Genomic DNA, 47,659 nt, shown 5'->3' on the forward strand with positions numbered 1-47,659 from the left:
GTACCCCCGATAGACCAACTCGCCGGCCTCGCCGTCGATCGAACTCAACGACGACTCCGCCACCAACACGCCCTCCAACCCCTTCTTCAGATCCTCGGACATACGCTGTCGGTTTCCATGCACGAAAAAAAAGGGTTATCGTTTGCGGGAACGGGAGTCCGTACCCGGCGGAAAACCCGGCGGGTATCAGTAGGTCTAATAACGCCGACGAGAGCAGTACCGGTAATGACGACCCTCGGCACCGCGAGCGCATCCCCCGGCGAGATGGCCGTCGGGCGGCTCCCGGTCGGCGAAGCAAGAGACGGATCCGAGGTCGGGCTGCCGGTCGCGGTGATCAACGGCGAGCAGGACGGCAAAACGCTGTACATCCAGGCTGTCTCCGATGGGGACGAACTCAACGGGCTGGGGGTCATCCGCCGGCTCGTTCCACAGCTCGATCCCGAGGAGATCGCCGGCGAACTCCTCATCATCGGGATCGTGAACCACTACGGGTTCCAGGTCGCCGAGCACCGCAACCCGATCGACGACACGAAACTCAACCGTACCTACCCCGGCAACGAGTCCGGGACGGCCTCCGAGCGTATCGCCGCTGCGACGTTCGGCGCCGTCCGACGGGCGGATCTCGTGTTGGACCTCCATCAGGGCTCGACGTCGTGTATGATAAACGAAGTCCGGGTGCGCTGTGGCTCCCGCCACCGACTGCACCGGGACTGTCTCGAACTGGCAAAGGTGTTCGGCTGCGGGTACATCCTCGACCGCAAGGGACCGGACGGTCAACTCGCCCGCGTGGCTCCCGACGAGGGGATCCCGACGATCGACCCCGAACTCGGCGGATCGGTCGGGTGGAACGAGGAATCGATCCGGAAGGGTGTCAAAGGGGTGTTCAACGTCCTCTACCGGTACGGGTTCCTCGACGGCGAGATCACGACCGCGCCACAGACCCGAGCGACCGGGTTCAGCCAGTACGGTTCGCCTGCCGGTGGGCTCGTCACGTTCAGGGCCGATCTCGGCGATCGGGTCGACCGCGGCGAGACGCTGTTCGAGATCACCGGTCCGTTCGGGCGGGTAAAAGAGACCGTGACGGCTGACTCGAGCGGGATCCTCTGGCGACACCGGCGACTGCCGCAGGTCGCCAGCGGCGAGTACGTCTGTTCGGTCGGGACGAACGTCGACGAGTACTGAGGCCGTCCGCCCGACGATTTATATACGAGCACGGGGCCAGCCCGCCGTATGACGTGACGATCCGCCGACGGTCGACCGGGGCCGGAGCGCGGGAGATCGCCGTCGGGATTCGATTCGATCCCGCCTGTTCGCCCGACCGAAACGCATAGGGTGACCGCTGTCGACCTCCGAATATGTCGCTTCGCTGTCCGGCCTGCGGGGGTACATACGGGGACCGATGGCGGTGTCGGTGTGGCAGTCCGCTCCGCTTCGAGGACCGGCCGCTCCCGTCGGCTCCGGACCCGACCGAGGCGGGGATCGATCCCCGGGAGGGCCTGTGGGCGTTCTCGGATTTCCTGCCGGTCGAGCGCCGCGTCTCGCTCGGCGAGGGGTACACACCGCTCGTCGACGCGCCGATGTGGGACGCGGCGTTCAAACTCGAATACGTCTTGCCGACGGGGTCGTTCAAGGACCGGGGGGCGACGACGGTTATCTCTCGGGCGCTCGAGGTCGGCGCCGATCGGGTCATCGAGGACTCCTCCGGCAACGCGGGGGCCGCGATCGCGACCTACGCCGCGCGTGCCGGGACCGACGCCGAGATCTACGTCCCCGCCGACGTCAAAGAGGCGAAGTTGCGGGCAATCCGTCGCTCCGGGGCGGACATCGTCCGGGTCGAGGGGTCCAGAGGGGACGTAACCGACGCCTGCCTCGACGCCGTCGAAGCGGGCGAGGGATGGTACGCGAGCCACGCGTGGAACCCCGCTTTCTTCGCCGGGACGGCGACGATGGCTTACGAAATCGCCCACCAGCGGGGCTGGTCGGCACCCGATGCGGTCGTCACCCCGCTCGGGCACGGGACGATGTTTCTCGGCGCATATCGCGGCTTCAGGCAGTTACTCGATGCTGGATGGATCGACCGACTGCCGAAGCTACTCGCTGCACAGGCGACCGGATACGCTCCCATCGCGACGACGCTGCATAGTGAAACCGACGCTTCCGGCGACAACGAGGCCGCCGATGGGATCCGGATCCGGGAACCGGTCCAAAGACCGGCGATCCTCGAAGCGATCGAGGAATCCGACGGGGACGCGATCGCGGTTTCGGAGTCCGACACGGAAGCCGAACTGGACCGGCTCCACGAGGCGGGGTTCTACACCGAGTCGACCTGTGCTGTCGCACCGGCCGCGCTCCGGACGTATCGGGATCGCGGCGTGATCGACAGCGACGACGACGTCGTCGTTCCGCTTTCGGGGAGCGGCCTGAAGCAGTAACAAGAATCGAACGGAGTCCGCTCACCGCTCGGGATGTGTTTCGGCGTCGAAACCGCCCCTGACGAGCGGCTTTGCGATGTGGCGTCGTGCCCGTGGTGGGACCTCGTACCAGCCACACTCCAGTTCTCGGTCGATCGACTGTTCTATCTTTCCGCCGGCGGTCGTTCCACAGTCACGACAGCGATATCCCTGCCCGCGTCCGGCCGATTCCATCGTTCGATCGCAGCCGGGACAGACCGGCGTTTCGCGCGTCGTCCGAACGAGATCACGGACGGCAAACTTCTCGAGTTTCAGCGTTCCGTCAGTCACCTCGCCACACGCCGTGATCTGATCCCTGCCCCGGAGATTTCGGACCCGTTTCCGGAAGCGCTTGGTCGGCTCGAAAGCGGCACACTCGATCGTTTCCGCCCCGTCACCGAGATCGAAAAAGACGTGGCCACCGCGGCGTGTCTCCGGCGAGGAAGCGACGACACCATCGAGCCGATAGGCGAATCCGTCCCGGACGCCCTCGACGGTACCCGGACGGAGATGGCCGTCCGTTCCCTGGTTCGTGACGAACAGTCTCGCCCGATCGATCGGTTCGCTCTCGATACGATTCGTGACCTGTCGACAGGCCGACGGATCATCGCCACGGATACCGAAGAGGACCGGCCCCGGCGTTCGAGGGACACAGACGGCTTCCCCGGAACCACGGTCGACGGTGTCCCACACTGCCGGGTAGAAGGTGTCGGCGGCCTCGAACACGCTGTCGAAGTCAACCAGCCGTTCGGTCCCCCAGCGTTCGGGGGCCCGGTAGCTGATCCGTTCGTACGTCCACTCCTCGAGCGCACGCCAGGCCCCGACCGCCGCGAGGGCGCCGATTATCCCGCGACCGTTCCCCCAGCCGCGGGTACGGTAGCCGGCCTCCCCGGAGAGCGCCCTGGCGGCCGCTTCGGTGTGGTGGTCGCGGACCGCATCGCGGGCGAAGGCGGCGATCGGTTCCGGGACCGTTTCGGGCCCCTCGGCCCCGACAACGAGCCCGGGGTTCGTTCGCTCGTCGGCCGTCTCCGCCAGCTCGTCGATCACGGATCCGGCGGTGTCGAAGGCCGATTCCGGCGGCGCGTCGGTGTGGATCGCGACAGCGGCGTTCCCCCGGGTCTTGTGTTCGATTGCCGGATTGCAACGGATCAAAAGGACGCGATAGACGGCCGCGCCGCTGGCTTCGAGCCGTCGGGCAATCGTGTCACCGACGTACGTCGTACACATGCCCCGCGTTCGGGAATCGGTGTCGTCGACTCCGATGACGGTCACTGTCGTCGGTACGACGGCCGCGGCTAACGGCGTTTCGGTCGAGACTTGTCACCTCGGTGCTTGGAAGTGAAACGGTCGCCGCGGACGAATTTCGGGGAAACACATTTAACCGGGAAAACACTTACATACCCCTATGAGCCGATCCGCACTGGTTGGAAACATCACCGCGATGCTCGAGGACGCTGGCTTCACGGTGAGTGACCGGTGTGCGATCCGACCGAAGAGCTTCGACATCGCGGCACGACGAAACGACGACGTACTCCTGTTGAAAGTGCTGGCGAACATCGACGCCTTCGACAGTCACACCGGCGTCGAGATGCGTCGACTGGGGGAGTATCTCGACGCGACGCCGATGGTCATCGGCCTCAGAACGCGCGACGAGGAACTCGACCCCGGCGTCATCTACTTCCGCCACGGCGTGCCGGTGTTCTCGCCGGATACCGCGATGGACCTGCTTATCGAGGGCGTCCCGCCCCTGATTTACGCCGCACCGGGCGGACTGTACGTCAATATCGACGGCGATCTGCTTTCGGACGTCCGTTCCGAACAGGAGATGTCGCTCGGGAAGTTGGCCAACGAGCTTGGTGTCTCGCGGCGGACCGTCTCGAAGTACGAGGACGGCATGAACGCCAGCGTCGAGGTCGCGGCCGAACTCGAGGATATCTTCGACCAGCCGCTTGCCAGCCCCGTAGACGTCCTCGACGGAGCCGAGGAGGTCCGCAACGACATCGAGGAGCCGGACGAACTGGAAGCCGACCCGGACGACGCACACATCGTGACCGTGCTCACCCGAGTCGGGTTCGAGGTACATCCCACCCTCCGGGCGCCGTTCAAGGCCGTCAGCGAGGACGAATCCCGTGAACGCAAGATGCTCACCGGTCACTCCGAATTCAACCGGACGGCCGAAAAGCGCGCCCGAATCATGTCCTCGGTCGGTCGGGTCACTGAAACCCGGTCGGTATACGTCGTCGATCACGCCGGTCAAGAATCCGTCGACGGAACGGCGCTCATAGAGCGCGAGGAGTTCGAGCGGATCGACGATCCCGAGGAACTCGAGGATCTCATCCGCAACCGCGGTGAGGTCGAGGCCTGAGCCGGCCGAAATCGTAGAGTCGTTGACTCCCCACCCGCGGGCGGCCCACGCTGACGTTTCTCGACTAGTCGTAGAGAATCAGCGGTTAGCAGGGCAGTAGCCGAAGCCAGCCTACGACGACCGGCTTCGAGAAAAACGTATCACCCGAGCAAGCCGGGGGCTGGCACCACGGTTTCGTATCGTTTTATTTGGTTTATACTGAATGCGACGGTCCCACTGTCGCCGCACACGAGCTCCCGACGCACACGCTCCGATAAGCGAAGGGCGTTTCAACCGGCGTCACCGAAACTTCGGTATGACAGAGACGATCCGGCTGGCGACCCGGGGATCGGATCTCGCACTCCGGCAAACCCAGCGCGTGGCCGACGCACTCGAGGCCCGCCACCGGGAGGCCGAGCTGGTCGAGATCGAAACGACCGGCGATGCCGTACGGGACGAGCTGATCCACCGACTCGGAAAGACCGGCGCGTTCGTCAGGAGCCTCGACGAGAAGGTACTCGAAGGGGAGATCGACGCGGCCGTCCACTCGATGAAGGACATGCCGACCGAGTTCCCGGCGGATCTCGTCGTCGCCGGTGTTCCCGAGCGTGCGGCCGCCGCCGACGTGCTCATAACGCCCGAAGGAACGCCGCTTGCAGACCTCCAGAGGGGGGCGACCGTCGGAACGTCGAGCCTCCGCCGGAAGGCCCAGTTGCTCGCAGCCCGCTCCGATCTCGACGTACAGCCGCTCAGAGGGAACGTCGATACGCGGGTCGAAAAGCTCCTCGCCCCACGACTGCAGGCCGAACACGAACGGCGGCTCGAAGCCCAAGAGACCGACGCCGCAGAAGACGGGTCGGACACGCCGGAATACGACCGCACACCGGAACAGTGGTTCGACGACCTCGCGGAGTTCGAACGGGAAGCGCTCGGCCGGGAGATCGGGACGGAGTTCGATGCGATCGTGCTCGCAGAGGCCGGCCTCGTCCGGAGCGGGCTGGCCGAAGGGATCGAGTACCGGCGGCTCCCGAAACCGTTCGTTCCCGCTCCGGGACAGGGCGCACTGGCGGTGACCACACGGGACGGGGACCTCGCGGAGACGTTGCGGGACGTGCTCGATCACCCGCGTACCCGGGTCGAAACGACTGTCGAACGGACGATCCTGGGAACGCTCGGCGGCGGCTGTGTCGCCCCGATCGGCATCTACGCGATCCTGCAGGGCGAACACGTCCAGACGAGAGTTCGGGTCCTCTCACAGGACGGGAACGAGGAGATCGAAGCGACGCGCGATCTGCCGGTCGGCGATCACCCCGGGGCCGCGCGGTCGTTCGCGGAGGATCTGGCCGAGCAGGGGGCCGAGGAACTCGTCCAGCGCGCCCGGAGGGAAGCGTGACGGGGACGGTGTATCTCGTCGGGAGCGGCCCGGGCGACCCGGAGCTGTTGACGGTGAAGGCCAGACGGCTCATCGAAACCGCCGACGTCGTCCTCCACGACAAGCTCCCGGGGCCGGAGCTTTTAGAGTCGATCCCGACGAAAAAGCGCGAAGACGTCGGGAAACGGGCGGGCGGCGAGTGGACGCCACAGGAGTACACGAACCGGCGGTTGGTCGAACTCGCGGAGGCCGGAAAGACTGTCGTCCGACTCAAGGGCGGCGACCCCTTCGTGTTCGGGCGCGGCGGCGAGGAGGCCGAACACCTCGCCGACCACGGGATCGAATTCGAGTACGTCCCCGGCGTGACGAGTGCGATCGCCGGCCCCGGCGTCGCCGGGATCCCGGTCACCCATCGGGATCACGCCTCCTCCGTGTCGTTCGTCACGGGCCACGAGGACCCCACCAAGGACGAATCCGCGATCGACTGGGCGGCGCTCGCGGACACCGGCGGCACGCTCGTCGTGTTGATGGGCGTCGGGAAGCTTCCGATGTACACCGATGCGCTGCTGTCGGCCGGGATGGATCCGGCGACCCCGACGGCGTTGATCGAACGGGCGACCTGGCCGGACCAGCGGATCGCCTGCGGGACACTCGAAACGATCGTCGAGGCGCGGGACGAAGCGGGGATCGAACCGCCGGCGATCACCGTTATCGGCGACGTCGCGGCCACACGCGACCGGGTTTCGGCGTTTCTCCGGAACGGGGTCGAAACCGAAACCGACGGAGAATAAAGTGCATGATGCTATATGAAATTGGGCTGACGGTGGTGATGAACCGATGAGCCGAACAGTCGCCGTGTTCCGTCCGGACGACGAGCGCGCGAGGGAAGCCGAGACGCTGCTGTCGGCTCTCGGCGTCGAAGCGCTCTCTGACCCGATGTTGGCCGTCGAGCCGACGGGTGCGATCGCCCGGTCGGACGCCGACTACACCGTCCTGACAAGCAAGACCGGCGCCGAACTCCTCGCCGGGGCCGATTTCGAGCCCGCCGGCGAGCTCGTCGCGATCGGCGCCCCGACCGCCGAGGCGATCGAGGCCGCCGGCTACGAGGTCGATCGGCTCCCCGCGGAGTTTTCCTCCTCGGGGCTCGTCGCGGACCTCGAGGGCGATGTCGGTGGCGGACGGGTCGAGATCGCCCGCTCGGACCACGGCTCGGACGTGCTGTTGGACGGGTTGAACGAGGCCGGGGCGTACGTCCACGAGACGGTTCTGTACCGGCTGACCCGTCCGCCGGAAGCCGGACACTCGACGGTCGCCGCGGCCGAGGGCGGCCTCACCGGGGCGTGTTTCACGTCGTCTCTGACGGTCGAACACTTCCTCGAGGCCGCCGAGGAGCGCGGCGTTCGCGATCGAGCGATCGCGGGGTTGAACGACGCCGTCGTCGGCGCGATCGGCGAGCCGACGGAAGCCACCGCCCGATCGAACGGGATCGGCGTCGACGTCGTACCGGACACCGCTTCGTTCGAGGCGCTGGCGAGGGCCGTCGTCGATCGGATCCGGGCGCCCCGGTAACCGCCCCGGGAACGAGAGAGGTGGGCTTTTGTCGGCGCGGGACCCAGCGACCGTATGGACGCGCCGCTGTGGACGGAGACCCACGCGCCGGAGCTGTCGGAACTCCCCCAGACGGAGGCTCGCGACCACCTCGAGCGGGCGGTCGAAGAGCCGATGAACCTCCTCGTCTTCGGCCCCCGTGGCGTCGGGAAGACGGCCGCCGCCGGCGCGCTAGCCGCCGAGACCCACGAGGATCCGGAAAACGACTTCGTCACGATCAACGTCGCGGACTTCTTCGGGCGGACGAAAAAAGAGATCAGAAACGACGAGCGGTTCGCAAGCTTTCTCGAGGGGCGGTCGGACCTCTCGAAGCGCGGTATGATCAGCCACGTGCTGAAAGAGCAGGCGGCCTACCAGCCGGTCTCGGGGGACTTCCGGACGATCCTGCTCGATAACGCCGAGACGATCCGCGAGGACTTCCAGCAGGCGCTGCGCCGGGTGATGGAGAAACACTACGAGGCGACCCAGTTCGTCATCGCGACCCGCCAGCCCTCGAAGCTCATCGCGCCGATCGAATCCCGGTGTTTCCCGGTCCCGATGCGGGCGCCGAGCCACGGGGAGACCGTCACCGTCCTCGAGCGGGTCGTCGAACGCGAGGGCGTCGCGTACGACGGGGAAGGCCTCGAGTACGTCGCCGGCTACGGCGACGGGAACCTCCGGCGGGCCATCCTCGGTGCCCAGACGGCCGCCGAGGAAGCCGGCGAAGTGACGATGGACGCGGCCTACGAGGCCCTGGGAGAGATCGGGATGGGCGATACCCTCGCGGGGATCCTCGAAGACGCCGAGAACGGGGCCTTCGAGGACGCCCGGAGCGGGATCGACGACCTCCTCTACGGGGAGGGCTACGAGGGCGAGACGGTCCTTCGGGAACTGCTCGCGGTCGCCCGGGGCCGGTACGGCGGCGACGAACTCGCCCGCATCCACGCGCTGGCCGGCGAAATCGACCTCGAGATGGCCGAGGGGACGACCGATCGGGTCCACCTCGGACGCTTGCTCGCGGAACTGGGCCGGTAGGGCTACCCCAGCACGTGGACGTGCCGGACCAGGGAGGCGTGAACGCGCCGCTCGAAGCGGTCGGTGACGTCCCAGCCGGCCGACTCGGCCGCCGAGGTCCACGGGCGATCGGCGACCAGGACGGCCCGCGGGGCGAGACGGCGGGTCTCACCGAGGGCGTCGGCGACGAGCGCCTCGAGCGACGACCCCTCGATCTTCGATTGTCGGCCGTACGGCGCGTCGAAGACGACGCCGTCGAAACTGTCGGCGACGAGCGGAAGCCGGGTGACGTCACCCCGGAGGACCGAGCCGTCCCCGAGATACTGCCGGAGGTTTCGCCGGGCCCCACGAACCATCTTCCGCTGTGCGTCGACGCCGACGACGGCCGCACCGGCGAGGCCGGCCTCGACGAGGATTCCGCCGGTCCCGCACATCGGGTCGAGCAGCCGCGCGCCGGGGGCGGCGCCGGCGATGTTCGCGATCGCGCGGGCGTCCATAGGATCCATGCTCCCGGGCTGGAAGAACGGCTTGTCGGTCGGCTTGCGCGAAGAGAAATCCCGGACAGTCTCACACGTTAGCCAGCCGAGCGCCGCGAGATCGTCCGAAAACAGCGCGATGAGCGTGTGGTCCGGCGTCTCGAGGTCGACCTCGTATCCCCGGTCGACGAGGACGCGACCGAGCCGTCGCTCGGCCGCCCGGGTGTCGACCCCCGACAGCCCCCGCACGTCGCGGGCACGGACGGCGACGGTCCCGGTCCGGTCGATCCTCGCCGCGTCGACGACCGCGACCGCGGCCTCGATCGCCGGCTCGCAGGTACCGAGGAGCCGACAGACGCGGCGGGTATACGAGAGCGTCTCCGGATGCTCGATCCCGCGGGCGGTCGCCATCCCCGACGCGATTCGGTCGACCGCCGAGGCGCGGCTCCCGGCCTCCCGGGCCGCAAAGGCGTCGTCGTCGCCGACGAACTCCAGCAGGTACACGCCGGTGACTGACCGCCCGCAGGGCATAAACGGCCCGGTCGCTGCGGCGGGACCGTTCAGGGCGGGTAACGACCACCCATATTTATAAACCTTAAATACGTGTTTTAAGTCGAGTCATGCAGGACCCAAAGGAGACTATCAATATCGAGAACGTCGTCGCCTCGACGGGCATCGGCCAGGAGCTCGATCTACAGAGCGTCGCGATGGATCTGGAAGGCGCCGATTACGACCCCGAGCAGTTCCCCGGTCTCGTCTATCGGACACAGGAGCCGAAGTCGGCGGCGCTCATCTTCCGGTCGGGCAAGATCGTCTGTACCGGCGCGAAATCGACCGACGACGTCCACGAGTCGCTCCGCATCGTCTTCGACAAGCTCCGGGAACTCGAGATCCAGGTCGACGAGGACCCCGAGATCGTCGTCCAGAACATCGTCACCAGCGCGGATCTGGGCCGCAACCTCAACCTCAACGCCATCGCGATCGGCCTCGGGCTCGAGAACATCGAGTACGAACCCGAGCAGTTCCCCGGGCTCGTCTACCGGCTCGACGATCCCGACGTCGTCGCGCTGCTTTTCGGCTCCGGCAAGCTCGTCATCACCGGCGGCAAGGAGCCCGACGACGCCAAGGAGGCGGTCGACAAGATCGTCTCGCGGCTCGAGGAACTCGGCCTGCTCGACGGATAACCCGCCCGACGTCTCCGTTCGACCGACCCGAAGCATCGCCGTCCCCGCCCGTCCGTCTCCGCCCACGTACGGCCGATCGTCCCTTCTATCCGATAACGTCCGCCTCGCGGAGCCGCTCGATCTCGCCGTCGTCGTACCCCAGCTCTTCGAGTACGTCTGCGGTGCTCTCGCCGAGGGTCTCCGGCGGCCGCGACAGCTCCGTCGCCAGCGTCGAGAAGTGGATCGGGTGGTCGATCACCTCGGCGTCCGCCCGGCCGTCGCGTTCGAGCGTACGGCGGAGACCGCGCCCTTTGACGTGTTCGTCCTCCCAGACGGATCGGGTGTCGTGGATCGGGCCGGCGGGGATGTTCGCCCCCTGTAGCGCGTCGACCCACTCCTCGGCGGACCCGTCGGCGAGGACGGCCTCGATCTCGGTTTTCAGGGCGTCGTGGTGCTCGGCGCGCGTCGAAGCGGTCGAAAAGCGTTCGTCCTCGCGGAGTTCCTCGAGGCCGAGGACGGCACAGAGATCCCGCCACAGCGAGTCGGTCCCGGCGGCGATGACGATGTCCTCGTCGGCACAGCTGTAGACGCCGAACGGCGAAAGTGTCGGGTGCCGCGTGCCGAGCCGCGGGAACGGCTCCCCGAGCCCGAAGGTGTGGCCGGCACGGGCCGAGAGCCACGAGATCGCCGCATCGAGCATCGGCACCTCGATCCACTCGCCGTCGATGATCCCGCGCTGGCGGGCGTACAGCGCCGCGAGTACGCTCTGTGTGGTGTACATCGAGGTGATGAGATCGCCGCTGGGCAGCCCCGACCAAAGCGGCGGCCCGCCCTCCTGGCCGGTGACGCTCATGATCCCGCTCATCGCCTGGACGAGCGCGTCCCAGGCGGGCAGTTCCCCGTAGGGGCTATCGCGGCCGAACCCGGAGATCGAACAGTAGATCAACGTGGGGTTCTCCGCCGAGAGCCGCTCGTAGGAGAGCCCGAACGCCTCCATTCGGCCGGGCTTTGCGGACTCGACGAACACGTCGGCCTCGCGGGCCAGTTCCGTGACGATCTCCCGTCCGTCCTCGCTTTTGAGGTCGACCTCGATGCTCCGTTTGTTCCGGTTGATGGTGTCGAAATACTCCGGGATCGGGTCGATCGATCGCGACCGATCGCCGCGGCCGACCGCCTCGATCTTGACGACGTCGGCGCCGAGATCGCCCAGGTTCATCGTCGCGAAGGGACCGGCGATGACCTGAGTGACGTCGACGACGGTCACGCCCTCCAGCGGGCGGGCCTCGCGTGGGTTCGTTGGCATCGCCCGCGGTTGGTCCGACGCCGACATAGAACCACCGCCCGTCCCGGTCGGCTCACCGCCGCCGGTCGCCGTGGCCGGGGTAGTCGCGCTCGAAGCGGGCCTCGATCTCCTCGGTCGGGAGTTCGATCACCGTCGGCCGGCCGTGCGGGCAGGCGTAGGGGTTCTCACAGTCGTCTAGCGCGGCGAGCAGGCCGCTGACCGTTCCCTCCCGGAGCGAAGTGTTGCCGGTGATCGAGGGGTGACAGGCGAGATCCCCCAGCAGGTCGTCGGTGACCGCCTCGATCGTCCCCTCGGGGTCGCCGTCGACGAACGCGGCGAGCAGATCTCGGGCGATCTCGGGGGCGTCACCGCCGACGCGCTCGGCGAGCAGCGCCGGGACGGTCGTCACCGACAGCGTCCGTTCGTCGGGCTGCTGGACCCGGAACCCGAGCCGCGAGAGCGCTTCGCCGTACGCCTCGAGGAGTTCTGCCTCCCGGGCGGTTAACGCCAGTTCGACCGGCTCGGCCAGCGTCTGTGTCGTCGTCTCGCCGTCGAAGGCCGCCCGGAGCCGCTCGTAGTTCACCCGCTCGTCGGCGGCGTGTTGGTCGACGAGGACGAGCCCCTCGTCGGCCTCGGCAACGAGGTAGGTCTCGTCGAACTGCCCGAGGACCGTCATCGGCGGGAGCCGATCGAAGTCCTCGGGCGTGCCGGCCGTCTCTGCCCCCGAGAGCGTCCGCTGGGTCGGCTCGCGGCGGAACCGTGCATCGTCGTCGCCGGGGTCTGAAGCCTCCGGGCTGGGACGATCGGTCCGGCCGGCTGTCGGGTCTACGTTCGAACCCCCGGTTCGGTCGGTCGACGGTCCGTCGGCACTCCCGGTTCGATCGGCCCCCGGGGGCGCTCCAGCGTCGGGCGTCGATCGGGCCCCGTCGGTCGGGGTCGAGGTTGAGGTCGAAGACTCCGCGGTCGAGTCCAACGAGGGCTCGTCTGTCGCCGTGGTCGCCGAAGATGGGTCCGATACCGATCCCGGCTCGTCGGTCGGCCGGTCACCCTCGGTGGTCGAACCGGCGTCGTCCGTGGCCGTATCGGGCGCCACGTCGGTCTGTTCGGGGGCCGACCGTCCCCGTGGCGCGCTGGATCGGAGCAGTCCCGCCTCCAGGAGCGCGGTCTCGACCGCCTCCGAGACCTGCCGGCTGACGCCCGCCTCGTCCGCGAAAAGCACCTCCAATTTGCGGGGGTGTACGTTGACGTCGACACCTCCCGGGGGAACCGAGAGGTCAAGGACGGCAAAGGGGTACCGGTCCGGCGCGAGCTGGTCGCCGTAGGCGTCGACGATCGCCTCCCGGACGGCCCCGCTGGTCACGTATCGGCCGTCGATCAGCGTCGTCATGTACTCCCGGCCGGCCCGGTTCGTCTCGGGGTGGCTCACGAGTCCCTCGATCCTCTCGATCGGTCCGCAGTCGCCGTCGTTTTCGACGTCGATCATCGCGTTCGCGACGTTCCGGCCGTAGACGGCCATGAGGGCGCTCCGGCGGTCGCCGTCGCCGGTCGTCGAGAACGTCTCGCGGCCGTCGTGGACGAGGCTGACGGCGACGTCGGGACGGGCCAGCGCGTAGCCGGCGACGATCCGCTGGACGTGATCGAACTCGGTCGCCTCTGTCTTGAGGTACTTCCGGCGGGCCGGCACCGCGCCGAAGAGGTCTGTTACCTCGACGGTCGTCCCTTCCGGACAGCCGGCGGGCTCGCACGTGAGGACTTCGCCGTTCCCGACGGCGATCGCGGTCCCCCGGCTTCCGCCCCGGGGCTTCGTCTCGATCCGGAGGCGGGCGACCGAACCGATCGCGTGCAGCGCCTCCCCCCGGAAGCCCAGCGTCCCGATGGCGTCGAGGTCCTCGATCGAGTCGAGCTTGCTCGTCGTATGCTCCCGGACGGCCATCTCCGCGTCCGACTCGGACATCCCGACGCCGTCGTCGGAGACGACGATCCGTTCGGTCCCGCCGGCCTCGACGGCCACCTCGATCCGGCCCGCGTCGGCGTCCAGGGCGTTCTCTAGGAGTTCCTTGACGACCGAGGCGGGGCGCTCGATGACCTCCCCGGCGGCGATCCGGTCGCGCGTCTCGGCGTCGAGTTCCCTGATCTCCGGTGTCATGTCGGTCGGATACGTGTGGCCGACGGGCGCGAGCGCACTAACCGTTTCGCTACCGGGGGACCCTCACTCGTCTTCGAGCCGTCGCTGCCACTCGCTGACGCGGTTCATCAGCTCGACCGGCGACGTCTCTGCGAGGTCGGCCGTCCGGAGGTCCTCGAGGACGGCCTCGGTTTCGGGGTCGGGATCGGAGTCGGAGTCGGACGGTCCGGCGTCGGGCTCTCTGTCCCTTGCGCCGTCCCCGCCGGCCGCATCCCTACCGCCCTCGTCCGTGCGGAACTCGCCGGCTTCGAGGTCGAACACCGTCTGGACGGGCTCGCTCCCGCCGCCCTTCGCCTCGATCGCTCGCTCCTCGCGGAGCCGGTCCAGCACGCCGCCCGCCCGATCGACCACCGGCTCGGGGACGCCGGCCAGATCCGCGACGTGGACGCCGTAGGAGCGATCGGTCGGCCCCGGTTCGACGGTCCGGAGGAAGGTCACGTCGCCGTCGGACTCCGTCGCGGCGACGTGGACGTTCTCGACGCGGGGCAGTTCCTCGGCCAGCGCCGTCAGTTCGTGGTAGTGGGTCGCAAACAGCGTGAACGCGCCGACCTCGTTGTGGAGGTACTCCGTCGCCGCCCACGCGATCGAGATCCCGTCGTAGGTCGCGGTCCCGCGGCCCACCTCGTCTAAGACGACGAGCGACTCCTCGGTCGCCGAGTGGAGGATGTTCGAGAGTTCCTCCATCTCGACCATGAACGTCGAGCGGCCCTCGGCGAGTTCATCGAGGGCGCCGACGCGGGTGTAGATCCCGTCGACGAGACCGACCGTCGCCTCGTCGGCGGGGACGAACGAGCCGATCTGGGCGAGAAGCGTTATCAGCGCCGCCTGCCGCATGTAGGTCGATTTGCCGGACATGTTCGGCCCCGTGACGAGCAGAAAGCGGCGCTCGCGGTCGAGAAACAGGTCGTTGGGGACGAACTGGGTGTCGACCTCGACGACGGGGTGTCGCCCGGCCTCGATCTCGAGGGTCCGGTCGTCGGTCAGTTCGGGGCGCGTCCAGCCCCGCTTCGCGGCGTGGGCCGAAAGCGAACACCGGGCGTCCAGTTCCGCCAGCGTCCGGCCGACCGCCCCCAGGAGGTCCGCGCGCTCGGCGACCGTCTCCCGGAGCCGGCGGAAGGCCTCGTACTCGCGGTCGCCGCGTTCCTCCTCGAGCCGGAAGAGTTCGCGCTCCCGTTCGCGGAGTTCGTCGAAGACGTACCGCTCGGCGTTCTTCAGCGTCTTGATCCCCTCGTAGTGCTCCGGGACGCCCCCGGAGTCGGACTTGGGGATCTGCACGTAGTAGCCGTCGGTCTTGTTGCGGCCGACGGTGACACGGGGGAACCCGTGGCGCTCCCGTTCGCGGTCTTCGAGGGTCTCGAAGTACTCCCGGGCGGCCTCCAGCCGCTCGACCAGCTCGTCGAGTTCTGCGTCGTAGCCGCGCTTTATCAGCCCGCCCTCGTGGAGCGTCTTCGGCGGGTCGTCGGCCAGCGCCGCCAGTTCCGACCGGAGGTCGGCGATCGCCTCCCGATCGAGATCGGCGAAGAGACCCGCGACCGGCGAGTCCGCGAGGCGGGGCGACCCCTCGATGCGCTCGGACAGTTCCGGGACGAGCGCGAGCGTCTCGCGGGCGCGCAACAGCGAACCGGCGTCGGCGCTGCCGGAGACGGCCCGGGCGGCGACGCGTTCGAGATCGGAGGCTTCCCCGAGCGTCTCGACGAGCCCCTCCCGGACCAGGGCGTCCTCGAGGAGCGCCTCGACCGCCGCCTGCCGTTTCCGGAGCGTCCCGACGTCCCGGAGCGGGCGGGTTACCCACTCCTTCAACAGCCGGCCGCCGGCGCTCGTCGCGGTGTGATCGATCGTCCCGAAGAGCGTCCGACCGCCGCCGGTCATCGTCGCCGTGAGTTCGAGGTTCCGCCGCGTCGTCGAATCGAGGGTGACGTGCTCGTCGGGCGTGTACGTCCCGAGCCGCGTCACGGAGGCCAGGGCACCGACGCCGGTCTCGTCGATATAGGCGATCGCCGCCCCGGCCGCCGCGATCGTCGCCTCGGAGAGCCCGACCGTTCCGGTGGCCTCGCCGAACTGCTCGGAGAGGGTGTGTCGGGCCCGTCCCGGGGCGAAAACGTCCGTCTCGTGTAACGTCAGCCGGGCCTCGAAATCGGTTCGGAGCGCCGACAGGAAGCCGTCGTCGTTCCGGACGGTCGGCCCCGGCAGCACCTCGACGGGATCGAAGCGATCGATCTCGTTCAGCGCCCGGTCGGCCGCCGCCTCGCCCGGAAGCGCCGTCGCCCGGAACCGGCCGGTCGTGACGTCGCAGAACGCGAGTCCGTACTCGCCGTCGACGCGCGCGATGCTCGCCAGGTACTGTGCGTCGGCGTCGTCGGTCTCCAGAAGCGTCCCCGGCGTGACCGTCCGGACCACCTCCCGGACGATCCCGTCGTCGGTCTCCCGTTGGTCCGCGATCGCGACACGGTAGCCGCGCTCGACGAGCGCTTTCACGTAGGGCGTGAGATCGTCGACCGGGACGCCGGCCATCGCGTACGGCTCCCCGCCGGAGGAGCGCTCCGATACCTTCAGATCGAGTTCCTCACCGACGAGTTCGGCGTCCTCGCCGAAGAACTCGTAGAAATCGCCCATCTGCATCGCCAGCAGGTCGGCCGAGGTCTCGGCCTTCAACTCGAAGAACTCCCCGACGATACCGGATGCCATACCCGGACCGGAGGGTGCCGTCTGCTAAAACGTGACGGGTCGTCGGGAGCGTAACGGTCTTCAAAGCTCCCCGGCCAACGCGACGGTTCCGTCGACGAGCGCGTCCGGCCCCGAGCCCAGTACGGTCGCCGTTTCGCCGTGATCGATCGCGACGATCCCGTCGCCCGGGGAGTCCCCGAGGCCATCCATCGCCGCCGTGTCGTTCGAACCGTCAGAACCGACGACGGTCCAGCCGAGGTCGTCCATCGCGGCGATGGCCTCCTCGTCGCCCCGACACGCGAGGGCGGCACACAGATCGGGCCGGAACGCCCGGGCCTCGAGCAGCCGGCGCGTTGGTCCCGTCGAAACGCCGAACCGGGCGGGGCCGTTCGGTTCGAGGCCGCCGGCCGTCCGCTCGAGCCCCCCCTCGATCGCGGCTATCTCCCCGATCCCCTCGGCGTAGGGGGTCGCCGCGGCGACGTTGGTTCCCTCCGGAGGGACGATCGATCCGGGGTCGGTTCCCCGGAGTCGCCCGACGGCCTCCTCGAGCGAGTCGATCGTCGCCCCCCGTTCGGCCTCGTTTCGGAGTTCGACGAGGTGATGCACCGCGCCGGGACCTCTCCCGACGTCGTGGTGGTACCTGATCGCCCGCTGCATGAACGCGACGCTCCGGTCGACGGCGGTCGACATCGACTCCCCGCGAGCGAGCCGCGTCGCGATGGCCGCCGAGAGCGTACAGCCCGAGCCGTGTGTCGCGTCGGTGTCGATCCGGGGGTGGGTTGCCGTCGCGACCGAATCGGGCGTCACCAGCACGTCGAGTACCGTCTCGCCCGGCATGTGGCCGCCCTTGAGGAGCGCCGCGTCGGCGCCCATCCCAACGAGCGCCTCGCCGGCGCGGCGCGCGCTCGCCTCGTCGTCGGGTTCGATGTCGGTCAGTACCGCGGCCTCGTCGGCGTTCGGCGTCACGAGCGTCGCCTCGGCGATAAGGGCCTCGTAGGCCGATTCGGCAGTTTCGGTCAGCAGCCGATCGCCCGTCGCCGCGACCATCACCGGGTCGACGACGACCGGGGCCTCCGTATCACGGACGGCCGCCGTCACCGTTTCGACGACCTCGGCGGTCGCGAGCATTCCCGTCTTGACCGCCCGCACGTCGAAGTCCGACCGGACGGCGTCGATCTGGGCGTCGATCTCCCCGATCGGGAGGACGTGGCTCGATTCGACGCCCGTCGTGTTCTGGGCGGTGACGGCCGTCACCGCCGACGTTCCGAACCCGCCCGTCGCCTCGATCGTTTTGAGGTCGGCCTGGATCCCGGCGCCGCCGCCGGAGTCGCTGCCGGCGATCGTCAACACGACCGGGCGGTCGACCGGCGCGGGAGCGCGTCGTTCGGTCATGTCGGTGCTACAACCGGAGTATACAAATCGATGATGGTACGCCGAAGCGTCTTCAGTTCGGATCACGAACGGCCGGGTATGTACCGCGCGATCCTCCCGAACGGACAGCTCGAATGCGAACACTACGAGCGCGGCGAGCAGGGCGTCGATCTGTACGACGGCGACGACGAGCTACTGGCGTTCGTGCCGTACCAGAACCTCGAGGCGCTGCTCACCGAGGCGGCCTACGAGACCGACGAGCCGTCGGTGATGTGACCGGCCGGACGCGACCCGATCGACGACGGTCGTCAGACGTTGTCGGGGGTCTCGGCGTCGTCCTCGACGGCCCGTTTCATCGACTCGCGGCGGGCCTTGGCGTCACGACCCGTACACTCGAGCAGGAACTCGTTTTTCGCGGTGTTCGCATCGCCAGCGGCGTCGACCTCGCCGGCCTCCATCAGTTCCTCGAGGCTTTTCTCCTCGAAGTGGACGGCGAGTTTGTCCTTCTTGTCGGCATACGACATCGTCCCGGCCACGATCCGCTCGAACACCGGGTTGTCTGGCTCCTCGACGACGTGGAGATCGTTTCCTTTGTATTCCTCGATTCCGGTTATCTCGCCGAAATACCCCTCTATCGTCGCTCTCATGTCGGGAACACGTTCCTCGAGATACTCCCCGCGCCGCATCTTGTACTCCTCCATACCAGAGATATCGGAATCCGGGTGTTTACTGGTTTCGTTCGGCCTCCAGCCAGCCGTTACACTCGGGACAGGAATCGCCGCCGCGGTACCCCGACTGGGCATCGATCCGGAACCCACACTCCGGACAGACGATCTCGCCCTCCGGAACGGTGATCCCGGACAGCGACTCGTCCGTCTCCTCCGGTGTCTCGACCGGCGCGTCGGTCTCGACGACGCGATCGGTTCCCGCCCCGTCGTCGGACTTCTCTAGGTCGTCGGGCCACTCGCCCGGCTCGCGGTCGGTGTCTTCGTCGGTGAGGATCTCGGCGTCCTCGGAGTCTGGATCCCGGAGTTCGTCGTCGATCGGTTCCTCGTCCGGCCGGTCGGGCTCGGGATCGATCACTTCACCGCCGCGCTGTCGGGGGTCGGCGGCGTCGTTCTCGATACCGGGCTCCGGGTCGTCGGCTCTCGCCGTTGTCGGCCGGTCTACGGCGTCCGGGTCGGTCCCTCCGGCCGCGTCCTCCCCGGCCACGTCAGTGATGGCGTCGTCGGACGCATCCGGACCGTTCCCGGACGCCGGGGCGGTATCCGTCCCGGTGTCCTCGCCGGCCCCCGCGAGGTTGGCGGCGGACTCGCCGTCCGCGTCGCTCTCGAGGCCGACCGCCTCGCCGTCGACGACGGCCGTGACCTCGGTGCTCTCGGAGACGACGCGCTCGGCCCCACAGCGTCGACAGCGCTCTATCTCGCGTTCGGTGGTGACGACCTCGTCACCCTCCTCTTCGCTCTCTCGTTCCACACCCGCGGGCTCGAAGGCGTGGCCCAGTATCGAACACTGTAGTCCCATTACGCTCACGTGGCCGTGACAGAGGTATAAAGCTTGAGCCCCGGTCCCGGAGCGGATTGGTCGCCGAACGGTTAAGATGCCGCCGGACGAACCGCCACGTATGCAGGCGAAGCGAGAGTACCGCGACCGCGACGAGACGGAGGTCTCGGTGCTCGACGCGCTCGTCGATCGGACCGATGAAGGGATGACCGTCTTCGAACTCCGGACCGACGTCGAGGCGGACATCGACGACCTCGAGACGGCGCTCGCCGAACTGAAAGAGGCCGGGCTCATCGCGGTCGAAAACGACGACGGGCCGATGCGGATCTATCCGGACGAGCGGGTCGTCCCGGAGTTCGACTCCGGGAATACCGCGGATGAGGCGTCGTTTATCGACCGGATCAGGGATCGGTTCGGAGTATGAGACCCGCCGACGGCCGGTTTGTATACCCCGGGAGCCCGACCCGGTGGTTATTCACCGCTCCGGCGCGTTCACGCCACCAATGACAGTCGCTGCGGAGCTACACGAGTCCCACGACGCGACGTTCACCGAACGCGGCGATCGGCGGGTCGCCGCCCACTACGGCCGGCCCGAGCGGACCCACCGAGCCGTCAGGAACGTCGTCGGCACGATCGAGATGGGCTACGGGATCGTCGAAGTGGCGGGCGAAGACCGGATCGACTTCGTCGACAACGCCGTCACGAACCACGTGCCCGGGACCGACGGGCAGGGCGTCTACGCGCTGTTGCTCGATCCCCAGGGGCGCATCGAGAGGGAGCTGTACGTCTACAACGCCGACGAACGGCTGCTCTGTTTCGTCCCGCCGGGGACGGCCGAAGAGCTCGCCGCCGAGTGGCGCGAGAAGACGTTCATCCAGGACGTCGAGATCCGCGCCGCGACCGATGACTTCGGCGTCTTCGGGATCCACGGGCCGAAGGCGACCGAGAAGGTCGCCTCCGTACTCACCGGGCCGGGATCGCCCGACGAGCCGCTGTCGTTCGTCCGGGGCACGATCGGCGACTGGGGGGCGACCGTCGTCCGGACCGACGACCTCACCGGCGAGGAGGGCTACGAGGTCATCTGCGCCGCCGAGGACGCCGAGCGCGTGTTCGACGCGTTGATCAATCACGGGCTCAACGCCGCCCCGTTCGGCTACCGGACGTTCGAGTACCTCCTGCTCGAGGCCGGCACGCCGCTTTTCGAGACCGAACTGGTCGGGAACGTCCCGAACGTACTGGGGCTCCGGAACGCCCTGGACTTCGAGAAGGGGTGTTACGTCGGCCAGGAGGTCGTCTCGAAGATCGAAAACCAGGGGCGTCCCTCACGGCGGCTGGTCGGGCTCCGACCCGATGCCGTCCCCGAATCCGGGGCGGCCGTCTTCGACGGCGACGGCAACGTGGGGGAGGTGACCCGCGCGGATCACAGCCCCGCGCTCGAAGCACCGATCGCGATGGCGCTCGTCGAGTACGGCCTCGAGGCCGACGCTCTGACGGTTCGAATCGGCGGCGAGGACACGCCCGCCGAGGTCGTCGAGTTGCCGTTCGTCGAGGGTTCGGCCCGGTCGCGGCGACTGCCGCAGTACTGAAACCTATCGCTTCCTGTCGCTGTCCAACTCGATATCGAGGTCCTCGAGCAGTTCCTTCGCTTCCTCGCGTTTCTCCTGGTGTTCCTCGAGGAACTCTCCCATGAGTTCGGCCGCCTGCTCCTTGCAGCCCCCACAGAGCCGTTCGCCGCCGACACACTCCTCGTAGACCTCGGTCGCGAACTCGTCGTCGTCGCCCGAAAGCAGGTACGCATACAGTTCGTACACGGGACACTCGTCGGCCTTCCCGCCGAGTTCGCGCTGCTTCTCGGCGGTCTCGCGGCCGCCGGTCGTCGCGGATTTCACTTTGTCGTAGCCCTCCTCGGGATCGTCGAGCAGGCTGATGTGGCTCGCCGGCACCGAGGAAGACATCTTCCCGCCGGTCAGCCCGGTCATAAAGCGGTGATAGACCGACGAGGGCGGCAAAAAGCCGTAGCCGCCGTGTTCGAGTTCGATATCGCGGGCCAACTCCTCGGCGGCTTCCCGGTCCATCCCGAAGGCGTCGACGTGTCCCTCGTAGACGCGTTTCTCGCCGTCGATGGCCTCGATCAACGCCTCGAACGCGTCGTCGGTGGCGTTGCGGTCGAGAAACCGGACGCGGGGCCGGAGGGGTTCCTTGCCGGCGTTCTCGAGTTTGTTCGTGACCTTTTGTATGAGAGATTCCAGCGTCGTCTCGTCGTGGAACGCATCACCGCCCATCGCTTCTGCGGTCTTTTGTTCCGCGAGGAGCCACTGCGCCGCTTCGGCGCATCTCGGCCGTTCAGGATCATCAGCGTACGCCTCCCGTTTCTTGTAGGCACGTCGGAGGAGTTCGCTTTCAGCACCCTCGCTCTCGAAGCTCGCGTACGCCTCGGTCACACCGAAATACCGCATCCGCCCGGCCAGATCCCGGGCCAGCCGCATGTGGGGGTCCTGGTCGGGGCCGACGGGGATGACGGTCGGTTTCGGCCCGTCCAGTTGCGGATAGAGGATGTCGGCCATCTGGGTGACGACCGACTGCATGTAGGAGACCTCGGTCTCGCCGTCGAAATCGTAGATCGCCCCCAGCTCGGAGAAGTTCGCCTTCGTCCCGAGTTCGAAGGCCAGATCCTGCACCTCGCGGTTGGCAGACTGCCGGTAGAGGGTCCCGTCTTCGGGATCGAAGCCCAAAGCGATGAGCGAAAGCAGATAGCTCTCGGTGTGTTCGTCGATCTCGTCCCACGAGAGCCCGCGGGCGGCGTGGGCCTCCATGTCGGCGATGAGCCCGTAGGCCTCGCCGCCGCGTTCCTGATGCCAGATCAGCTCGTCGAAGACGAGCTTGTGGCCGATGTGGGGGTCGCCGGTCGGCATAAAGCCCGACAGCGCGGCGAACGGTTCGTCGTTTGCCATCGCTTCGGCGACCGGTCGGTAGTCGCGGTGGCCGAAGATGACCCCACGCCGCATCAGGTAGTGGGGGCTCGGAATCCGGGGGAGCACTTCCTCGAAGACCTCGATGCCGAACTCCTCGAAGAGCTTCCGGTAGTCGTCGACGGTCGAAGAACCCCACGGGTCGAGGGCCACGTCGTCGACGGCTCCGCCGTCCGCTCGGAGCGCCGCCGGTGCTCCGGTGTCGGCGCCCTCCGCCCCGCCATCGCCGCAACCGGCCGGCCCAATCCCTCGGCCGCCCGTTCCGTCGTCTGTCATGCCGAACCGTCCGGGTGGTCCGCCCAAAAACCGTTCGCTTGTGCCACGGCCGAACGCAGTGTCGATACAGTGTCTCAGGGCGTCGGGGAGGTGGACCGATGACCGGATTCCGTTTCGATCGGTCACGCATTTCGGTAGAATTAACTAATATAGGTTTATTATTGGGAAATAGTAACCATATCCAATTATTTATATGGATTCACGTCGACACGTCCCGCATGGATACGCCGCTCCTCTCGCGTTCGGCGCTCCAGGCCCGGCGGCGGGCGATCGTCAAGACGCTCTGTTATCGGCTGGTCATGGTGCTTATCACCGTCACCATCGCCTTTGCCGTCGTCGGCGACGTCGGCGACGCGATAAATATCGGCCTCGCGGCGAACGTACTGAAGACCGGGACCTACTACCTCTACGAGCGGGCGTGGGATCACGTCGCGTGGGGCGTCGACCCGTCCCGGTCGGCCTGAACCGACAGCGTCAGGGCGTCAGCCGCTCGATCGAGCGCCACCGGACCGTTTCGCCGTCGACCAGCGCGAACACCATCCGCTTGCGAACGCCGTGGGCCAGGCGAACGTCGAGCGCCAGATCACGGGGCGAGCGGGCGGCGTCGGCCGGAAGCACCCGAACCAGGAGTTCGGAGTGGCCGAGTTCGGCAACGCGGTCGACCTCGGCGTAGGTTCGGAAGTCGGCCCCGAACTTGAACCCGGTCTTGGGGACGACGCCGCGGTCGCGAAGCGCCCGGTAGACGGTGAGACGGCGGTCGAACCGCTCGCCCTCGACGGCCCGCCCCCGGGACTCGATCGCCTCCCGGCCGCCGTCGACAGCTAACAACCCGTCACCGACTAGATAGGCGGCCTCCAGAAGCGATAGCTGGACCGCGTCGTCGTCGCGATCCATTCGTTGACCGTAGAAGCCACGCTCGTAGAGCGCCGGCGGGGGCGCCCAACAGAGCACGCGGTCCTCGAGCAGGTGGCCCTCGATCGGGCCGTCGATCGCGGCCGAACTCGTGCCCGTGATTTCCGGGACGTCGGTCCGGAGGTAGGTGAGTTCGCTCTCCTCATCGACGACCGCGAGCACGACGTCCCCGAGTGAACCGAGTTCGACTGCGGCCCGTTCGCCGAGCACGCGAACCCGATACTGGACGGTACCGTCCCACGGGCCGTCCCCGCGGGGATGGACGACGAAGGCGGCCCCCTCGGGATCGTCGACCCATCTCTCCCGGGCGGGCGAAACGTAGAACCCGCGGTCCCGGAGGTCCTTGTAGACGAGAAAGGGCACGACGATATCGTCGTTGTCGGCGAGAAAGCCCTCGATCCCCTGTCCGTCGACCGAACCGAGATCGCCCCGATAGAGGAGATGGGCCGCCTCGACGCGGGAGAGGACAACCCCGTCGCCGCGCGGGCGGCCGTACCCCCGCGCGTCGTAGTAGCGCTCGCGGGCGTTGGCGCCGACCGCGACGAGCCCGTCGGTCAGGTGGCCTTCCATACCCGACTCTCCCGCTCGGAGTCGTATAGCCCCTGTGGTCGCCCCCTCGGGGCGGGGCCGCCGCGCCCGCTATCCGTCCGGGGCCGCGCAACCGCTGTCGAGACACCGCCGTCCGGACGGCGTCTCGAAGGCCGGCAGCCCACACGCACACGTCCCGTCGACCGTCCCCTTGGGCACCACGAAGCCGGTCTCGCAGTCGGGATATCGCTCACAGCCGGCGATGAGCCCGCCGCGTCTGCGGATCCGAAGCTCACCCGCACAGTTCGGGCAGTCCCACTCGCGGTCGAAGCGCGCCCGGACGGCCTCGAGCAGCGATCCACACTCGTAGTCGAGACACAACTCGAAGCGCTCGCCGCGGTCGACGGTGAACGTCGGGAGTCCACACGCACACGCCGAATCGGTCACCGACGCCCCGTCCGGCAGTCCGAACCGCGCCTCGCAGTCGAGACAGACGACGTTGTCGCCCGTCCGGACCAAGGGCCCGTCACAGCGACACGCGCCGACGGGCGTACCGGCCTCGGTCACGTCGTGTTCGGCGACGGCGACGTCGCCCGTCGCCTCGATCCGGAGCGTCTGGTCGCCGTCGCTCGCCAGAAGCCACAGCGGATCGCGGGTGATAGAGAGGTTCTCGGGGCGGGTCAGCCACGCGACGGGCTGGTAGCCGTCGACGTCGTGGACGAGGACGGTGTTGTCGGGCTTCGTGATCGCGAGGATTCTGCCACGGACGGTCCGCTCGCGGCGCCCCTCGAAGCGGACGAGACAGTCGCCGGCGATCGTTCGGATCGACATGGGACGGATGCCTCCGTAGTAGTATTTAAACTACAGGGGGATCGGGGCTCGGTATACCCGCCGATCTGCGGTCCGCTCGGAGCAAAAATAGCCAATAATCGACATGAATAGATACGCCAAACAAAGGATATATACGCCCTCTACGGCGCTTAGAACTTTTAGGCGGTACAAAAAATATACATATATTGATAACTTATAAGTGCGTCGCGCGCATACTAGGGAACGTAATGAGTACCCAAAAAGAAACTCGACAGCAAGCGGGCACCGTCGAGGAGAACTCGCTTCGGCTCGAGACCGAAAAGGCCGAGCAGATCATCGACGCGCTGAACTCGGATCTGGCGGATGCGTACGTCCTCTATCACCAGCTCCACAAGCACCACTGGAACATCGAGGGCGCCGAGTATCTCCCAGTCCACGAGTTCCTCCAGGAGATCTACGAGGACGTCGAGGCCGCCGCCGACGAGCTCGCCGAACGGCTGCAGTCGCTCGGCGGCGTCCCCCACGCGGGCATGCCGGCGCTTTCGGAGAACGCCACGGTCGAACCGGAGGACGAGGACGTCTACGACATCCGCACGTCGCTGTCGAACGACCTGGAGATGATGGGCGATATCATCGAGAGTTACCGCGAACACATCGACCTCGCGGAGGGACTCGGCGATTACGCGACCGGCGAGATACTCCGGGGACAACTGGAGACGATCGAGGAACACACCCACCACATCGAACACTACCTCGAGGACGACACGTTAGTGATCGAATCCGCGACGAACTGATCCCGGTTCCGCGCGTTTCTCGTCCCGTTACTCGACAGTCGGCGCGCTGTCGTCGGTTCGGCCGGGCAGTTCGAGTTCGATCTCCAGTTCCGGCTCGCCGACGCCCTCGAAGTCGATCTCTAGTTCGATCGGCTCGCCGAAGGCGAAGGGAAGTTCCCACTCGTCTGTCACCAGCCGCACCTCGTCGCTTCCGCGGAGCTGTTCGCCAAGCTCGATCAGGAAGTCGCCGGCCTCGGACGCGTCCAGCCGGTAGTGTTCCTCGAAGTTCCGACCGGAGCGAACCGTCGTCCGATCGGCCGTCGGTTCCGGGGCGGGATCGATATCGGACTCGGCCTCGACGTCGGCCCCGGCCTCGGGTTCGGCGTCGGCGGGTGGCGATCGGTCGGTCATATCGCTACCGGGGCACGTCGACCGTGAGGTCGCTCGCGATCCACCCGTCGGTGTTTTCGGCTTCGATAAATATAGACGTGCCCGGACAGCTCTCACAGACGGTGATATCCGGACACTGGTCGGATTCCGGTTCGGATGGGGGGCCGGATCGTGATCTGGTTTCCGCGGGCATTAACACCATTTAGGCATGCCTAAAATAAAAAGTATGCGATCGACGGCGTCGATCGGTCCGACCCGAACCATCCGGTATCCCGACGGCGGAGACGGACGGATTGATCGACAAAGCGGGTCGTTTGGGGGGCCGTACCGGCCCGATAGCAGAAACTGATTAGTGCGGTCGGCGAACGGGAACGGACACCGATGGAGATCGAAACGATAGAAGCGGTACCGCTCCGGCGCGAGCTGGACGGGACGTTCGCGAACGCACAGAAGTGGATCGACAGCAGAGAGTACTGTCTCGTCAGGATCGAGACCGTCGACGGAACCGTCGGCTGGGGGGAGTGTTGGGGCCCCGTCGCCGGCAACCGGGAGCTCATCGAGGAGTACGTCGCCCCGTGGCTGACCGGCCAGCGCGTCGACGACGTAGAGCGGATCCACGACGAACTCGTCTTCAAGCTCAGGTCGTCGTATCACTCGTTCGTCCCGGTGAGTGTCGTCAGCGGTATCGACATCGCACTCTGGGACGCCTACGGGAAGTCCGTCGACCGGTCGGTGTCCCGACTCCTGGGCGGGCGGTACCGCGAGGAGGTCCGGGCGTACGCGACCGGACACTTCTTCAGGGACGTCGAGGAGTTCGAGACGTTACAGTCGATCATCGCCGACGAGGCCCGCGGCCACGTCGACGCCGGGTTCACCGCACTCAAACAGAAGATCGGCCTGTCCGGACACTTCCCGTGGGGCCCCGAAGAGGACATCGAACTCGTCCGGACGGTGCGTGAGGCGGTCGGCGACGAGATCGATCTGATGGTCGATGCGAACCACGCCTACGATATAGCCACCGCGAAACGGGTCGCATGCGGGATCGAAGACCTCGACGTCCGGTTCTTCGAGGAACCGGTCCGCCCCGAGATCGCGTACTACTCGCGGCTCAAAGAGGACGTGACCGTCCCGATCGCGGGCGGGGAGTCGTGGGCGTTCCAACACGAGTTCAACCGGGTGCTCTCGGAGAACGCGGCCGATTACGTCCAGCCCGACGTGACCAGCGCGGGCGGGATCACCTCGACCGAACGGGTCGCAACGCTCGCCGACAGCGAGAACGTCCAGTGTCTGCCCCACGTGTTCGGGAGTGCGATCGCGCTCGCCGCCAGCCTCCAGGTCATCGCGACGATCCCCGGCGAGCCGATGTTAGAGTTCGATAGAACCCCGAACCCGATCCGTGAGGACCTCGCGGCGGATCCGATAACCAACGACGGCGACGTCGTCCGAATCCGCGACAGACCGGGGCTGGGGATCGAGATCGACGAAGCGGTCCTCGAATCGTTCCGCGCGGACGGGTGAACGGCAAACGGCGGTTCCGGCCGGGGGTTTACTCCCTTTCCGTTCCAGTTCCAGTTCCAGTTCTCGTTTCCGTTTCTTTTTCGGCTTCAGATTCAGCTTCCCCTTCCGCTTCCGTTTCCGTTCCCGTTTCGGCGTTCGCTTCAGTGTCCTCCGGTTCGAGGAACAGCGCGACGCGGCCGACGGCGATCTCTTTCGGCCCGTCGGGCGTCTCGGCGGTCACCTCGATCGAAACGACTCCACGGGTCCGCCCCGACCGGACGACCGTCGCCTCGGCGGTCAGATCCGCGGTCGCGGGGCGCAGGTAGCTCACGTTGAGTTCCGTCGTGGCGTGGGTCTGTGTTCTGGGAGCCTCGAGTGTCGTCCGGATCGCGGCCCCGGCAGCGTGATCGATCAGCGTGGCGACGACCCCACCCTGGATGACGCCCGAGCCGGGGTTGGTAAGGGAATCCTCGTGTGGCAACGAGAGCCGGACGTATCCCTCCCGCTGTGCTTCGATCGCGATGCCGAGATCCTGCAGGTGGTCGTGGTTCCCGAGGAACCACTCGTTCGCGTCGGTCACGGCGTCCCGTTCCGGGGGCGAGTATTTGTGTGCCTCGGTCGGCGGAACACAGAAGTGGCCGCCAGCGAAACGCCGCACATGGCATCCGACGGCGTCCTCGTCGACCGCGCGGACGGTCGCATCGACATCACGCTGAACCGTCCGGAGAAATCGAACGCGCTGACGGGCGAGATGTTCCTCCGGATCGGGGAGATCTGCGAGGAGGCGGCCGAGGAGGACGCATCGGTCGTCACGATCCGGGGCGCCGACGGGACCTTCTCGGCCGGCGTGGACATGTCCGCCGTCCCGGAGTGGGGTGAGATGGACCCCCTCGAAGTTCGCGATCTGCTCGAACCGGTCCACGGGTCGATCCGGGCCATCGAGTCGCTCGACGTGCCGGTCGTCGCGGCGCTCGAGGGTCACGTCCTCGGCGGGGGGCTCGAACTCGCCGTCGCCTGTGACATCCGGATCGCCGACACCACCGCGCGCTTCGGGCTGCCCGAATCGACGATGGGGCTGGCGATGGATCTCGGCGGCGCACAGAAGCTGCCGGGGCTGATCGGCGAGGGGATGACGAAGTACCTCATCATGACCGGCGAGCCGATCGACGCCGAACGCGCCCACGAGATCGGGCTGATCGAGGAGCGTCACGACCCCGGCGTGTTCGACGACGCCCTCGGGGAACTCCTGACGACGCTCGCGGCGAAACCGACCTACGTCCACGGGATGGCGAAACGGCAGGTCCACTCGGTCCGCCCGCCGGACCTCGAGGAGTCGATGCGGCGCGGCATCTATCACGCGATCGCGGCCTACAACGAACCCGAGACACAGCGGCGGGTCGAGGAGTTCTTCGACGGGGAGTAATGCGTCCGATCGATCGTGAAGTACCTCGGGGTCAAGCCCCGAGGCTTCACCGTCTTGGGCCAGCACCGCACCCGCAGGCGAATTTAATTCCTCCCGACCTTCTCCGTGAGGAGTCGGCTGGAATTAACACCCGAACACGCCGATGTGTCCGTGGGAGTCGGCGGCTTCACTCCGCCCGTTGAAACCCCCGTCGCACCACCATAGTGGCGGGTTTTGAGAGGGGCCACATTTCCAAACTGTCAAACGACCAGCGAAGGAAATGAGGTCTTCATTTCCATACTTTGAGGGGTTATTTCTGGTCGTTGTCACCGTGTTAACGCTAGAAATACATAAATTTGTGGCATATAGTGACGGCATTCACCCTCGGGGGCAAGCCCCGAGGCACTCTGCCTGTTAATCTGTAGATGGGAGTCGCCCGCCACGCCGATCGAACGAACGCGGCCGGGCTACAATCGCCGTCGGGCGAAAAGCGCCGCCGCCAGCAGCGCGACGAGCGCGATCACGGCCCCGAACCCGTCCAGATCCTCGGCGTCGCCGGACTGTGCTTGCGGTTCGGGATCGTCGTCGGCCGATCCGGATCCGGAACCTCGATTTGGGTGACCGAAATCGAGCGACCGGGCGAGGAGCCGGTCGCCGAAGGCTCCGAGTTGTAGTCGGCGACGGTCACCTCGCCGTCGACGTTGGTGTCGTTTGTCACCTCTTTTTTCACACCGGCCCCAGTGTGTGAGCTATCGGTATGGTTCCGTACTGGTCGCTTATTATTGACGATACTACGGTCCGGGAAACGTGCACGGTGTGCACAACCTCTATCAGTCGCGCAGACGCACGCTCAATAACGAACAGAGATGAATGAACAGGGCACGCCGAGGGTGCGAGGCGACGAAGGAACCGATCCACTCGGTCAGATCCGCTTTCTGGCACGTGCCGAGTCACGTGTCCGCATCGTAGAGCTGCTCTCGGAATCGGAAGCGATGACACAGCGAGAACTCCGAACGCAACTCGACGCCTCCCGGACGACGGTTGCGCGGTCGCTTCGATCGCTCGAAGAGCGGGGATGGGTCACGAACGACGACGGCTATCGGCTCACTCGCCTCGGAGCCGCGATCGGCAGCGAGTTCTCCGGGTTGCTCGATACGGTCCGACAGGTCGAGGAGCTATCCGAGTTCTTGCGGTGGTTTCCGACCGACGAGTTCGCGCCCGACTTTCTGGACGTAGACGATGCAGCGGTGATATCGGCAAGCGAGGGGGATCCCTACGCCCCGGCGCGAAAACAGACCGATATTCTCCGGACAGCGGACCGGGTTCGGATGCTTCTTCCGTCGGTCGATCTGGAAGGAACTAAAACGATCGCAGAGCAGGTCACCGAACACGGACTCGAAGCGGAGACGATCGTCGCTTCGGGTCTCGAAGGGACGCTCGAATCGGCGGATTTCGCTCCACTGTTGCGGGAGAAGATCGAAACGGGGCGCTCGACGGTGCTGGTGTCCCAAGCGGAACTCCCGTTCTATCTGGGGCTGGCCGACGACGGACGCGTCCAGATCGGCGTCGAGGACGACGAGGGGTTCCCGCGGGCACTGCTGGAAACGACCGACGACGGCGTCCGGGATTGGGCGGACGGTCTCTATCGGGAGTACCGGGAGCAGGCTCGACACAAACCGGCCGAGGAGTTCCGGTAGCGCCGGGTGCTGTGCACGCCGTGCACAGTTCCCGCGAGGTACGATTATACCAACGATCCCCGAAACGATCAGATGGGGGTGGGCGGGGTGGGATTCAGCCCTGTGGTCCGTCTCGGAGCGGTCCTAACGGTCGGTCGAGTACGGGCAGCCTCTCGATCGACCCGATGGGAATAAATAGCGCTCGTGTCAGGTTTCTGTATGGAGACGCTTCTTTTAGACCCTACAGACGTCGACGACAACGCCGAGATGGCGGAAGTCATCCTCGCCGTCGAGGAGGCGTTCGCGGCCTACGAGGCCGAAAACGTCCGGATGCCTGCCAAGTCCTACGTCGAGTTGCCGGAGCATGGCGGCGACTTCCGGTCGATGCCCGCCTACATGGATGCAGGCGAGTGGGACGGCGCCGGGATCAAGTGGGTCAACGTCCACCCGGGGAACCCCGACGATCACGACCTCCCGACGGTGATCGGGACGATGATCTACTCGGACCCGGCGACCGGCTTCCCGCTTTCGCTTTTGGACGGGACGACGCTCACCCGGAAACGGACCGGCGCGGCCGCCGCCGTGGCGACGGATCACCTCGCCGTCGCCGACGCGGCGTCGCTCGGGATCGTCGGTGCGGGCGTCCAATCGTACACCCAACTGGAGGCGATCAGCACCGTCAGAGGTATTGAGGAGGTAATCGTCGCCGACACCCGAGAGGCGGCCGTCGAGGCGTTCATCGAGACCTTCGGGGACGCCTTCGACGTCCGCGGCGGTTCGATCGCCGAGGCGGCCTCGTGTGACGTCCTCTCGACGGTCACGCCCGTCGAGGATCCGATCGTGAGCGCCGACGACGTCGGCGACCACACCCACGTCAACGCGATGGGCGCCGACGCGCCGGGAAAGAACGAACTCGCCGACGACGTCCTCACGGCGGCAAAGCTCGTCATCGACGACTACGAGCAGTGTACCCACTCGGGGGAGATCAACGTCCCCTGGAGCGAAGGGATCCTCGGGGACCAAGACATCTACGCCGAACTGGGCGAGATCGTCGCCGGGAAGCGTCCGGGACGGACGGCCGAGGACGGCGTCACCGTCTTCGATTCGACGGGGCTGGCGATCCAGGACGTGGCGGCCGCCCACGCCGTCTACGAGCGGGCGACGGCGAACGACAGCGGGACCGCCTTCGAACTCGTCGACACACAGGTTCGGTAAGCGGCCGAGCTATTCCCAGGAGACGCGCTTTCGGACGCCCGTAATCGTCCGTGAGATGTACCAGCCGACCGCCAGAAACGGCACCAGCGGGAGCGCAACCAGGAGTAGGACGGCCGCCACCGCGATCTTCGGGTTCGCGAGCTCCGTCGAGCCGTCGGACTCGCGTACCGACCGTACGACGCCGTCCAGCCGTCCGGATGTCGTCTCTTCGGGCATACGTCATCTTGGCGCCCCACTGGCATGAGCCTTGGCCCCCAGTCCCATCCCGTGGGAACGCCGACGCGCGGATAGAAAGTTTAAGGGCCGAACCGTCGGAACGTACGCGTAACTTCCTCTCTATGTACGACGACGGATACGACCACGCCGCGGTCGAACGACGCTGGCAGGAGGCGTGGGACGACGCCTCGGTGTACCGGACGCCGGACGAGGTCGAGGATCCGACCTACGTCCTCGGGATGTACCCCTATCCGTCCGGACAGCTCCACATGGGTCACGTCCGGAACTACACGATCACGGACGCCTACGCCCGGTACCGCCGGCTCCGGGGGGACGACGTGCTCCACCCGATGGGCTGGGACGCCTTCGGGCTGCCCGCCGAGAACGCCGCCAAAGAGCGGGATACGAACCCCCGCGATTGGACATTCGACTGCATCGAGACGATGAAAGACCAGATGGCATCGATGGGGTTCGGCTACGACTGGGACAGGGAGATCGCGACCTGTACGCCCCGCTATTACAAGTGGAACCAGTGGCTCTTCCGGCGGTTCCTCGAGGAGGATCTCGCGGAGCGTCGGGCCGCCGACGTGAACTGGTGTCCCGACTGCGAGACCGTGCTGGCCGACGAGCAAGTCGAGGGCGAGGCGGAGCTGTGTTGGCGGTGTGACACCCCCGTCGAGACGCGCGAACTCGAACAGTGGTTCCTGAAGATCACCGAGTACGCCGACGAGTTGATCGATTACATCGACGGTCTGGAGGGGTGGCCCGACTCGGTCAGACAGATGCAGCGCAACTGGATCGGCCGCCAGGAGGGTACGCGGCTGGCGTTCGACGTCTCGGGGCCCGACGAGGAGTACGGCGGTGTCGAGGCCTTTACCACCCGCGTCGACACCGTCTTCGGGGCGACGTTTTTCGCCCTGGCGCCGGATCACCCGATCAGCGAGGAACTGATCGAGACCGACGAGGCCGTCCACGAGTTCGTCCACCACGAGGCCGACCCCGACGGCGACGAACCCAACGGCGTCGAGACCGACCTCACGGCGACACACCCCGTCACCGGCGGGGAACTGCCGGTCTTCGTGGCGGATTTCGTCCTCTCGGACGTCGGCACCGGCGCGCTGATGGGCGTGCCCGGCCACGACGACCGCGACCACGCCTTCGCCTCGAAGATGGGCGTCGACATCGAACCCGTGATCGCACCCGAACCCGAAGACGGCGAACCCGGGGCGCCCGACGTGAGCGAGGCCGCGTTCGTCGAGGACGGCGTGCTCGTAAACTCCGGCGAGTACTCGGGGCTCGAAAGCGCCGAGGCCCGAGAACGGCTGACCGAGGACATCGAAAGCGCCGAGCACGGCACCCAGTACCGGCTGCGCGACTGGGGTATCTCCCGACAGCGCTACTGGGGGACGCCGATACCGATCGTCCACTGTCCGGACTGCGGCCCGGTCCTCGTCCCCGAGGACGAACTGCCGGTCGAACTCCCGGAGTTCATCAACACGACGGGAAACCCGCTGGACGCCGCCGAGGAGTGGAAGCGAACGACCTGTCCGGAGTGTGGCGCCGACGCCGAACGCGAGACGGACACGATGGACACCTTCGTCGACTCCTCGTGGTACTTCCTGCGGTACGTCTCGCCGGATCTCGAGGAGGCGCCGTTCGACCGCGAGCGGGCGAACGACTGGATGCCCGTCGACCAGTACGTCGGCGGCATCGAACACGCCGTGATGCATCTGTTGTACTCGCGGTTCGTCACGAAGACGCTCGCCGACCACGAGGGGCTTCAGCACCGCGAGCCCTTCACCAACCTCCTGGCCCAGGGGATGGTCCAACTGGAGGGCGAGAAGATGTCGAAATCGAAGGGCAACGTCGTCTCCCCGCAGGCCATCGTCGAGGAGTACGGCGCCGATACCGCCCGCCTGTTCATGATGCAGGCCGCCCAACCCGAGCGGGACTTCGATTGGTCCGAGCAGGGCGTCGCGTCGGCCAACGCCTTCCTGGCGCGGCTGAAGGACGTCGTCGAGGTCTACGCCGACGGCGAAATCGAGACGACCGACGAACGGGATCCGACCGCCGATTACGTCGAAGGCGAGATCGAGGCCGCCGTCGCCGTCGCGGCCGAGGAGTACGACGAGCTCGTGTTCAACACCGCCGTCCGGGAGGCCCAGTCGCTCGTCGGAACGCTCAGACGGTACCGCGAGGCCGGGGACGTCCGGGCCGACACGTTCGAACGTGGCCTCTCGGTTTCGCTCCGGCTGCTCTCGCCGGTCGCCCCCCACATCTGTGAGGAACTGTGGGAAACGCTCGGCCACGAGGGGTTCGTCGTCGACGCCACCTGGCCAGAGGCCGACGCCGACCGCGACACGATCGAGAAGCGCCGCCGCCTCGTCGAGAACACCCGCGAGGACGTCAGACAGATCATCGACGTGGCCGACATCGAGGACCCCGAGCGGATCGACATCGTCGTCACACCAGAGTGGAAACACGAGGCGCTGGGGGTCGCCATCGACAGCGACGCGCCGAACGTCATCGGCGAGTTGATGGAGCACGATTCGATCAAGCGCCACGGCGAGGCTGCCGCCGACTACGGACAGCAACTCCAGGAGAACCGGGAAGCCCTCCAGCGGACGCTCGACCCCGAGACCGAACTGGAGGCGCTCCGGGCGGCGGCGTGGCTGATCGAACGGGAGTTCGACACGACGGTCCGGGTGCTGGCCGCCGCCGAGGCCGGCGACGACGTCGCCGCGAAGGCCGAACCGTCCCGGCCGGCGATCGACATCGTCGAGTGACTGTCTTCGTCTCCTCGTTGCCGACGGGCGCGACACGCTTATACGCCGATCGCCCCGGCGGTTAGACATGATCGACCTGCGCAGCGATACGGTAACGAAGCCCTCTCCGGCGATGCGGACGGCCGCCGCCGAAGCCGAGGTCGGCGACGACGTCTACGGCGAGGACCCGACGGTGAACGAACTGGAATCGCGGGTCGCCGGACTGCTGGGCAAGGAGGCCGCCCTGTTCGTCCCGTCGGGCACGATGGGAAACCAGATCGCCGCCCGCGTCCACACGGACCGGGAACAGGAGGTCCTCGTCGAACGCGAGAGCCACATCTACAAGTGGGAACTCGGGGGACTGGCACAGCACTCGGGACTGCAGGTCCGGACGATCGACGGCGGCGACCGCGGCGTCGTGACGCCCGAGGCGATCGAGTCCGGGTACGTCGAGGCCGACGACCACCGGCCGGGGACCGGGCTCGTCTGTCTGGAGAACACCCACAACAGCAAGGGCGGGACCGCCATCGCGGCCGACCGGATCGACGCTGCCTGTGCGGCGGCCGCCGACCGGGACGTTCCGGTCCACCTCGACGGGGCGCGTCTGTTCAACGCCGCGACGGCGCTCGGGACCGATCCGGCCCGGCTCGTCCGAAACGTCGATTCGGTCATGTGCTGTCTCTCGAAGGGGCTCGGCGCGCCCGTCGGCTCGATGGTCGTCGGGAGCGAGGCGTTCATCGCTGACGCCCGGCGGATCCGGAAACTGCTCGGCGGCGGGATGCGGCAGGCGGGGGTGATCGCCGCGCCCGGGCTTCGGGCCCTGGAGAACCGCGATCGACTTTCGGAGGATCACGAGAACGCCGAGCGACTCGCCGAGGGGCTGGCCGAGATCGACGGCCTCGCGGTCGAACCGCCGGAAACGAACATCGTCCTCCTCGAGCCGGGCGAACCCGTCGAGACGTTCCTCGGAGACTGTAAAACGGCTGGCGTCCTCGGCGTCCCGTTCGAGGGCGGACAGGTTCGGTTCTGTACGCACCTCGCTGTCGACGCCGACGACATCGGGACGGCGATCGATCGGATCGCGGGTCGCTGACCGCCGACTACTCCCGTTTTCGTTTTCCCTCGCGCATCCCCTTCGAGAAGCTGAGAAGCGTCTTCCGGATGAACAAAAACAGCGCGAACACGATCAAAAGAAGCACCGCGATGATACCCACGAGGACGGGGTCGACCCCGAAAAAAAGCGGGACGGCGTACGGGGGGATCGCGGGGAGCATACCCGATTGGTGCGGGCGCCACGACAAAACCGTTTCGGGGCGTTTCGACCCCGTCAGGTAATAAAACTCATACCGGCGGGGGAAATACACATTCGCGATGAGTCTGCTGCCCTCCACTCCGGAAATCTCCGCGGACAGCGAGCCCCGTGTCGTCGGCCTCGACAGCGAGGAGGCCGACGACCTGATGGCCGCCCTCTCCTCGGGGACCGCCCGCCAGGTGCTCTCGGAACTCCACGAGGAGCCGGCCCCGCCGGGCGAACTCGCCGACCGGGTCGATACTTCCTTGCAGAACGCCCAGTATCACCTCGAGAAACTCGAGGCGGCCGGCGCCGTCGAGGTCGTCGGGACCGCCTACTCCGAGAAGGGCCGGGAGATGTCGGTGTACGGGCCCGCCGACAGCCCGCTCGTCATCTTCGCCGGCGAGGAGGAGCGCGCTTCGGGGCTCAAGTCGGCTATCTCGCGGCTGTTCGGCGGCTTTCTGGCCCTCGCCGTCGGCGCGGTCGCAGTACAGACACTCTTCGGCGACACGGCCGAGGAGACGGCTGTCCGGACCGACGGGGACGGCGGTGGCGGTGACGCTGGCGCGCTCGAAACCGTCGAGGACGAGGCCGCGGACGCCCCCGCCTCGGGGGGCGAGGGTCCCGTTTCGGAGCTTCTCGATGCGGTCGATGCGATCGTCGAAGGGCTCTTCGGCGCCGGGGTCCCGCCCGGGCTCGCCTTCTTTCTCGGCGGTGCGATCGTTCTGACGGTCCTGATCGCGACCCCGTACGTTAGGGCGTGGATCCGGACACGACGGTAGCGAACTGTCGGGGGTTGTGAAAAGTAAAACGCCGGTTTTAGCCATCGGTGTCGTCTTATTAGTCCCCGCCGTCGGATCGAGTGCGCTGAACGCTTCGGCCCTCCACCGCCGCCGGTACTGCCCCCACACAGCGTTCGGCGCGTTTTCTCCCCCCTCTGGCCTGCGGTACGTGATCCGACCCGAGCCGGGCGGTGCGTTGCCGTACCGGCTCGGATGCCCGGAGAGCGACGCTCGAAAGCGAGTCGAGGGGTTATCCGAGGACGACGTCGAGCCGCGTTACCGTTCGCGCGGCTCGACAGTGAAGCGTTCGAAGACGGTCCCCGAGGGTTCGACGAGCCGCCCGCGGGCCAGCCCCGCCGTGTCGTCGTACTCCAGTTCGGCGTGTGCCGGCCGGTTCCAGCGCGGATCGGCGTGGCTACCGGGGTTCAGCGCCGGGACGACCCCCTCGCGGAACTCCGGGGCGTGGGAGTGACCGAAGACGACGATATCGGCGTTCGACTGCCGGCCGAACATCGACAGTTCGACGTCGGTGTGTTCGTGGCCGTGGACGAGTGCGATCCGGAGTCCACGCCACTCGATAACCCGGTCGGCCGGGAGCCGCTCCCGAACGGCGGGGGGATCGTTGTTCCCGTAGACGGCGTACAGCGGGCCGAGTGATTCGAACGCCTCGAGGACGCCGTCGGTCATGAAATCCCCCGCGTGGACGAGGACCGACGCCGATTCGACTGCTTCGGCGGTCCGACCCGAGAGCCGTGTGCCGTCGCGGCTGTGGGTATCCGAAAGGGCGACGAGCATGGTTCCGGTACGTCGCTCGTCGGTAAGTGTCCACCGCCACGCCCGGCCCTCCGTACGGTCGATTGCGTTCCCCTACCGAGCCCTTTTTTGGATAGAACGGCCAACCGCAGGTATGTACAAAGCGGGCGTCATCGCGGTCCAGGGCGACGTCGCCGAGCACGCCGCGGCGATCCGCCGGGCCGCGGATCGACACGGCGAGACGGTCGAGGTCGAGACGATCCGGTCGGCCGGGACCGTCCCCGAGTGTGATCTGCTTCTTTTGCCCGGCGGGGAGTCGACGACGATCTCGCGGTTGCTGGCCGAGGAGGGGATCGGCGGGGAGATCCGGGCGTTCGTCGCCGACGGAAAGCCGATGCTCGCCACCTGTGCCGGGCTCATCGTCGTCAGCCGCGACGCCAAGGACGACCGCGTTCGGACGCTCGATCTCCTCGACGTGAGTGTCGACCGGAACGCCTTCGGCCGACAGAAAGACAGCTTCGAGGCCGCACTCGACGTGTCGGGGCTCGACGAGCCGTTCCCGGCGGTCTTCATCCGCGCGCCGACGATCGACGAGGTCGGCCCCGACGTCGAGGTGCTGGCGACGGTCGAGGACCGTCCGGTCGCCGTCCGGGAGGGGAACGTCCTCGGAACGTCGTTTCACCCCGAACTGACCGACGACTCGCGGCTCCATGGACTGGCATTCTTCCAGTAGGATACGAGGCTACCCGGGGCCGTCCCGGCCGGACTCGAGCCGCTGGCGACGTCGCTCGTACTCCTCGTCGGTTCAGCTCCTCGCAGGCGTACGAAGGACGACGGACACGAGCAGAACCGTCCGGAGGACCGTATCGGAGTCAACCATACCGCGTACACGCACAGACTGCCTATACCTTCGCGTGACCTCCTCCCCGTCGTGAACGACGGGGCTTCCCGAACCGCACCGCAGCGTTGGGATAGATCCGTTGAGATCCTTAGAAGCTGATGCGAACGGGGTACTGAATACAGAGGATGTAATTAGCAGATCGGTAACGGCAAGATACAGCGTTAACGGTCGGATTCGTGGCCAATAGTAATACCCGTAACCGTGTTACTTCCGTCCATGGTCAAATGTGCTCGCTGCAGCCTTGATGTGGACGAACTCCAACACATCTCGCCGGATGTTATCTCGGAAGAACTACTCGAGTCGATCGATCACGGCAAAGAAGATTTTTCCGGGGAAGGTGATCTGAAAGTTTGCGCCGAGTGTATGGAGGAACTGAAAGGAGACTGAAAACGAAGCAGGATTCTTGCGGACGGTTTCAGCACGATCTGGATTACAAGGTTCGCGCCTTCTATGGGTCTGGATTCAGCAGGGAGATAACGACAGGCGAAGTTTACCTCAGCACAGGCGGTCCAATTTGGGAGTGGAGCGTACTGGACCGTTGTGCTATCGGCCTATGAGTCCCAGTACGCGTCTGCGAACGTCATCGGCTGTGTCATATACTTGGTCATCAGTTGCAGAGAGTACGTCCTCCAGGGATCTCTTGCCGCCCTGAGTTTCGAGTTCATAATCGCCATAGGCTTCAACTAACTCGTTTGTCGTGGCTGGATAGTCGTGCGATTTGAGCGCTTCATCGAGATCACCGAGCTCCTCACCAGGGTCGGCGCGCATCGGCTCTTTTTCATCGCTGCGGGTCCGGGTCTCCTCTACCTCCCGCCCTCGCTGGCGTTCCTCTTTACGATCCGCTTGCTCCTCTCGGCCCTGTTTATCATCCGCCATATACTACGGTAGGGAACCCAGGCGGATAACAGTAGGGCTGTCTCTCAGTAGGACTATCTTGAACAACCCGTCCGATCATCCCGCCCGAACTGATGTCGATATATACGTACGACTACCGGACGGCAGATTCATCGAAAAAACATAAGCGCGAAACAGCAAATCCAAAAAATCATAAGTGCGCTGTATTCAGCATGGGTTCCGAAATCTATCGATTGAGGATTTCGATAGAGCCCGTCGTACTACTGCTCGCGTTCTTCGACGGGCTATACGTTCACATTCTGACGGACCCGGGGCGAGCACCGGAGGCCCCGAGTGACTGGGTTTTTATCGCCCCGACACCTCCGGACGGTATGGACGCGTACATAGAGGGCGTCCGCGTCGCCGACTCCCCCTCGGGCGTCGTCGCCGTGGTGACGCTCGGCGTCGAGGGCGGGGACGACGTATTGCCGATCTTCGTCGGGTTCGAGGAGGCGACGAGTATCGCCCGTGGGCTCGATGCGACGGATATCGGTCGTCCACTCACCCACGATCTCCTCCTCGACGTGATGGAGGAGTTGGGGAGCCGAATCGAGCGCGTCGTCGTGACGGCGATCGAGGAGGGAACCTACATCGCGGATCTCCACCTCGAGACACCGAGAAACGAGGTCGTCGTCGACGCCCGTCCGAGCGATTCACTCGCGCTCGCCGCCCGGACGAACGCCGACATCGAGATCTCGGAGGCGGTCTTCGAGGCCGGCCGCGAGCCGAAAGGGAAGTACGCAGAACTCGATGACATCCGGGGGCTGATCGAGGCATGAGCGATGGAGCGAACACCGGGGATGAGGAGATCCTCGACGAACTCTTTGCGGTCATCGAATCCCGAAAGGAGGAGCTACCGGCGGGCTCGTATACGGCGTCGCTTTTCACCCACGAGAAGGGCGAAAACGCCGTCCTGGAGAAACTCGGCGAGGAGACGACCGAACTCGTGTTGGCGGCCAAAGACGACGACACCGAGGAGCTAGCCCACGAGGCTGCCGACATCGTCTATCATCTGCTCGTGTTGCTGTCGATGAAGGGCATGACGCTTGCGGACCTCCGTGCGGAGCTCGACGAGCGTCGCTGACGCACCGGGGCTCACACCGAAAGCAGCGCCTGTACGTCGTCCCAGGAGTCGACGATGTGGGCGCCGTCGCAGGCCGCAGGATCGCTGTAGGGCTGTCGCATCAACACGCCGGCCTTGCCGGCGTCGATGGCGTTGGCGACGTTACCGTGGTAATCGTCGATCAGCGCGTCGCCGGGGACCGACCCCTTGTCCCGGGGAACGGTCTCGTGGAACTCGTCGTAGTAGATACCGTGATCGTCGAGCCACGCCTTCGAGACGTCGTGGGTCTCGGGGATCCGGTGGGTCGCGATCTCGATCCGATACTCGGCTCCGAGCGCCGAGAGGGCCTCGCCTACACCCGATCTCGGGTCCATCCCGCCGAAGTACCACTCGGGATGGTCGGCCATCAGTTCGTGGATGACGTCGCCGATGTGGCCGTCGGTCCCCGGCACGTCGTAGGACCACTCGTCGATCGCGCCCGGGGAGACGTCGTGGTCGTACTCGCGCCGGAGGTACGTACAGAGACGGGGGAGCTGTTCGGCGACGACCCCGTCGAGGTCGACGAGCAGCGTCGATCCGGGGGCGAGCGGGCGGTCGGTCATCGGAGATTCCTACGCGCTCGAAGGGCTTAAACGGTGTCGGGCGACGACGCCCCGTCAGACTTCGTGTACGGCCCCGATCTCGGGGGCAGCCGCGTCGAAGCCGTCGTCGCACAGTTCCGACGCAAAGCGCCCACAGCGGTCCCCGTGGGTGACCAAGGCCGGAGTATCGCGGTACGAGTCGAGAAACGAGAACAGCCCGTCCCGGTCGGCGTGCGCCGAGAAGTCGTACTGCTCGACTTGGGCGCTGACGGGCATCACGCGGCCGTCGATCTCGGCGCGACCGGTCTCCAGTAGCTGCCGCCCGGGCGTGCCCTCGACCTGGTAGCCGGTCATCGCGATCTTGTTCGTCGGGTTCGACCGGATCTCGGGGATGTAGGTCATGGCGGGGCCGCCCGAGAGCATCCCGCTCGTCGTTATGATCGCCGTGTTCTGCTCTGCGATCCGCTTGCGCTGGCCGTCCCGTCCGGTGACGAACCGTGCGTGAGATTTCGCCCGCCGAAGCGCGTCCGCGTCGCGGACGAACCCGGGATGTCCCCGCAGCATCTCGGTGATCCCTTTCCCCATCCCGTCGACGTAACAGGGGATGTCGTACGCCTCACAGACTAACAGCAGCTCTTGGGTGCGCCCGATCGCGAAAGCGGGAACGACGACCGTGCCACCCTCCCAGAGCGTCGTCTCGACGCTCTCTGCGAACCGTTTCTCGACGTCCTCCCGGGGCTCGTGGTCGACGTCGCTGTAGGTACTCTCACAGACGACGACGTCCGCCGTCGGGCGGGCGGTCGTCCCCGAGACCAACCGCTGGTCGTGGGTGTGGAAATCGCCGGTATACAGGAGCCGGGTGTCGCCGTCGTCGACGACGACGTGGGCGCTGCCGGGAATGTGTCCGGCGTCGAAGAACGTGACCTCGTGACCCGCCGCCTCGAAGGGCTCTTGGTAGCCGTGGGTCTTCGAGACCTGCGTGACGCGTTTGACGTCCGTCTCGGTGAACGGACACCGCAGCGTGCCGCCGAAGCGTCTTCGACGCTTCGAGCCTCCGCTCGCTCCGCTCGCGGAGACGCCGTGGAGCTTCAGCGTGTCACGGGCGAGCCTCATCGCGAGTTCGTAGGTCGGCGGCGTCCAGTGGATCGGCGGCCGTCGATCCCCCGAGAGCAGCGCGGGGATCGCGCCGACGTGATCGAGGTGCCCGTGGCTGGCGACGACCGCGTCCGGTTCGGGCCGGCCGACGGGATACTGCGGTGGATCGGCGGCCTTGCTGCCGAAATCGAGCGCGAGCACGTCGTTGACAAGGATCGCGCTCCGGCCCACCTCGCCCGCGCCGCCGAGGAACTGCAGTTTCACTGCCGGTCGCTACGCACGCCGGACGTTTCCGCCCATCGGTTGCCGGTCCGGCGGCCTACTCGGCGTTCGAATCGTCCTTCATCTCGTCGAGACGATCGATGAGCGACTCCTCGCTCTCGTCGAACTCGAACTCCACGCTCCCCTCGTGGTCGTTCTCGTGGACGTTGACCGCGGCGTCCTCGTCGGTTTCGACGTTCTGGTCCTTCTGTTCGGATTCGTCGTAACTACCGAAGCCCATACACGGAAGCCTACGATCCCAGTGCTGAAAAGGGCGGGGATGTACCGGGATCGCGTCCCCTCGCCTCGGCTCATCCGAAACGGCGGACCTGAAACGCCGTATATCCGCCGTAGGCAGCTTCGAGCGAGCCGATCCACCAGTTCCAGCGGTCCGCGGGGCCGCCGTCGGGGGCGTCCGCGAGTTGATCGAGGACGTGGTCGGGGGTGAGTTCGATCCCCGCGTCCTCGGCGTACCGGCCGCTATCGGCGAGATCGCTGACACACCGTCCGACCGTCCGACGCTCCAGGGCGGAGCCCCCGAACCGTTCGAGGCCGGCGACCACCGCTTCGACGTCGAACCCGTCGGTCGGATCGCCGTTCACATCCGCCCTTCGGGCGGGATCGACTTGAGCGACAGGGATCGTCCCGACCGGAGCGTACAAGCCGACACCGGCCACAGTGGCGATCATGACGGAGCAGGAACCGGACGAGATCCCTGGGGAAACACTCGAGCTCCTCCGGACGTACGTCGAAACCGAACACGGGTTTCTCTCGTGGCTCGGGTTTACCGTCGGGACGTTCGAACCCGGCCGGATGGTCGCGACGGTTCCGTTCGACGGAAAGCCCACGAACCCGACCGATCCACCGACCGTCCACGGCGGCGTCGCCTCGACGCTCATAGACACCGTGGGCGGACTCGTCTTCCGGCCGTACCTCGAGGATCCGATCGCCGGCGACATCGCTACGATCAACCTCAACCTGAACTACCTCCGGCGGGCTACGGGCGATCTGACCGCGACCGGGGGGGGTCATCCGCGCCGGCGAAAGCGTCGGGATCGCCACCGTTTAGATCGAAAGCGAGACGCCCGACGGCGGGAAACGACCCGTCGCCGTCGGACAGGGTGCCTACCGGCTGTTTCAGGGGTGAGCTGAAGTGATGGGACGAACGGAACACTCGCGGGGCGTGAAAGATGAAACACCTATCAACGCCGGATGCAAAGCGCCGGTATGAGCACGACATCGCCTTTCGTCGGCGGCGGTGATGCGGCGGGAACGATCCTGGCGATCCGGGTCCTCGCACACGCCTCGATCGCCGTCGCGGCCGCAACGTTGCTCGTCTTTCTCGGGATCTACGTCAGGCGTGTGCTCGCTGAAGGGTTCGAGTACGAGTGGGGATACCTCGCCGTCGGGATCGGCGCGGCCGTCGTGTACGGCGTCAGCGGCATCGCGACCGATCTCACCGGCGCAGTGTGGATCGGGGCGTTCACCGAGGGGGCGGTGCTTTTTTTCATCCTCTTTGTCGCCCTCGGGATCCGGGCGATGTACCACGCCGATCGCTCTCCGGACCGCTCGGGCCGAGTACTGCCGGCGTGGGTCGACGGACTGGTCATCGCGGTCTTCGTCGCCGCGTGGTGGATCGGCTACTTCGCCGCCGGGGACTGGACCCGTCCGGTCGTCGCCGTCGGGTGGATCGGCGCCTCGGCGTGGGCCGTCTTCTACGGGATCCGGACGACACAGGCAAACGAGGGCACGACGTTCTCGGCGCTGATCAGACACCTCCTTCCGGCCGTCCTCTGTGTGACCGCGATCACGATGACGGACCTGCTCGGAAGCGTCGCGAGCATCGACCGTTCGGTGGTGGAGGCGGTCTGGCTCGTCGGGACGGTGCTCGTCGCCGCGTTCCTGTTCAACACCGCCGTCGCGATCCGCCAGCAGGAAGGGGAGGTCGAACGGATGTACGACCGGACGACCTGGCGACAGCAAGACCTCGAGGGAGACGGCGACTGAAGCGAAAGCGAGAGAACGAGGGGCAACGACCCCACGCGTCGCCGGAGTCGAAGACACTTTTCGGACCGCCCCCGTAGCGGGGATATGACACGGCAGACACGCCGCCGGTTTCTCTCGGCGACGGCAGGGATCGCCGGCGGCCTGGCCGGCTGTGCGGGTGGCACCCGCGAGACCCCGGATCCGGTCCCCCAGTCGGCATCGTCGCCCGAAAGTGACTCCCCGTACGCGTCGGTGTACGGCGAGACGATCGGCTCGGTCGCCTTCGTCGGCGACGAGTCCGGCGGCGGGTCCGGGTTCGTTTACCGCGACGTCGTCGTCACCAACCAACACGTCGTCAGGGACGCCGAGTCGATCGGCGTCCGGTTCGAGAACGGCGAGTGGCGCGAGGCCGGCGTCACCGCGACGGACGTCTACGCCGACCTCGCCGTACTCTCGACGGACGTCCCGGCGTACGCGACGTCGTTGCCGTTCGTCGATACCATCCCGCGGGTGGGGACGGAGGTTCTCGCGCTCGGCAGTCCGTTCGGGCTCGAATCGTCCGTCTCGGCGGGGATCATAAGCGGGCGGAACCGATCGGTCCCGAACGAGCAGACCGGGTTTCCGATCCCGAACACGGTCCAGACCGACGCCGGACTCGACCCGGGCAACAGCGGCGGGCCGCTCGTGACACTCGAGGGCGCCGTGACCGGGATCAACGTCGCCGGGGCGGGGACGAGCGTCGGCTTCGCCGTCTCGCCGCTTTTGGCCCGGCGAGTGCTGCCGGAACTGATCGAGACGGGCGAGTACGACCATCCGTTCCTCGGGATCCGGCTGATCGAGGTGACGCCGAACGTCGCCGAGGCGAACGGGCTCGAGGAAGCGCGGGGGATCTTCGTGGTCGAGACGACCGACGAGGCGCCGGCCGGCGAGACCCTCCAGGGTGCGAGCGAGGAGACGACCGTTGAGGGGGTCACCGTCCCGGTCGGCGGGGACGTCATCGTCGGGCTGGCCGGCACCCGGATCGACTCGAACGCGGATCTCGGGACGACGCTCGCGCTGGAGCTGTCGCCGGGCGATCTGGTCGAGGCGACGATCATCCGGGACGGCGAACGGCAGACGGTGCGGGTAGAGATCGGCGCACGGCCCGACCCCTGACTGAGTGTGCGCGCTTCAGCAATAGTCGAAACCGGGGCCGTCTCGGCGTCGTGTTATTCGTCGTCGCCGTCGTCGGCCGCGTCCTCGAGGGCGCCGCGGAGTTCGGGGATCGTCGCGGTGAGGTCGCTCACCCGCTCGTGGGCGGTCGTGATGCGTGTCAGGATCGACTCGAGGGACTCGATGTCGGCCTCAAGGTCCTCGGCGTCCTCGAAGGCGTCGGCCTTCCGTCCCATCGCGAACCACTTCTTCGCATCCCGGAGGTGATCGGCCGCCTCGCCGGTATCGAGGGCGCCTTTCAGCCCGTTCAACACGCCGAGGGTGTTGTCGGCCTCGGTGTCCCAGACGTCGTCCGGATCGGGGAGCTCCGCCCGGGCCTCGGCGAGGCTGGCTTCGACGTCCTCGCGCATCTCGGTCGCCGCCTCGTCGAACAGTTCGTCGTCGTCGAGTGTGGCCTGGCTCATACCGGCTGTTCCGCGCCGTCGGGGTTAAAAACACGCCGCAAAGCGGAAGTGAAACTCATCCCTCGACCCGCTGGAGTTCCATCCGGGGGTAGTCGCCGTCCATCGCCATCGTCGCGAGGACCTCGGTTCCCTCGTAGTCGACGAGGAGTTCGACCTCCATGAACCGCCCCGTGAGTTCGGTGTACTCGACGGAGCGATCTGCGAGCTCCGCCCGGATGGCGTCCTCGAGGATCTCGACGGTCACCGACGAGCAGAACGGCTGGTTCTCGATCGCGCCCTCGATGGCCCGCGCGAGGCTGTCGCTGCTTTCCGGAGAGACGGGCGTCCCCGCGAACTGGTGATAGAGGGTCCCGAACTTGATGCCGGCCTCGAAGCAAGCCGCCTGTGGAGTCGTCGGCGCCATACCCGAGTATCGGCGGGCAGGGACAAAAGCCCCTCCGCTCTTCGGTCCCCGGCGGCACCGCGACCGTCCGGCCGACCGGGAGCGCGGCCGTCTCGGAACGCATTTAGGGCCATCGGCCGTATTTGCGGGTATGGAATACGGAGATAGCCTCGACCGGGCACTGGATTCGGTCCCCGACATCGGGTCGGCGGGCGACCGGCTCTCTGTCCCCGACCCCGTCGCGCAGACCGACGGCGCGTTCACGCGGTTTACGAACATCGACGCGGTGGCGGACGCGCTGAACCGCGAGACCGAACACCTCCATCGGTTCGTCCAGCAGACGCTTGCGACTTCGGGGAAACTCGATGAGGGCGTCGGCCGGTACAACGGCGATTTCGACGAGGACGACTTCCAGCACGTGATCGACGAGTACACAGAGGAGTACGTCCGGTGTAGCGAGTGTGGGCTCCCGGACACCCGCCTCGTCCAGGAAGATCGGACGCTCATGCTCCGGTGTGATGCGTGTGGGGCGTTCCGGCCGGTCACGAAGAGCAACCGCTCGGGGGGCAACCAGCCGGCCGAGGACGACGTCGAGGCCGGCAACACCTACACCGTGAAGGTGACCGACACCGGCCGGAAGGGCGACGGCGTCGCCCACCGCGGCGACTACACGATCTTCGTTCCCGGCGCCAGCGAGGGTGACGTCGTCGACGTGTACATCGAAAACACCAGCGGCAACCTCGCCTTCGCCCGCCTCGAGTAACGGGCCAGTATTGTACGATTGTTAATTATATATTAACTGTATCGTCGATAATACAACAAACGTTTTCGGTGAATCTCGCCAAACCGCCGTACGTGGGGCAGAACACGCCGGATTTATATCCGTGGACAGTCCACTAGCGAACGATATGGGACAAACGCTCACAGAGAAGATCTTGGACGATCACCTCGTCGAAGGGGAACTGGAGACGGGCGAGGAGATCGGGATCGAGATCGATCAGGTACTCACACAGGACACCACCGGGACGCTGGTGTGGCTGCAGTTCGAGGCGCTCGGGCTGGACGAGGTCCAGACCGAACTCGCCGCCCAGTACTGTGACCACCAGACCTACCAGTTCGACTTCAAGAACACGGACGACCACCGGTTCCTCCGCAGCGCGGCGGGCAAGTTCGGGGCCTACTACAGCCGCCCCGGCAACGGGATCTGCCACAAC

At 66.7% G+C, this 47,659-nt stretch carries 52 protein-coding genes and 2 pseudogenes; 29 read left to right on the plus strand and 25 right to left on the minus strand.

The features are described from left to right. The first annotated feature begins 225 nt into the window (after nucleotides 1–225). Both KM295_RS05775 and KM295_RS05780 read left to right on the plus strand, forming a co-directional pair. Complete coding sequence (locus KM295_RS05775; protein ID WP_256028985.1) at nucleotides 226–1,182, plus strand: succinylglutamate desuccinylase/aspartoacylase family protein; 957 nt, start codon at nucleotides 226–228, stop codon at nucleotides 1,180–1,182. A 173-nt stretch (nucleotides 1,183–1,355) separates the two neighbouring features. Continuing rightward, nucleotides 1,356–2,432: a pyridoxal-phosphate dependent enzyme gene (locus KM295_RS05780; RefSeq protein WP_256028987.1), complete on the plus strand. Its 1,077-nt coding sequence runs from the start codon at nucleotides 1,356–1,358 to the stop codon at nucleotides 2,430–2,432. 21 nt (nucleotides 2,433–2,453) lie between these two features. On the opposite strand, the gene KM295_RS05785 is transcribed toward KM295_RS05780, so the two are convergent. Beyond that, entirely contained in the window at nucleotides 2,454–3,722 is a 1,269-nt protein-coding gene (locus KM295_RS05785; RefSeq protein WP_256028989.1) for a TiaS agmantine-binding domain-containing protein, read from the minus strand. A gap of 133 nt (nucleotides 3,723–3,855) precedes the next feature. Here KM295_RS05785 and KM295_RS05790 point away from each other — a divergent pair, with 133 nt between their 5' ends. From KM295_RS05790 to KM295_RS05810, 5 genes are all read left to right on the plus strand, one after another. After that, entirely contained in the window at nucleotides 3,856–4,815 is a 960-nt protein-coding gene (locus KM295_RS05790; RefSeq protein ID WP_256028990.1) for a transcriptional regulator, read from the plus strand. Nucleotides 4,816–5,110: 295 nt separating this feature from the next. After that, nucleotides 5,111–6,187: a hydroxymethylbilane synthase gene (gene hemC, locus KM295_RS05795; RefSeq protein WP_256028991.1), complete on the plus strand. Its 1,077-nt coding sequence runs from the start codon at nucleotides 5,111–5,113 to the stop codon at nucleotides 6,185–6,187. Next, the gene (gene cobA, locus KM295_RS05800) at nucleotides 6,184–6,957 is read left to right on the plus strand and encodes a uroporphyrinogen-III C-methyltransferase (RefSeq protein ID WP_256028993.1); all 774 of its coding nucleotides are present in this window, start codon (nucleotides 6,184–6,186) and stop codon (nucleotides 6,955–6,957) included. Before hemC ends, cobA begins: the two co-directional genes overlap by 4 nt. 46 nt (nucleotides 6,958–7,003) lie before the next feature. Continuing rightward, entirely contained in the window at nucleotides 7,004–7,735 is a 732-nt protein-coding gene (locus tag KM295_RS05805) for a uroporphyrinogen-III synthase (RefSeq protein ID WP_256028995.1), read from the plus strand. A 54-nt stretch (nucleotides 7,736–7,789) separates the two neighbouring features. Beyond that, the gene (locus tag KM295_RS05810) at nucleotides 7,790–8,788 is read left to right on the plus strand and encodes an AAA family ATPase (protein ID WP_256028996.1); all 999 of its coding nucleotides are present in this window, start codon (nucleotides 7,790–7,792) and stop codon (nucleotides 8,786–8,788) included. 2 nt (nucleotides 8,789–8,790) lie between these two features. Here KM295_RS05810 and KM295_RS05815 read toward each other — a convergent pair whose 3' ends face one another. Then, nucleotides 8,791–9,747: a methyltransferase domain-containing protein gene (locus tag KM295_RS05815; RefSeq protein ID WP_256028997.1), complete on the minus strand. Its 957-nt coding sequence runs from the start codon at nucleotides 9,745–9,747 to the stop codon at nucleotides 8,791–8,793. A gap of 116 nt (nucleotides 9,748–9,863) precedes the next feature. On the opposite strand from KM295_RS05815, the gene KM295_RS05820 reads away from it, so the two are divergent. Further along, the gene (locus KM295_RS05820) at nucleotides 9,864–10,427 is read left to right on the plus strand and encodes a TATA-box-binding protein (RefSeq protein ID WP_256028998.1); all 564 of its coding nucleotides are present in this window, start codon (nucleotides 9,864–9,866) and stop codon (nucleotides 10,425–10,427) included. Nucleotides 10,428–10,512: 85 nt separating this feature from the next. Here the strand turns inward: KM295_RS05820 and KM295_RS05825 are convergent, their stop codons facing one another. The 4 genes from KM295_RS05825 to thiD form a co-directional block, all read right to left on the minus strand. Next, nucleotides 10,513–11,709: a CaiB/BaiF CoA transferase family protein gene (locus tag KM295_RS05825; protein ID WP_256028999.1), complete on the minus strand. Its 1,197-nt coding sequence runs from the start codon at nucleotides 11,707–11,709 to the stop codon at nucleotides 10,513–10,515. A gap of 52 nt (nucleotides 11,710–11,761) precedes the next feature. Continuing rightward, nucleotides 11,762–13,834, minus strand: a complete 2,073-nt coding sequence (gene mutL, locus KM295_RS05830; protein WP_256029000.1) for a DNA mismatch repair endonuclease MutL — start codon at nucleotides 13,832–13,834, stop codon at nucleotides 11,762–11,764. A 63-nt stretch (nucleotides 13,835–13,897) separates the two neighbouring features. Next, nucleotides 13,898–16,558, minus strand: coding sequence for a DNA mismatch repair protein MutS (mutS, locus tag KM295_RS05835; RefSeq protein ID WP_256029001.1), 2,661 nt, complete (start codon nucleotides 16,556–16,558; stop codon nucleotides 13,898–13,900). Between the two features lie 60 nt (nucleotides 16,559–16,618). Then, nucleotides 16,619–17,929 carry a bifunctional hydroxymethylpyrimidine kinase/phosphomethylpyrimidine kinase gene (gene thiD, locus KM295_RS05840; RefSeq protein ID WP_256029002.1) on the minus strand — a complete coding sequence of 437 codons (1,311 nt, stop codon included), beginning with the start codon at nucleotides 17,927–17,929 and terminating at the stop codon, nucleotides 16,619–16,621. Nucleotides 17,930–18,007: 78 nt separating this feature from the next. Between thiD and KM295_RS05845 the strand changes: the two genes are divergently transcribed. After that, on the plus strand, nucleotides 18,008–18,184 hold the full coding sequence (locus tag KM295_RS05845; protein ID WP_256029003.1) for a hypothetical protein: 177 nt from the start codon (nucleotides 18,008–18,010) through the stop codon (nucleotides 18,182–18,184). A gap of 32 nt (nucleotides 18,185–18,216) precedes the next feature. On the opposite strand, the gene KM295_RS05850 is transcribed toward KM295_RS05845, so the two are convergent. Together KM295_RS05850 and KM295_RS05855 are read right to left on the minus strand one after the other, a co-directional pair. Then, nucleotides 18,217–18,609, minus strand: a complete 393-nt coding sequence (locus tag KM295_RS05850; RefSeq protein ID WP_256029004.1) for a DUF5611 family protein — start codon at nucleotides 18,607–18,609, stop codon at nucleotides 18,217–18,219. Between the two features lie 25 nt (nucleotides 18,610–18,634). Further along, complete coding sequence (locus KM295_RS05855; protein WP_256029006.1) at nucleotides 18,635–19,432, minus strand: DUF7093 family protein; 798 nt, start codon at nucleotides 19,430–19,432, stop codon at nucleotides 18,635–18,637. A gap of 100 nt (nucleotides 19,433–19,532) precedes the next feature. On the opposite strand from KM295_RS05855, the gene KM295_RS05860 reads away from it, so the two are divergent. Beyond that, nucleotides 19,533–19,835, plus strand: coding sequence for a DUF6432 family protein (locus tag KM295_RS05860; protein WP_256029007.1), 303 nt, complete (start codon nucleotides 19,533–19,535; stop codon nucleotides 19,833–19,835). Between the two features lie 79 nt (nucleotides 19,836–19,914). Continuing rightward, the gene (ygfZ, locus tag KM295_RS05865) at nucleotides 19,915–20,997 is read left to right on the plus strand and encodes a CAF17-like 4Fe-4S cluster assembly/insertion protein YgfZ (RefSeq protein WP_256029008.1); all 1,083 of its coding nucleotides are present in this window, start codon (nucleotides 19,915–19,917) and stop codon (nucleotides 20,995–20,997) included. Between the two features lie 3 nt (nucleotides 20,998–21,000). Here the strand turns inward: ygfZ and KM295_RS05870 are convergent, their stop codons facing one another. Continuing rightward, nucleotides 21,001–22,656 carry a tryptophan--tRNA ligase gene (locus tag KM295_RS05870; protein WP_256029009.1) on the minus strand — a complete coding sequence of 552 codons (1,656 nt, stop codon included), beginning with the start codon at nucleotides 22,654–22,656 and terminating at the stop codon, nucleotides 21,001–21,003. Nucleotides 22,657–22,874: 218 nt separating this feature from the next. Here KM295_RS05870 and KM295_RS05875 point away from each other — a divergent pair, with 218 nt between their 5' ends. Next, nucleotides 22,875–23,120, plus strand: coding sequence for a DUF2061 domain-containing protein (locus KM295_RS05875; RefSeq protein ID WP_256029011.1), 246 nt, complete (start codon nucleotides 22,875–22,877; stop codon nucleotides 23,118–23,120). Between the two features lie 10 nt (nucleotides 23,121–23,130). Here KM295_RS05875 and endA read toward each other — a convergent pair whose 3' ends face one another. Both endA and KM295_RS05885 read right to left on the minus strand, forming a co-directional pair. Continuing rightward, complete coding sequence (endA, locus tag KM295_RS05880; protein ID WP_256029012.1) at nucleotides 23,131–24,138, minus strand: tRNA-intron lyase; 1,008 nt, start codon at nucleotides 24,136–24,138, stop codon at nucleotides 23,131–23,133. 69 nt (nucleotides 24,139–24,207) lie between these two features. Then, nucleotides 24,208–24,927 carry a PDDEXK family nuclease gene (locus tag KM295_RS05885; protein WP_256029015.1) on the minus strand — a complete coding sequence of 240 codons (720 nt, stop codon included), beginning with the start codon at nucleotides 24,925–24,927 and terminating at the stop codon, nucleotides 24,208–24,210. Nucleotides 24,928–25,154: 227 nt separating this feature from the next. Between KM295_RS05885 and dpsA the strand changes: the two genes are divergently transcribed. Next, a complete protein-coding gene (gene dpsA, locus KM295_RS05890) occupies nucleotides 25,155–25,700 on the plus strand; it encodes a DNA starvation/stationary phase protection protein DpsA (protein WP_256029017.1) in 546 nt (181 codons plus the stop codon). A gap of 27 nt (nucleotides 25,701–25,727) precedes the next feature. Here the strand turns inward: dpsA and KM295_RS05895 are convergent, their stop codons facing one another. After that, nucleotides 25,728–26,090, minus strand: a complete 363-nt coding sequence (locus KM295_RS05895) for an amphi-Trp domain-containing protein (RefSeq protein ID WP_256029018.1) — start codon at nucleotides 26,088–26,090, stop codon at nucleotides 25,728–25,730. Nucleotides 26,091–26,094: 4 nt separating this feature from the next. Beyond that, the gene (locus KM295_RS05900; protein ID WP_256029020.1) at nucleotides 26,095–26,262 is read right to left on the minus strand and encodes a hypothetical protein; all 168 of its coding nucleotides are present in this window, start codon (nucleotides 26,260–26,262) and stop codon (nucleotides 26,095–26,097) included. 188 nt (nucleotides 26,263–26,450) lie between these two features. On the opposite strand from KM295_RS05900, the gene KM295_RS05905 reads away from it, so the two are divergent. Continuing rightward, a complete protein-coding gene (locus KM295_RS05905; RefSeq protein ID WP_256029022.1) occupies nucleotides 26,451–27,587 on the plus strand; it encodes a mandelate racemase/muconate lactonizing enzyme family protein in 1,137 nt (378 codons plus the stop codon). A 28-nt stretch (nucleotides 27,588–27,615) separates the two neighbouring features. On the opposite strand, the gene KM295_RS05910 is transcribed toward KM295_RS05905, so the two are convergent. Then, entirely contained in the window at nucleotides 27,616–28,224 is a 609-nt protein-coding gene (locus KM295_RS05910) for a PaaI family thioesterase (RefSeq protein WP_256029024.1), read from the minus strand. Here KM295_RS05910 and KM295_RS05915 point away from each other — a divergent pair, their 5' ends adjacent. Further along, entirely contained in the window at nucleotides 28,225–28,989 is a 765-nt protein-coding gene (locus tag KM295_RS05915; RefSeq protein ID WP_256029026.1) for an enoyl-CoA hydratase/isomerase family protein, read from the plus strand. A 446-nt stretch (nucleotides 28,990–29,435) separates the two neighbouring features. Here the strand turns inward: KM295_RS05915 and KM295_RS16995 are convergent, their stop codons facing one another. Then, nucleotides 29,436–29,492 carry a PGF-CTERM sorting domain-containing protein gene (locus KM295_RS16995; protein ID WP_418904758.1) on the minus strand — a complete coding sequence of 19 codons (57 nt, stop codon included), beginning with the start codon at nucleotides 29,490–29,492 and terminating at the stop codon, nucleotides 29,436–29,438. Nucleotides 29,493–29,834: 342 nt separating this feature from the next. On the opposite strand from KM295_RS16995, the gene KM295_RS05925 reads away from it, so the two are divergent. Continuing rightward, a complete protein-coding gene (locus KM295_RS05925) occupies nucleotides 29,835–30,665 on the plus strand; it encodes a helix-turn-helix transcriptional regulator (RefSeq protein ID WP_256029029.1) in 831 nt (276 codons plus the stop codon). Nucleotides 30,666–30,863: 198 nt separating this feature from the next. Next, nucleotides 30,864–31,859 (plus strand): ornithine cyclodeaminase family protein, encoded by a 996-nt coding sequence (locus KM295_RS05930; protein WP_256029032.1) that lies wholly within the window; start codon nucleotides 30,864–30,866, stop codon nucleotides 31,857–31,859. A 9-nt stretch (nucleotides 31,860–31,868) separates the two neighbouring features. On the opposite strand, the gene KM295_RS05935 is transcribed toward KM295_RS05930, so the two are convergent. Next, nucleotides 31,869–32,075 carry a DUF7535 family protein gene (locus tag KM295_RS05935; RefSeq protein ID WP_256029034.1) on the minus strand — a complete coding sequence of 69 codons (207 nt, stop codon included), beginning with the start codon at nucleotides 32,073–32,075 and terminating at the stop codon, nucleotides 31,869–31,871. A gap of 122 nt (nucleotides 32,076–32,197) precedes the next feature. On the opposite strand from KM295_RS05935, the gene leuS reads away from it, so the two are divergent. After that, nucleotides 32,198–34,861, plus strand: a complete 2,664-nt coding sequence (leuS, locus tag KM295_RS05940; protein ID WP_256029036.1) for a leucine--tRNA ligase — start codon at nucleotides 32,198–32,200, stop codon at nucleotides 34,859–34,861. Between the two features lie 67 nt (nucleotides 34,862–34,928). After that, nucleotides 34,929–35,933 (plus strand): threonine aldolase family protein, encoded by a 1,005-nt coding sequence (locus tag KM295_RS05945; RefSeq protein WP_256029038.1) that lies wholly within the window; start codon nucleotides 34,929–34,931, stop codon nucleotides 35,931–35,933. 7 nt (nucleotides 35,934–35,940) lie between these two features. On the opposite strand, the gene KM295_RS05950 is transcribed toward KM295_RS05945, so the two are convergent. After that, the gene (locus KM295_RS05950; protein WP_256029041.1) at nucleotides 35,941–36,114 is read right to left on the minus strand and encodes a DUF7859 family protein; all 174 of its coding nucleotides are present in this window, start codon (nucleotides 36,112–36,114) and stop codon (nucleotides 35,941–35,943) included. A gap of 97 nt (nucleotides 36,115–36,211) precedes the next feature. Here KM295_RS05950 and KM295_RS05955 point away from each other — a divergent pair, with 97 nt between their 5' ends. Continuing rightward, entirely contained in the window at nucleotides 36,212–36,913 is a 702-nt protein-coding gene (locus KM295_RS05955; protein WP_256029043.1) for an ArsR/SmtB family transcription factor, read from the plus strand. A gap of 276 nt (nucleotides 36,914–37,189) precedes the next feature. Here the strand turns inward: KM295_RS05955 and KM295_RS05960 are convergent, their stop codons facing one another. Continuing rightward, entirely contained in the window at nucleotides 37,190–37,708 is a 519-nt protein-coding gene (locus tag KM295_RS05960; RefSeq protein ID WP_256029045.1) for a metallophosphoesterase, read from the minus strand. Between the two features lie 112 nt (nucleotides 37,709–37,820). Between KM295_RS05960 and pdxT the strand changes: the two genes are divergently transcribed. Further along, nucleotides 37,821–38,399 (plus strand): pyridoxal 5'-phosphate synthase glutaminase subunit PdxT, encoded by a 579-nt coding sequence (pdxT, locus tag KM295_RS05965; protein ID WP_256029047.1) that lies wholly within the window; start codon nucleotides 37,821–37,823, stop codon nucleotides 38,397–38,399. A 384-nt stretch (nucleotides 38,400–38,783) separates the two neighbouring features. Continuing rightward, nucleotides 38,784–38,954, plus strand: a complete 171-nt coding sequence (locus tag KM295_RS05970) for a hypothetical protein (RefSeq protein WP_256029049.1) — start codon at nucleotides 38,784–38,786, stop codon at nucleotides 38,952–38,954. 156 nt (nucleotides 38,955–39,110) lie between these two features. Here KM295_RS05970 and KM295_RS05975 read toward each other — a convergent pair whose 3' ends face one another. Continuing rightward, nucleotides 39,111–39,443 carry a DUF5789 family protein gene (locus KM295_RS05975; protein ID WP_256029051.1) on the minus strand — a complete coding sequence of 111 codons (333 nt, stop codon included), beginning with the start codon at nucleotides 39,441–39,443 and terminating at the stop codon, nucleotides 39,111–39,113. 350 nt (nucleotides 39,444–39,793) lie between these two features. Here KM295_RS05975 and KM295_RS05980 point away from each other — a divergent pair, with 350 nt between their 5' ends. Continuing rightward, a complete protein-coding gene (locus tag KM295_RS05980; protein ID WP_256029053.1) occupies nucleotides 39,794–40,240 on the plus strand; it encodes a bifunctional nuclease family protein in 447 nt (148 codons plus the stop codon). After that, a complete protein-coding gene (gene hisE / locus KM295_RS05985) occupies nucleotides 40,237–40,545 on the plus strand; it encodes a phosphoribosyl-ATP diphosphatase (RefSeq protein ID WP_256029055.1) in 309 nt (102 codons plus the stop codon). The genes KM295_RS05980 and hisE overlap by 4 nt, the downstream gene beginning before the upstream one ends. A gap of 11 nt (nucleotides 40,546–40,556) precedes the next feature. Here the strand turns inward: hisE and KM295_RS05990 are convergent, their stop codons facing one another. The 4 genes from KM295_RS05990 to KM295_RS06005 form a co-directional block, all read right to left on the minus strand. Further along, entirely contained in the window at nucleotides 40,557–41,126 is a 570-nt protein-coding gene (locus tag KM295_RS05990) for a 5' nucleotidase, NT5C type (protein ID WP_256029057.1), read from the minus strand. A gap of 54 nt (nucleotides 41,127–41,180) precedes the next feature. Further along, a complete protein-coding gene (locus KM295_RS05995) occupies nucleotides 41,181–42,464 on the minus strand; it encodes an MBL fold metallo-hydrolase (protein ID WP_256029058.1) in 1,284 nt (427 codons plus the stop codon). A 55-nt stretch (nucleotides 42,465–42,519) separates the two neighbouring features. Continuing rightward, nucleotides 42,520–42,702, minus strand: a complete 183-nt coding sequence (locus KM295_RS06000) for a DUF5786 family protein (protein ID WP_256029059.1) — start codon at nucleotides 42,700–42,702, stop codon at nucleotides 42,520–42,522. Between the two features lie 70 nt (nucleotides 42,703–42,772). Continuing rightward, nucleotides 42,773–43,063, minus strand: coding sequence for a WNWW family protein (locus KM295_RS06005; protein ID WP_256029060.1), 291 nt, complete (start codon nucleotides 43,061–43,063; stop codon nucleotides 42,773–42,775). Nucleotides 43,064–43,148: 85 nt separating this feature from the next. On the opposite strand from KM295_RS06005, the pseudogene KM295_RS06010 reads away from it, so the two are divergent. The 3 genes and pseudogenes from KM295_RS06010 to KM295_RS06020 all read left to right on the plus strand — a co-directional run bounded on the left by KM295_RS06010 (nucleotide 43,149) and on the right by KM295_RS06020 (nucleotide 45,602). Continuing rightward, nucleotides 43,149–43,608, plus strand: a pseudogene (locus KM295_RS06010) (PaaI family thioesterase). Between the two features lie 80 nt (nucleotides 43,609–43,688). After that, the gene (locus KM295_RS06015) at nucleotides 43,689–44,468 is read left to right on the plus strand and encodes a hypothetical protein (protein WP_256029062.1); all 780 of its coding nucleotides are present in this window, start codon (nucleotides 43,689–43,691) and stop codon (nucleotides 44,466–44,468) included. 84 nt (nucleotides 44,469–44,552) lie between these two features. After that, the gene (locus KM295_RS06020) at nucleotides 44,553–45,602 is read left to right on the plus strand and encodes a S1C family serine protease (protein WP_256029063.1); all 1,050 of its coding nucleotides are present in this window, start codon (nucleotides 44,553–44,555) and stop codon (nucleotides 45,600–45,602) included. Nucleotides 45,603–45,655: 53 nt separating this feature from the next. Here KM295_RS06020 and KM295_RS06025 read toward each other — a convergent pair whose 3' ends face one another. Continuing rightward, entirely contained in the window at nucleotides 45,656–46,063 is a 408-nt protein-coding gene (locus KM295_RS06025; protein WP_256029064.1) for a DUF5790 family protein, read from the minus strand. Nucleotides 46,064–46,118: 55 nt separating this feature from the next. Next, on the minus strand, nucleotides 46,119–46,466 hold the full coding sequence (locus KM295_RS06030) for a dihydroneopterin aldolase family protein (protein ID WP_256029065.1): 348 nt from the start codon (nucleotides 46,464–46,466) through the stop codon (nucleotides 46,119–46,121). Between the two features lie 130 nt (nucleotides 46,467–46,596). Between KM295_RS06030 and KM295_RS06035 the strand changes: the two genes are divergently transcribed. Both KM295_RS06035 and KM295_RS06040 read left to right on the plus strand, forming a co-directional pair. Next, nucleotides 46,597–47,208: a translation initiation factor IF-2 subunit beta gene (locus KM295_RS06035; RefSeq protein ID WP_256029066.1), complete on the plus strand. Its 612-nt coding sequence runs from the start codon at nucleotides 46,597–46,599 to the stop codon at nucleotides 47,206–47,208. Nucleotides 47,209–47,353: 145 nt separating this feature from the next. Continuing rightward, nucleotides 47,354–47,659 (plus strand): annotated as a pseudogene (locus KM295_RS06040) (aconitate hydratase); the annotation flags it as partial.

Origin of the sequence: Natronomonas aquatica (assembly GCF_024449025.1) — an archaeon.
In the GTDB taxonomy this organism is placed as follows: domain Archaea; phylum Halobacteriota; class Halobacteria; order Halobacteriales; family Haloarculaceae; genus Natronomonas; species Natronomonas aquatica.

Coding starts and splice junctions, on each gene's coding strand:
- KM295_RS05775 (WP_256028985.1), top strand. CDS start 226: ATGACGACCCTCGGCACCGCGAGCGCATCCCCCGGCGAGATGGCCGTC.
- KM295_RS05780 (WP_256028987.1), top strand. CDS start 1,356: ATGTCGCTTCGCTGTCCGGCCTGCGGGGGTACATACGGGGACCGATGG.
- KM295_RS05790 (WP_256028990.1), top strand. CDS start 3,856: ATGAGCCGATCCGCACTGGTTGGAAACATCACCGCGATGCTCGAGGAC.
- hemC (WP_256028991.1), top strand. CDS start 5,111: ATGACAGAGACGATCCGGCTGGCGACCCGGGGATCGGATCTCGCACTC.
- KM295_RS05805 (WP_256028995.1), top strand. CDS start 7,004: ATGAGCCGAACAGTCGCCGTGTTCCGTCCGGACGACGAGCGCGCGAGG.
- KM295_RS05810 (WP_256028996.1), top strand. CDS start 7,790: ATGGACGCGCCGCTGTGGACGGAGACCCACGCGCCGGAGCTGTCGGAA.
- KM295_RS05820 (WP_256028998.1), top strand. CDS start 9,864: ATGCAGGACCCAAAGGAGACTATCAATATCGAGAACGTCGTCGCCTCG.
- KM295_RS05825 (WP_256028999.1), bottom strand. CDS start 11,709: ATGCCAACGAACCCACGCGAGGCCCGCCCGCTGGAGGGCGTGACCGTC.
- mutL (WP_256029000.1), bottom strand. CDS start 13,834: ATGACACCGGAGATCAGGGAACTCGACGCCGAGACGCGCGACCGGATC.
- mutS (WP_256029001.1), bottom strand. CDS start 16,558: ATGGCATCCGGTATCGTCGGGGAGTTCTTCGAGTTGAAGGCCGAGACC.
- thiD (WP_256029002.1), bottom strand. CDS start 17,929: ATGACCGAACGACGCGCTCCCGCGCCGGTCGACCGCCCGGTCGTGTTG.
- KM295_RS05845 (WP_256029003.1), top strand. CDS start 18,008: ATGTACCGCGCGATCCTCCCGAACGGACAGCTCGAATGCGAACACTAC.
- KM295_RS05850 (WP_256029004.1), bottom strand. CDS start 18,609: ATGGAGGAGTACAAGATGCGGCGCGGGGAGTATCTCGAGGAACGTGTT.
- KM295_RS05855 (WP_256029006.1), bottom strand. CDS start 19,432: ATGGGACTACAGTGTTCGATACTGGGCCACGCCTTCGAGCCCGCGGGT.
- KM295_RS05860 (WP_256029007.1), top strand. CDS start 19,533: ATGCAGGCGAAGCGAGAGTACCGCGACCGCGACGAGACGGAGGTCTCG.
- ygfZ (WP_256029008.1), top strand. CDS start 19,915: ATGACAGTCGCTGCGGAGCTACACGAGTCCCACGACGCGACGTTCACC.
- KM295_RS05870 (WP_256029009.1), bottom strand. CDS start 22,656: ATGACAGACGACGGAACGGGCGGCCGAGGGATTGGGCCGGCCGGTTGC.
- KM295_RS05875 (WP_256029011.1), top strand. CDS start 22,875: ATGGATACGCCGCTCCTCTCGCGTTCGGCGCTCCAGGCCCGGCGGCGG.
- endA (WP_256029012.1), bottom strand. CDS start 24,138: ATGGAAGGCCACCTGACCGACGGGCTCGTCGCGGTCGGCGCCAACGCC.
- KM295_RS05885 (WP_256029015.1), bottom strand. CDS start 24,927: ATGTCGATCCGAACGATCGCCGGCGACTGTCTCGTCCGCTTCGAGGGG.
- dpsA (WP_256029017.1), top strand. CDS start 25,155: ATGAGTACCCAAAAAGAAACTCGACAGCAAGCGGGCACCGTCGAGGAG.
- KM295_RS05895 (WP_256029018.1), bottom strand. CDS start 26,090: ATGACCGACCGATCGCCACCCGCCGACGCCGAACCCGAGGCCGGGGCC.
- KM295_RS05900 (WP_256029020.1), bottom strand. CDS start 26,262: ATGCCCGCGGAAACCAGATCACGATCCGGCCCCCCATCCGAACCGGAA.
- KM295_RS05905 (WP_256029022.1), top strand. CDS start 26,451: ATGGAGATCGAAACGATAGAAGCGGTACCGCTCCGGCGCGAGCTGGAC.
- KM295_RS05915 (WP_256029026.1), top strand. CDS start 28,225: ATGGCATCCGACGGCGTCCTCGTCGACCGCGCGGACGGTCGCATCGAC.
- KM295_RS05925 (WP_256029029.1), top strand. CDS start 29,835: ATGAATGAACAGGGCACGCCGAGGGTGCGAGGCGACGAAGGAACCGAT.
- KM295_RS05930 (WP_256029032.1), top strand. CDS start 30,864: ATGGAGACGCTTCTTTTAGACCCTACAGACGTCGACGACAACGCCGAG.
- KM295_RS05935 (WP_256029034.1), bottom strand. CDS start 32,075: ATGCCCGAAGAGACGACATCCGGACGGCTGGACGGCGTCGTACGGTCG.
- leuS (WP_256029036.1), top strand. CDS start 32,198: ATGTACGACGACGGATACGACCACGCCGCGGTCGAACGACGCTGGCAG.
- KM295_RS05945 (WP_256029038.1), top strand. CDS start 34,929: ATGATCGACCTGCGCAGCGATACGGTAACGAAGCCCTCTCCGGCGATG.
- KM295_RS05950 (WP_256029041.1), bottom strand. CDS start 36,114: ATGCTCCCCGCGATCCCCCCGTACGCCGTCCCGCTTTTTTTCGGGGTC.
- KM295_RS05955 (WP_256029043.1), top strand. CDS start 36,212: ATGAGTCTGCTGCCCTCCACTCCGGAAATCTCCGCGGACAGCGAGCCC.
- KM295_RS05960 (WP_256029045.1), bottom strand. CDS start 37,708: ATGCTCGTCGCCCTTTCGGATACCCACAGCCGCGACGGCACACGGCTC.
- pdxT (WP_256029047.1), top strand. CDS start 37,821: ATGTACAAAGCGGGCGTCATCGCGGTCCAGGGCGACGTCGCCGAGCAC.
- KM295_RS05970 (WP_256029049.1), top strand. CDS start 38,784: ATGGTCAAATGTGCTCGCTGCAGCCTTGATGTGGACGAACTCCAACAC.
- KM295_RS05975 (WP_256029051.1), bottom strand. CDS start 39,443: ATGGCGGATGATAAACAGGGCCGAGAGGAGCAAGCGGATCGTAAAGAG.
- KM295_RS05980 (WP_256029053.1), top strand. CDS start 39,794: ATGGACGCGTACATAGAGGGCGTCCGCGTCGCCGACTCCCCCTCGGGC.
- hisE (WP_256029055.1), top strand. CDS start 40,237: ATGAGCGATGGAGCGAACACCGGGGATGAGGAGATCCTCGACGAACTC.
- KM295_RS05990 (WP_256029057.1), bottom strand. CDS start 41,126: ATGACCGACCGCCCGCTCGCCCCCGGATCGACGCTGCTCGTCGACCTC.
- KM295_RS06000 (WP_256029059.1), bottom strand. CDS start 42,702: ATGGGCTTCGGTAGTTACGACGAATCCGAACAGAAGGACCAGAACGTC.
- KM295_RS06015 (WP_256029062.1), top strand. CDS start 43,689: ATGAGCACGACATCGCCTTTCGTCGGCGGCGGTGATGCGGCGGGAACG.
- KM295_RS06020 (WP_256029063.1), top strand. CDS start 44,553: ATGACACGGCAGACACGCCGCCGGTTTCTCTCGGCGACGGCAGGGATC.
- KM295_RS06025 (WP_256029064.1), bottom strand. CDS start 46,063: ATGAGCCAGGCCACACTCGACGACGACGAACTGTTCGACGAGGCGGCG.
- KM295_RS06030 (WP_256029065.1), bottom strand. CDS start 46,466: ATGGCGCCGACGACTCCACAGGCGGCTTGCTTCGAGGCCGGCATCAAG.
- KM295_RS06035 (WP_256029066.1), top strand. CDS start 46,597: ATGGAATACGGAGATAGCCTCGACCGGGCACTGGATTCGGTCCCCGAC.